Source organism: Noviherbaspirillum album, from assembly GCF_035916955.1.
Classification (GTDB): Bacteria; Pseudomonadota; Gammaproteobacteria; order Burkholderiales; family Burkholderiaceae_D; genus Noviherbaspirillum; species Noviherbaspirillum album.
In genome coordinates this window covers 368,621-422,286 of sequence record NZ_JAWIIV010000001.1, presented here as the reverse complement: position 1 = coordinate 422,286, position 53,666 = coordinate 368,621, and the positions used below count along the sequence as shown (strand labels likewise).

The following is a 53,666-nucleotide window of genomic DNA, read 5'->3' as shown; positions in this document are numbered from 1 at the left end:
GCTCGATGCGGTATCGGTCTACCTGGTGTTCCTGCCCATCCTGCTGCCCATCATGGCCATCTACAAATGGGATCCGGTCTGGTTCGGCATCATCATGACGATGAACATGGCGATCGGACAATTCACGCCGCCAATGGCGGTCAACCTGATGGTCACCACCCGCATTGCCGGCGTCACGATGGAATCGACGGTGCGCTGGGCGATGTGGATGGTGGCGGCGATGTTGCTGTCGCTGTTCCTGGTGACCGCCTTCCCGCAGCTTGCCTTGTGGCTGCCGCAAAGCCTGGGATATTGAACATGACGCAGGAAATCTTCTATCTGAGCGCCGTCGAACTGACGGAAGCCATCCGGGCCGGCCGGCTCTCCGCGCGCGAAGTCATGCAGGCTCATCTTGCCCGCATCGAACAGGTCAATCCGAAAGTCAACGCAATCGTCACGCTGCATGCGGAACAGGCGCTCGCCGCCGCTGCCGCGGCCGACGAGGCGCAGGCACAGGGCAAGCCGCTCGGTGCGCTGCACGGCTTGCCGGTGGCGCACAAGGACCTGCTCGCCACCAGCGGCATGCGCACCACCTTTGGGTCGAAGGTGCATGAGCACAATGTGCCGAAATACAGCGTCTTGATCGTCGAGCGCCAGCAGCAGGCCGGCGCCATCAGCATCGGCAAGACCAACACGCCGGAATTCGGTGCCGGCTCGCAAACCTTCAACGCCGTCTTCGGCGCCACCCGCAACCCCTACGACCTGGGCATGACCTGCGGCGGCTCCAGCGGCGGCTCGGCGGTCGCGCTGGCCACCGGCATGGTGGCGCTCGCCGACGGCACCGACATGGGCGGCTCGCTGCGCTGCCCGGCCAACTACTGCAACATCGTCGGCCTGCGTCCCTCGGTCGGCAGGGTGCCGCAGGTGCCGGCGATCGATGCCTGGGACACGCTGTCGGTCAGCGGGCCGATGGCGCGCACGGTCGAGGATCTCGCGCTCTACCTGTCGGTGATCGCGGGACCGGATGCGCGCGATCCGCTGGCCATTGCCGAAGACGGCACACGATTCAGAGCTTCGTTGAAGCAAGACATGAAGGGCGCGCGCATCGCCTTCGCACCGACCATGGGCGGCCTGCCGGTGGACCGGCGCGTGATTGCCGCCATCGAGGCGCAGCGCAAGGTGTTCGAGGACCTGGGCTGCGTGGTGGAGGATGCCTGGCCCGACATGCGCGATGCGCACGAGATCTTCATGACGCTGCGCGCCCATGCGTTCGAATCCCGCCTCGGCGCGGTGATGGACCAGCATCCCGGCGTGCTCAAGGACACGGTGGTCTGGAACATCGAAGAAGGCCGCAAGCTCACCGGCCCGAAACTGGCACGCGCGGCCAAGCTGCGCACCGCGCTGTTCAAGCGCATGAATGAATTCATGCAGCGCTACGACTTCCTGGTATTGCCCGTGAACCAGGTGCCGCCGTTCTCCATCGAACAGGCTTATATAACCGAGATCGACGGCGTGAAGATGGAAAGCTACATCGACTGGATGCGTTCCTGCTACCTGATCACCGCGACCGGGCATCCGGCGCTGTCGGTGCCTTGCGCGTTTACCGATGACGGCTTGCCGGTGGGGCTGCAGATCGTGGGGCGGCATCAGGGGGAGATGGCGTTGCTGCGGATGGGGTTTGCGTTCGAGCAGGCGACGGGAGTGGGGCAGCGGCGGCCAGCGGGTTTATAAGGCGCCGGCGGTGCGCCGCTGTGCACATGAAGGATGCGGCGTCAGGTGCGCCGCTTTCCCGGAAGATGGGAACCCTGCAGGGGGTGTACGTTGGTCTGCTCGGACGAGACATCGCCGGCTTCCGTAGACAGCCGGTAGATTACATCGATCAATTCCTCCGGATCTACGCAGTCCCAGTCTTCGGACTTGACTCCAAGAGCTTCTTCAACTTGACGTATTGTCGGTTTCATAACGAATTGCCACGGCGCGCGAAATTCCAATCGAAATGCAACTTGGTGAACCAAGGCAAACGGAAAATAAGATCGCCTCCGAACCTCGGATTATCAGGCTGGAGCCGCGCGGAATGCGATCACACTTCAATATCAAGAAGAACAATAGCAGGTTTACTCACTTATTGAAGAAGTCGACATGGCAATGGTCTTGCCAGAGCCGTACCGAAGCAACTCGATGACACGGCGGCCACTGCGCCTCGATCAAAGCGACGTGCTCATCGGACAGCGCTGGCTTTGCATGGCGGTGCATGGAAAAACGCGAACGCATCCGTGATGGATCAGCACGCTCGCCAATATCATGGCTTGTCGGTTCAAGCAACCGGAGCCGATTCGCAGTTTTCTGGAGGCGCAGGAGATGCCCGGACACCCTTGCGAGCACGGCCATCGACATGCTCACGCCTTCAAGCGTGCCGACTGCAGGCCGCACGAGAGGGCTCGCGTCGGTAAGCCGGTTCGTCACAATGCGCCGCGGTCCGGGGACATAATGGCTCGTGACATTGCCCCGGCAATGCATAGCGTGAATTGTTGACCGGTTCTACACCAGAAAAATGCGGGGCGCCCTTGGAACCATTGAACCTGAAAGTTTAATAATCTTAATTAATCAATCAAACCAGCCAGCCAGATTAAAAAGCCGGCTGGATACAAACCATCACTCAGTCAAGAGGGGCAATCAAATTCATACTGCCCGAGCTTGCTGCCATCGGTCTGCAGCACGATATTGATGCGGCAGGATTCATTGCCATTGCCGGTATTGACTGTCATGCGGCCCATGCCGCCCGGTTTGCTTGCAGAGGCCAGGACATTGCCGCTCTGCTTGATCGATGTTCCCTTGCGCAGCAGGACGATATCGTAATGAACCTTCATTTCTTCCGCGGTCCGTACATACGGAATCACGGTAATCTGGTTGCCGGTTCTCTCGGTGTCGAGCCAGACATCTATGTCAACGGGGACCATGTTAATTTTCCCAAGCTTATCAAAACGCACCGCGAAGCGCGGGCCAGGCCGTCAATGGCGAAAGATCAGCGGCCGGTTGCATGTTGCCAACCGGTCGCCGATCCTGCACGGCACACCTTGCCAAAGGCGGCAAATAACACAATTGGAGTTTAGTTCTGATTTACGGTGGCTGTGTTGCCCGTGCCATTTTGAGTCACGGAAGCCTGAGCCGCAGCAGCACCTCCTCCCTGGTTGATGGTGGTAGTGTTAGCCGTCCCGTTCTGACTCAAGTAGGCAACCTGGTTGACGCCATACTGGTTGACGGTTCCGTTGTTTCCAACACCTGCCTGAACAGCGTTAATGTAACCTCCTGTACCTGCCTGAGACAGAGTAAGCACTCCGCCGTCACCGCTCTGCGCGACGTCCATCTGGTTGCTTGTACCGGATTGCGTGGCAGTCAATTGATTATTCGCGCCAGTCTGGCTTGCATTGGCCCTGTTACTGCTGCCTGTTTGATTAATGAAAGCAGTCTGATTTTCGCCTTCCTGGTTTAATGAAGCGCGGTTAATATCGCCGCTCTGCCAGATAGTGCCTTCGTGTCCGCCAACTCCGCTCTGGGTGATGCCAGCAATATTATTGTTACCGGTTTGCCAGATATCGGCTACGCTGCCATTTCCACTTGCCTGATTAATGCTGGCAGAATTTTGGTACGCCTGTTGCCGGATTCTGGCGTTATTGCTGTCACCTGCCTGCGAAATGCTGGCACTCTGGTCAGTGCCGACCTGCTCGACTGTCGCCGTACCATTGGTTCCAGTCTGGCTGACGCCTGCACTCATCCTGGCTCCAGCCCCCTGAGTGACGGTTGCATCATTGCCTTCTTGTGCTTGATAGACACTCACTGAGGAGCTCTGAGCGCCATCCTGCGTCACCGACGCGGTATGGCCGCCGGCGCCCTCTTGTGTAATCGCAGCAGAAGTAGCAGAACCAGTAGCATTCTGATTGATGGTTGCCGTGCTGCTATTGGTCTGCTGATTCACCGTCGCCGTCTGCGCCGATGCAGAGAATGACGCATAGGCCAGGCCGAGGGCCAAAGTAATCGCTGAGAGACGAAGTTTCATGATGATTCCTTTCGTGGTTTGGAGTATCGGTATCGAGTACCGGAACATCTCGCGCAGGCGCAAGCCCAGCGACTTTATAAAAGCGATGTCCGCAGACGATCGCCGTGAACACGGACACCGTTGTCCGATGTCCGCCGCCAGTGCGGACGAGCCTTGTGGGCGCCGCGCTGGAATTCTTCTTGTTGAAACTTAAAACTGCGTTGCCGTCACGGTCGCCCCGCTTCCTATCTGCGTCACTCCGATGGCGCCGCCGTTGACGAGGGTGTCGACGATAACGAGGTTGCTGCCGCCTGTCTGCTGGACGGTTGCGGTCGCTCCGCCGGTTTGAGTGGCCTGCACCCTGTTGCTCGATCCGGTCTGGCCTACGGTCAGGAGATTGCCTCCGCCGCTCTGGTCCGCCAGTACTTCGTTGCCGCTTCCGCTTTGCGAGATCCGCGCCGTGTTGCCACCGCCCTCCTGCCTGACCGTCGCGGTGTTCGACGATCCTTGCTGAATCACCGATGCTGCCGAAGCGCCAATCTGATCGATGACGGCATTGTGGCCGCTGCCGGTCTGGCTGATGCTGGCAGCGTAGCCGCCGCTGCCGAGGTCGATATCGCCGCTTCCCATGTCCTGCGCACCCGCGCCGGCAGTCCAGATGCAAAGCATCAGCAGCAAGATAAGCTTCGTCATTGTTCGCTCTCTATGCTGTTCTGCTGGTCGGCGCGGAGATAGGCCTGGATGATTGGAGACTTCCAGTCCTCGTCATTCTTAAGCGCCCAGACGCGGTCCTTAATACCCTGCACCGTCAGGTGCACGACAGCGCTCTCGATCGCTTCCCGCACGCACAGTTGCACCGGTTCGTTGCGCGTGATGCCGGCTTCGAGCTCAAGCAGTTCCTTGAAATTCACGAAGCGAAAGACACCTGCACTGACTTCATATGAATAAATAGTCTTGGTCGTCGAGATGCTATTGAGGATGCGGCCGTTGCGAATATCCACGCTGCGCAGGTTGACCGTTACCTGATCCATGCGGTAGCGGTCCGACAAGCCGACTCCGAGATACCGCGCACCCGCGCCGCCGGTACGAACGTTAGTCTCATAGGCAACGATGCCGCCTTCGATGAGGACGGTCGCGGATGCGAGCGGCGGGAGCGTAATAGGCGCAGCCTGCTTTTCTCCCGGCACTTCCAGCGCGCGGACGATCTTTCGTTCGGTGAGCAGGTTCTGCAGCCCCTCTCTCTCTACCGGAGCGAACCATCCGGAATCCTTGAGCGCCTTCACCAGTAGCCCGCTGGCACCTTGCGTGACAGCCGTCGAGAAGGAACTGTCGGGAGCAGCCTTGTATTGGCCGGTCTGATCCCGGATCGTGTAGACGGCCGCCGTAACGCGCCCTTTGGGTTCCGGCAGGCGCAGCAGATCGCGCGTGGTCGGCGTGGGAGGAGACAGCACCGCCTTGTTATTGACTTCTTGCGGCGGTTGCATGGTGGTGCAGCCCACCATCAACACCGACATGAAAATGACAGATGCGGCAATGCGCTTCATTGGGACACCTGGAAGGAAGTGGAGACGCCTGTCGTCTTGTCGGTGGTTACGATCTCTAGTGAACCGCCGCCGATGTCATTGACGCTGATCCTGAAGTTTGCCGAATCCACCGTGCCGGGTATCAGCCGCCCGCCCGCGTCCAGCACCTGGCCGGTTGCCGCTGAAGCAATCCTGCTCAGCACCGAACGTTGCAACGTTTCATTAAAGTTCTGAAGGGGTGTTTCGCTCAAGTTTCTTCTTGCTTCCTCCTCCGGATCCTTGTGCTTGTTTTGCGCAGATGCGGTAGCAAGCATCGCAGGTCCGTTGTTCGGATTGCCGCCGAACGCCGGATTGATCGGCGTATAGATCAGCTCTGTGGCCTTGCCTGCCGGTGCGGCAAGGCTTGCGACCAAGCCCGCGAGAACAATAGTCATGTTTGATGCGGTCATCGAGCGGATTGTGATGATTTTGCTGCGCGTCTCTACGCTATGGAAATCGCCATTCTTTTTCATGGGATGCACCGTGCTGGTTAAGGACTCGATGGGTGCATCGTATTTAACTTGCGGTCGTCAGGCCATCCCCAGTTTGGGTGATTCGTTTGTTCTTAATCAAATCCGCCGGTATTCATTATGAAAATATGAATACCCCATTGGGAATAAGGAGAACTGCATGGCCGCGCTAAGCCATCCCCATCTCGTCGCCCGGCTGTACGAGGGTGTGAATGATGAAGCTGCATGGCATGAAGCGCTTGAAGGTTTCGCTGCATGCCTGCAATGCGATGCCGTATCGATAATGCAATTGCATAACGATACCCAGTTACTGACGGTTAAGGAAACCCATGGCTATGGAGCTGCACATCTCGAGACCCACTTGCAGGAGCACAGTGCAAGCGCATGCGCCATCGAGGCTGCGCGTCGATGCTGTTCGGTATGCCAGATGAAGAGCGGGACGGACCCCGCCTTCTATCCGCAATGCAGTACGTCGGAGATCGATGTACAGTTCACCAGCCACGGTGTAAAGCTGCGCTGGTTCCCGTTGTTCGCAAGCAGGCGCACCACGCATGTATTGGTGCTCGTCGAGGATCAGCACAGATCCCGGAACCCGGTTGCGTCCTGCGAACTTGCAGAGTTGCTTCGACCGCTTCCGCGAGCAGTCAGGCTTCGCGCGCGCCTGCGGTCACTGATACGGTCATCCTGCCTCGGCCAGAAAATCATTGACCGCTTCAATGTTCCCGTCATCGTCGTCAATCAGGCCGCCCGGCCGGTATATGCGAATGAAAGTGGACGGTCCTGGCTGCACGGACATACCGCCGATGAAAAGGATGCTGCTTTAAACGGCAATTCACATAAGGACAATCATGCCAGACACTTGGAAGGCTTCATCAAGGATCTCTGCGACGGCAGCGACGGCTCTCCCGGTTCGCTGCTGATCTCCGGCCACGGCGAGCACCCGGGTTCGCTGGTGATCGGAATCCCTCTTCCCGCTCACATGACCGATGACGAGGGCGCGCCCCTGGTCCTGCTGGTCGCACACCAGCGCTGCGCGCAGCAGGCATCGTGGATTCCGCTGGTGGCTTCCGCATTTTCGCTGTCGGCGGCCGAGCAGCGCCTGCTGGAACAGATGGTTCAGGTTGACACGCTGGATCATGCCGCCGACAACCTCGGTATCAGCAAGGAGACCACAAGGACGCATCTCAAATCCATCTTCGCCAAGACGGGAACCAAACGCCAGACCGGGCTCATCCGCATGGTGTCGAACATCGCTCAGATACATTAATTTAAAACTCGTCGGCGCCGAGGTCCGGATCCTTAAACAATAGTCGCTGAACCTCCAGATCGGAAATGGTCTGGTAGGAGTTGGCTGCAGCGATATCCGCTATCAAATTGATCTGCGCCCGCAAGGTGGGCAGTATGGTCTGGTAGACCCGTGTATTGTTGTGCTCTACCCAGACTTGGTTGCCCAGCCTTGCGGATGGGCGTTCGTGAATCGATACCGCGTAACGTTCATTCATCGGCTTCTCGCGCCAGAAGAAAGAGAAGGAGCGAAAGAAGTCTTGGCCCGCCACCGTGATGGTGTTGTCGATCACCACTCCGCCATATTGCTCCTGCAGGGTTTTCCGGGCTTCCGCTGGTGAAAGTTCGGGAGCCGGGGTCGGCGTTCCGGCGGCGCCTGCGGCATCCGGCTTCGGTGGAGGCGCAGCTTTCATTCCCTTTGTTTCTTGTGCTAAACAACCGAGCACACTGAACATTAAAACGAGAGCGAGCAGGCCGGACATCTCGGACTTCATGGGCTCCTCCTGATCTAGGAATGCTGCCACTTTCATCCGGTAGGGTATCTGCCGCCTTGATCCTAATCAAATTTGTCGACCCCATTGGGGTCTTGCTTCGAGAAAGCTGAGAGCAGCCGGGTATGCGGTTACCTTAAGTAAATCAAGCATCTTTCAAAGATGCATGATTTTTCGTAAATGAAATATCTTCAATCATGTATCTTAATTGAAGTGCATGGCCATAGTTTCTTTTAGGGAAACGGCGCGCCTCGAAAAATTTTATGTTCGCCCGCGTTGTGATTCACACGGTGTTGCCGTGAGGTCAGTGTTGAGTCGGCCTAATTAATAATCAGATTAAGAGGTATTAAATAGTCTGACCTTGCATTTTTAAGAAATCAATCTTTCGTTTTCCGTTTGACGCTCTTTTTTGCAGCAACCGAATTGTCTTCCCCCGAATCATGATGTTTCCTAGCCAGGCGCTGAACGAGTCGAACCGCGGATGGTTGTTCCATCATGATGATCAAGAGCCGGCGCACCGGCTCCGGCATTTCGCGGCAGTCCTGCTCGGACTTGGGTTTGCCGGGTACGTAGGGATAAAGCCATTTGTCCAGACCACGCTTCGAGACGCCGATCAGCTCGGCAAACTGTTCACGGTTCGGGGCAATCGACTCGAATGCCGCCATTGCCCTTTCCAGTAACTCTTTCTGCTGCTGAGCCTTTTGCAGCATCAAGCGGTCGCTGACGGAAATCGATGGCTTTTTCAGGCGCGGCTTTGCCGCTGGTGGTGCCGACGCCGAACTCTCCGCAGTTTTGCGCGTTCGTGTGCGTGTTGCCGGGACGGCAGGCTTGATAACCATGACAACTCACCTATTCCTTTCGATCCTGCACGCTTGTGACGGCAGGGCAATTAGTTCATGCGTCTTCCAGCGGGTAGCTGATAGACGGACGCTCGATCATTGTATGCACGGCGCACTCGTTGCTTGATGAACCGCGCAGCAGCGAGGAGCGGCGGGGCAACAGTGCCGCTGGCAGATTCCTGAGATTGCTCAACGACGCGAACACGCGTCGACGCTTCCTGATCATTAGTCACCGGCTGTTGTTGATCTGTGGTTAGTGGCTGGCTTGCAGGAAGCGATCTTGAATAAGTCTCTTCCGAGCTGGCTTGTTGAAATGCGCGGCGGCGGCGTGCGCTTCCCTGGCAAGGGATTCTAAATTAAAGGTCGTTTCGTGTGGAAATATTGTTCAACTTATATGTTTCAGTTTGTAAATTAACGTCGGAGCAGGAAAACGGGATGCCGGTCCCGAGCGAACCGCCTGTCATATCAACACTAGTGCATCTTGACGCCTGTTCCAGGGCCTCTTCTATAAAATGAATGCTCATTACATCAATTCATCGACCATGCTAATCGCCACCCACTCCGGAAAATTTCACGCCGACGACGTCTGGGCCGTCGCCGTCCTCGACCTGGTGTTCCCCAACTGCAATCTGGTCCGCACCCGCAACATGGACATCATTGCCGGCGCCGACTTCGCCGTCGATGTCGGCGGCGTATGGGATCCCAAGGCCGGCCGCTTCGATCATCATCAGAAAGGCTTTGCCGGCGCGAGGGAATCAGGCGTGGTCTATGCGAGCGCGGGACTGGTATGGAAAGAGCATGGGCCGCGCTGCGTGGCCCTCATTGCCCAGCGACATGCCTCTTACACGCTGTCGGAAGACAGCGCGCGCCAGATCGCTTATGCCATCGACGGCGACCTGGTGCAATATCTGGACATGGCCGATACCGGTGCAGCGAAGAATGCGCCGGGAAGCTACGGCCTCTCGGCCGTGATCTCCGGTTTCAATCCCAACTGGCTCGATGAGCAGGCAGCGCCCAGCGCGGCGGCGGCCGACGAACTGCGGCTGGCGCAATTTCGCAGGGCAATGGAATTCATCAGGGATATCCTGGTCAATGCGGTCAAATACCGTGTGAGCGGTTTGCTTGCGCTGGAGCAGGTACGCAGTGCCGAGCGCCTGGAGCAGGGACGCTTGCTGTTCATTAAGAACAGCGCGCTGCCATGGGTAACGGTGGTGCGCAATGAAATGCCGAATGTGCTGTTCGTCATCAGCCATAACATCGCCGAGCAGCGCTACATGCTGCACACTGTACCGGCGGCGGCGGACACCTTCGAAGCACGCAAGGATCTGCCGGCGTCTTGGGCCGGGTTGCAGGGCGCGGAGCTTGCGGCCGTGACTGGTGTGGAAGATGCCGGGTTCTGCCACAACAATCTCTTCATTGCCGCAGCGCGCAGCTACGAAGGCATATTGCGCATGGCTCGGCTGGCGCTCGACGAGCCTGTCCAGTCGGCGTGACCTGCCGGCCGCCAGCATCGAAATTGCCGCCTTGGCCTAGTGGTGCGTGTTAAAAATTTGTTGGTCAAATGCGGACGAAAATCGCGCCGATACTGCGTCAAAAATGCTCGCAAGGCCTCGGCCTTGCTACGCTTTTCTCCTTGTCTCGACACGATTTCGCCACATTTGCCTTCAACAAATTTCCAACTCACCCCACTAGGGCACCGGCTTCTTCGATATTTCTCAAAATCACTACGTACTTGATCATCGAATTTTTCGCTAGCTGATAGAATATCCGGTCGTCTGGCAGCTTGCCGCCGCAGTTGATTCAAGCGATGCATAAGGGAAATGCATGGGATGGTGTATTTCCTGGCGCGCTTATTACTGATCATAACAATAGCCACCATCCAGCCATTCATTTGGGAGAATCAATGAGTTCGATCACAACGGGACACTTGGCCAAAGTTCTGACCTCCAACAGCGAGCAGCTTCTGAACGGATGGGTCAACAGCATGCTCTCCCGCATGGTCAGGCGCGACAAGTCGTCAGAGAATGAAATGTTGCAGCAGGCGTCCCGTTTCCTTTCCCTGCTCGCCGCCGCGGTCTCCCAAGGGCAGAGCTATGACATCAATGCTCCCGCCTGGGGTGATGTCAAGGCGCTGCTTTCCGACATTTCGCTGACCCGCGTGCGCCAGGGCTTCTCGCCCATTGAAACCGCGACTTTCGTGTTCTCGCTCAAGGAGCCGCTGTTCGCGCTGCTGCGCACGGATTTGGCGGGCCAGCCTGAAGTGCTGGTCGAGGAAACGGCACAGACCGGCGCGCTGTTCGATCAGCTCGGCCTGTTTACCATTGCCGAATACCAGAAGGGCCGCGAGCAGGTCATCATGCGGCAGCAGCAGGAATTGCTGGAATTGTCGACCCCGGTGGTGCAATTGTGGAAGAACGTGCTGGCGCTGCCCCTGATCGGCACCCTCGACAGCGCGCGCACCCAGGTGGTGATGGAGAGCCTGCTGCAGAAGATCGTCGAAACCGGCGCCTCGATCGCGATCATCGACATCACCGGCGTGCCGACCGTCGACACCCTGGTGGCCCAGCATCTGCTCAAGACGGTCGCTGCCGCCCGCCTGATGGGCGCCGACTGCATCATCAGCGGCATCCGCCCGCAGATCGCCCAGACCATCGTGCACCTCGGCGTGAATCTGGAAGACGTGCTGACCAAGGCTACGCTGGCCGACGCCTTCGTCATTGCGCTCAAGCGCACCGGTGCCATCATCACGCATTCCGACTCCAACACCCCTAGCAACAGCAAGCAGTGAGGCCCTGATGGACCGTATTCCGATTTTACGGATGGGCCGGCTGCTGCTGGTGACCATCCAGGTCGACATGCACGACCGGCTGGCGATGACGCTCCAGGATGACCTGACGGCCAGGATCGTCAAGGATCGCGCCAACGGCGTGCTGATCGACATTTCCGCGCTCGACATCGTCGATTCCTTCATCGGCAGGATGATCAGCAACACGGCGGCGATGGCCAAGATTCTCGATGCCCGCACCGTGGTGGTCGGCATGCAGCCGGCCGTTGCCATCACCCTGGTCGAACTCGGACTGACGCTCGAGGGAGTGCGCACGGCACTCAACGTCGAACAGGGCATCCAATTGCTTCAGCGTTCCGACGAAGATTGAGGCCTGGCGGCCTCCTGGAACCGGAACATGCTCGGAAAGGCAGATGTGTTAAGTACAAAAGATGCTGAGGCAGTTGTCGTTCCCTTGCGCACGGACGAGGACGTGGTGCGTCTGCGTCAGGCGGTGCGGGAAGCGCTGATCGCGGTCGGCTTCAGCCTGATCGACCAGACCAAGATGGTCACCGCAGCCAGCGAACTGGCGCGTAATACGCTGCGCTACGGCGGCGGCGGGGAATCGCATATTGTCAAGCTTGCAAATGGAACGCGGCGCGGGCTTTCCCTCGCCTTCATCGATACCGGCCCGGGCATTCCCGACGTCGAGCTGGCGCTGAAGGACGGCTATACCACCGGCGGCGGCCTGGGCCTGGGCCTGAGCGGCGCCAAGCGGCTTTCCGATGAATTCGACCTGCAAACCGCCCCGGGACAGGGTACCACCGTGAGAATCACTAAATGGAAACCCTTCTAAGCTCCGGGGGACGGCAGGCCGTCTTCCCGATCGACGAAGCCAGCCAGATCGCGGCGGTGCGCCGCGGCGGATCCGATATTGCACGCAAGCAAGGGTTGGACGAAACCCTGACCGGCAAGGTGGCCATTGCCATCACCGAAGCGGCCACCAACATCCTCAAGCATGCCGGGCATGGCGAGATACTGCTGCGGCCGCTGACCGGCGGCGATGCCGCCGGAGTCGAGATCATCGCCCTGGACAAGGGCGCGGGCATCGTCAATCTCGGCCTCAACATGCAGGACGGGGTCTCCAGTTCCGGCACCTACGGCGTCGGGCTCGGCGCCATGCGCAGGATGGCGGACGAATTCGACATCTTTACCGGCGCCGGCCTCGGCACGGTGGTCTACATGGCCCTGTGGAACAGGCCGCAAGATGCGCAGGCCGGCACCTGGCAGGCGGGCAGCGTGTGCCTGCCGCTTGCCGGCGAAGAGGTTTGCGGCGATGCCTGGGTCATCGCCTCGGACCCGACCACGGCAACCGTCATGGTCGCCGACGGACTCGGGCACGGGGTGCAGGCCGCGCAGGCTTCGGAAGCGGCCATCGACTATCTTGCCGCTTACCCCGACGCCATGCCGGAAACCGCGCTCTGGGAAAGCCATGCCGCGCTGCGGGCGACGCGCGGCGCGGCGATCGCCGTGGCACGGATCGATACCCGGGCAGAAGAGCTGCGCTTTTGCGGCGTCGGCAATATTGCCGCGTCAGCCCAGCATGCCAGCGCCCGCCGCCAGCTGGTGTCGCACAACGGCATCGTCGGTAGCAATATGCGCAAGGTGCAGGAATTCTCCCTCGAGTGGCTGCCGGGCACCACCCTGATCATGCATTCTGACGGCCTCGGCACCCGCTGGCAGCTTGACCAGTATCCCGGCCTGGCGCTGGCCCATCCCGGCCTGATAGCAGCCGTGCTGTACCGCGACTTTGCGCGCGGGCGCGATGATGTTACGGTGCTGGTATTGCGTGAAAGAACCTTGCATTGAGCATGCCATGCGAATCCTGACCACTGCCATCCAGACCGAACTCGACGTCGTGATGTCGCGCCAGCGTGCGCGCCAGGTGGCGGCGCTGTGCGGCTTCGCCGTCCAGGACCAGGTGCGCATCGCCACCGCCGTGTCCGAGCTGGCCCGCAACGTGTACAACTATGCGCGGCGCGGACGCGTCGAATTTTCCATCGAGGGCAAGACCGCGCCGCAGGTGCTGGTCGTACTGATCGAAGACCAGGGACCAGGCATTTCCAACCTCGACCTGATCCTGTCCGGACGCTACCAGTCGGATACCGGCATGGGGCTCGGGCTGATCGGCGCGCGCCGCCTGATGGACCAGTTCGACATCTCCAGCCGGAAGGGCGAAGGCACTTCCATCACGCTCAAGAAGCTGCTGCCGCCCGGCGCGCCCGTTCTTACCCCGGCTTCCATCGGCGCGATCGGTTCGCAGCTGGCGTCCGATACGCCCGATATCACGCTGAGCGAAGTGCAGCAGCAGAATCGCGAACTGCTGGCCACGCTGGCCGAGCTGCGCGCCCGCCAGGAGGAACTGGTGCGGCTGACGCGGGAACTGGAAGACACCAATCGCGGCGTCGTGGCGCTGTATGCGGAACTCGATGAAAAGGCCGACCACCTGCGCCGGGCCGACGAAATGAAGTCGCGCTTCCTGTCCAACATGAGCCATGAATTCCGTACTCCGCTGAGCTCCATTCGCGGATTGTCCAAGCTCTTGCTGGACCGGATCGACGGCGAACTCACCGAGGAACAGGAAAAGCAGGTCAATTTCATTCTCAAGGGTGCGGAATCCCTGAACGAACTGGTCAATGACCTGCTCGACCTTGCGAAGATCGAAGCCGGCAAGGTCGATGTACGGCCGAAGAAATTCGACGTCGCGGAATTGTTCAGCGCGCTGCGCGGAATGCTGCGCCCCTTGCTGGTGACCGACACCGTCAAGCTGGTGTTCGAAGAACCCGGTGACGGCATGGTGCTCTACACGGACGAAGCGAAGGTGTCGCAGATTCTGCGCAACTTCATTTCCAACGCGATCAAATTCACGGAAGCCGGCGAAATCGCCGTCAGCGCGACGCGCCTGCCCGATGCGGAAGCGATCCGGTTTTCGGTGTCCGATACCGGGCTCGGCATCGCGTCCGAACACCAGCAGATCATCTTCGAGGAGTTCGGCCAGGTCGAGAACCGATTGCAGCACCGGGCCAAGGGAACCGGACTCGGCCTTCCGCTGTGCCGCAAGCTGGCCGAACTGCTCGGCGGACGGGTGGAACTGGAAAGCGAACCGGGCAAGGGTTCGGTATTCTCGGCAATCATTCCCATCACGTGCCGCCAGGACGATGCGGTGCCCGACGGCATAGCCGCTCCGGTTGCGGCCGCGGACGCGGGTGCCGACGACGAACGCCTGCCGGTCCTGGTGATTGAAGACCACCAGCAGACCAGGATGCTGTACGAAAAATACCTGCGCGGCACCAATTTCCGTCCCATTCCGGTGCGCAGCCTGTGGGAGGCGGAAGAAATCTGGACGACGCTTTCCCCGGCCGCCATCGTGCTCGACATCAACCTCAACGGCGAGGACACCTGGCGCTGGCTGATGGAAACCAAGAACGACGACGCGCGAAAGACAGTCCCGGTCGTCGTGGCGACCGAAATCGATGACCGCGCCAAGGGCCTTGCCCTGGGCGCGGATGCCTATTTCGTCAAGCCGGTCCTGCGCGACGAGCTGATCGCCGAACTCCTGCGCCTCACCATGCATGCCGCGAAGCCTTCGACCGGCACGATCGGCAGCGGAACGCAACCTTATGAAACCTGACATGACGTCCATGGATCAAGATCCGGTCATTCTCAACGTCGACGACACCGACGCGGCGCGCTATGCGAAGAGCCGCATCCTGTCGCGTGCCGGCTTCCGTGTGATCGAAGCCGCCACCGGCGCCGAAGCCATCAGCAAAGCCATGGGCGAAAAGCCGGCGCTGGTGCTGCTCGACGTCAAGCTGCCCGACATCAACGGCTTCGAAGTCTGTCGCCGGCTCAAGAACAATACCGACACCAAGACCATCCTCGTGCTGCAGACGTCGGCGTCTTACATCGGCACCTCCGACAAGATCCGCGCGCTCGAAGGCGGGGCCGACAACTACCTGTTCGAACCGATCGAACCGGAGGAACTGGTAGCCAACGTGCGCGCGCTGCTGCGCCTGAGCCATGTCGAACGCGAATTGAGGGAAGTGGACCGGCGCAAGGATGAATTCCTTGCCGTACTGGCGCACGAACTGCGCAATCCGCTCGGCCCGATCCGCAACGCCGTGGAACTGATGCGCGGCCTCGATCCCAACGACCGCGAAGCGCATGAAAACGCGCACCAGACCATTTTGCGGCAGACCGAACACATGGTGCGCCTGGTCGACGACCTGCTCGACGTGGCCCGCATTTCCCAGGGCAAGCTGTCCCTGCAGAAGCAGCCGGTCGAGCTGCGCGGCATCATCGATGCCGCCATCGAGACTGCGCGTCCCATGATCGAAGGCCGCCGGCACAAGCTGTCGGCGGAGCTGCCGAAGGACGAGATCTGGATCGACGGAGACGGCGTGCGGCTGTCGCAGACCATCTGCAATGTGCTCAACAATGCCGCCAAGTTCACGGGCCAGGGCGGCGAGATCGCACTGAGCGCCGAGAAGCGCGATGGTGTCGTCTGCATACAGGTGCGCGACAACGGCATCGGCATTCCTCCCGACGAACTCGACGCCATCTTCTCGATGTTTGCCCAGGCCGGCCATTCCGCGGACCGCGTCAAGGACGGACTCGGCATCGGCCTGTCGCTGTCGAAAACCCTGGTGGAGCTGCACAACGGCAGCATTGCCGCCTACAGCGAAGGCGTCGGGCAAGGCAGCCGTTTCGAAATCTGCCTGCCGCTGCTTGCAGCGGCGCCGGCCGCGCCGCAAGCCGCAACCGCCGAGGTGGACCCCCGGAAACTGGCTTACCGCATCCTCGTCGTCGATGACAATCACGATGCGGCCGAGATCATTTCCGAACTGCTCAGGATCAGCGGCCACGAGGTCATGACGGTCCACACCGGCAAGGATGCGCTGGCGATGGCCGCCAGCTTCCTGCCCGATATCGCCATCCTCGATCTTGGCCTGCCCGACATGGACGGCACCACGGTGGCCGCAAAACTGCGGCAGATGCCCGAAGCGTCGAAGGCATCGCTGATCGCGCTGACCGGCTATGGCAAGCCGGCCGATATCGAACGCACGCAGGCGGCGGGCTTCGACGACCATCTGGTCAAGCCCGTCAAGTTCGACCACTTGATGGAAACGATCGCGCGGCTGCGGAGCCAGGCGGTATAAGCGCCGTATTGCAAAAATTTTTAACGTTCCATCCTCACACCGCGAGTCCGCGTGCCTGCATACTCCCTGTCGGCGGCCGTCCAGTCAGAGCTGGACATCAAGAAAAGCCGTTTCATCGCCATCGTCGCACCGGTCCAGGACCGCGCAGCGGCAATGTGCCTGGTCGCGGGCCTGCGTGAACAGCATCGCGCCGCGTCCCATGTCTGCTGGGCCTTGATGGCCGGCGGACAATCCGGCATGTCGGACGATGGCGAGCCTTCAGGCACCGCCGGCAGGCCGATGCTGGAAGTCTTGCGCCATCATGACCTCGACGGCGTGGTCGCCGCCGTGGTGCGCTACTACGGCGGCGTCAAGCTGGGAGCCGGAGGCCTGGTGCGTGCCTACACCGACGCGGTGGCGGCGGCGCTCAAACAGGCGCAACTGATCGAGCACGTCCCGATGTCTCTGCTCGTGCTGCGGCTGCCGTATGCCGACGAGGCGCGCGTACGGCGCTGGATCGAGCAGCAGGAATATGCGCTGGTGAAAGCCAGCCATGACGACGATGTGCTCATGACGGTGCAGCTGCCTGCGGCCGATGCCGAGCTGGCTGGCGGCCTGCTGCGCGATATCACGCAGGGCCGCGTGCAGCAGATCGATACGGATGCTTGAGCGGAGCTTATACGCCATGGTTGTACGCGCCCTGCATTCGATTGCGTCGTGATCCTGGCGGTTCGCATCAGGCATCGGGACATCACCCGCTTCGCATGATTGCCGCGGGCCTGTACCTGCGCCTTGAATGGCGGAGGCCGCTTCATACCAATCCCAAGTCATGGAATGGAATGGAATGGCTTGGGATTAGTATTAGATTTCCCGGGTCTCGGCGAGGCTGGAATTCAGCCGGCATTTCAGGCGAATCAGGGCAATGGCGGCGAATCCTGCTGCCATGACGCTTGAGCAGATTGCAAAGCTGATCAGGAGCTGCAATTCGGCGATGTCATCCGGATCGGCCGACCTGAGCAGCCGGTCGGTCCAGCTCCACGATGGCAGCGGCACATACGGCCACAGTTCGGGAAACGATATCCAAAGCAGTGCGCAGGACAGGGACAGTACGATCCATAGCGTCGACAGGTAAACTGCCTTGGTAAATCTCATCATCGGACAATGACCTTATCTTGGGCGACACGGTGCCATCCCGGCGAGGGGCAGCCGCACGGACATGCAAGAGCGCCATGCCACTGCCGCGCTGTCGGAGAAGCAGCATGTCGGAAGATTGAATCGGGCAATGGCTGCAGGGACATCCGGCGCGCCGGCCCTCTCGCCGACGAGCTGCCGCAGCCGGAGCCGCAGCTACACTACCTGCCTGTTGATTGTAGGCGAGGATGGATGGAGTGTTTCGGAGGAAATTAAGCCAATTTGTTAAGGATTGTTACCGTTTCGCTGCCCGGTGATGGATGATGCGCATTGATGAGTTCAAGGCTCTTCCCACTGGCACTGTATGTGCCGTGTCGGCAGCGGAACGATGCGCTCCTGGGTGATATCAAAGGTCCATGCCCGCCTGACGCCAGTTTTCCAGTCGATGCGTTCGCGCCTGCCCCAGCTGAGAAGCGCGATGAAGTCCATGCCGTAACGGCCCTGGACGCTGCAGAGTCCCTCAAACGATGAGTACAGAACAGGCCGTTCCGGGTTGCGGAGATTTTTAAGGAGTTCAAGCTTTGGCAGAGGCAGAAGGTCGACGACGCGCCATATGCCATACTTATGAGAATCGTCTATCTTCTTCGAAAGCAGTATCACTACATGTCCGCTGCAATATACGTACTCCTTTGCCCAGTTGTAGTGATCAACGCCATCGAGATGAATTATTCCCCCGCCTTCATAGGTGCAGTTGCTGATATCCGGCGCGATGAGTTCACCCATTAATCGCGGCGAATACTCAATCCCATAAAGCTTTCGTGCTTCTTTCTTTATTGAAGCGGGAGGTCCAGATGCGTACGACTGGACGTGATGCAGAAACAGCATGGCAAGGATGCAAATGCCGGTCCTCATAGCAAATCCATCTGAGCATTGATAACTCTTACTTTCAAGCCCAGTCCCGACAATGCCTTCTTTTGCTTGCAATCGTCATCAAAGGAACATCCGGTTGGCGCAAGTCCGAAAGCTCCTGGCGTATTCAAGGTGCCATCAAGCTCGAAGCTAGATCTCCTGGCCTTGTCCACTATTGATCTCTTCTGTTAAAGCCGGGCAGCAGGCGGCGACATGCGAGGAATGCCAGACCGACCACCACCGCAGATATCGAAAAACAGACAAGAAATTCCAAATCGGCTACGTCTTCAGCATTAGCTGATCGATAAAACTTATCGACCTGCTCCCATACTAAAGAAGGTAGACGTGGTAGTTGTTCCGGATTGCCGAGCCACCAATGTGTAAGAAACATGGATGCAGCAATCCAGCAAAGCACGATAAAAATCGACTTGAAGGCGTTCATTATCGGACCCAAAGCTTGCCATAGGCTTTCAATTTCGAGCCGGGAATCGCGGTTGGACTTGCGCTCTCAAGACAAGCACGTAGTCGGAAGAAGTCCACCTGCTTTTCTAATACGATGCAACCCTTGCTAATCCCAGAAGGGCCCTTGGGGTGAAGTCTGAAGTTGCCGCGTTCAACTTCATTGCAGTAGGTGTAATCGTCAATCTTCTGATCAACCGCATACAACGCAAACCATTCTGACCGGTTGCTAATGCGGTCCCGCAAAGGGCCAAGCAATCCGCCCGATTCTCTGTCGAGAATATAGTACAGGCCAGGTGGAACTGGGCCGGCGTTGGCAAGACAACCGGCATGACGTTTGTTGACATGAGGAGCCAGTCCGGAGAAGGCAGGATAGCTGAATGGTCCCAGCTTTAATGCACTCAAAGCTTGGTCGTTAAGTTCAAAATGAAGTTGAAACATGCTTGTGCCTCATACAGGAACGTAAGTTGCGAACAAGCGTAGTTTAGAGATATTAAAATTGCAACATATGCAATTTTTTAATGAGTTTTAATACAACAAACAGTTACGCAAAAATGCTGTATCTGAGTGGTCTCACAAGGATAAGGCTTCGACTGTAAAGACCAGACTGCGCGCATCTTCGTCAGGCAATCCCAGCCGCATCGCCTCACCCGTGCCCACGTCTGCCCCGCGGCTTCGGCTGGTAATGCGCCTGCAGATAGGCAGTCAGCCAGGCATGGATATCCGGCGGCATGGCAACGCCGTCGGCGCAGTCCCCCGAGTCCAGCATGCGCGTGCCTTCGCCGTAGCTGACCGAAACGGTGACCGGCACCGCGCGTTCTTCCTTCATCTGCCACATCACGAAAATGCGGGGCTGGGGCGCGGCCCAATTTTCGAAGTAACCGTCATCTTCGTCGCGGTGCAGTTCGAGCTGCAGGCCGGGATGAAGAAAGGATTCCTGGTTGTCCGACCATTGCAGTGCCTGCACGCCGCTCAGTTCGGGCGGGCAGGCAACGACGCCGGCCACCGACCAGCTGACCGAAGAGGCCCAGCGGTGCTCGACGATGCGACGCTGCATGATGACGGCCACCGGCATGCTGGCCATCAGCATGATGCGCTTCTCCGATGCCATTCGTGCCGGTTGCCCGCAGCGAAGAAGGTCGATGGAAAGCGCATCATCATTTGCCTTTCTTTTCAGGATCCTTGACATCGGAACTCGGCGGCGCGGTTCCAGCCTTTTCGCTGCGGATGGGTGAGGCAGGCGGAGGATTGCCGGCGCCGCCCGGCGCCTGTCCGCCTGTCGATACCTGGGGATGTGTTTCCCAGCCATTGGCGGCGGCACGCTCCCTCCAGCGGGATGCGATTTTTTCCATCGAGGCGGCCAGTTCCTTTTTTTCCTTCTCGGCCTGGGCTGCCGCCTGCTCCTTTTTCGCGGCAGCGGCCTGCTGCTGCTCGGGTGTCAGCGCAGGCAGCTTGGCGAACGCCGGTACTGCAAGCAGGAGGGGCAGGAATGCTGCGGCGAGACGGCTTGTGACAAATGGCATGGCGAGGCTCCTTACTGGTTACTTTGCGCTGTCCTGCCCGGGCACTGCGGGAGACGCGCCTCCAGGTCCGGGCGGCGCAGCCTGGCTCGCGGCCGCGCCGCTCGTGGTGCCGCCCATCTCCGCGCCGCTGGGCGTGCCGCCCGAGCCTTCCGGGATGCCGGGCGTTCCGGACACGCCGGTGCCACCGGGCGTCTGTCCGCGCACGCCTTCCTGGCCGGCATTGGCACCGGAAGCCCCTGCGCCACCCATGCCGCCCCCCTCGCCCGCCTCGCCTGTGTTGGCTGGGATGCTTGTACTGCTCATGGCCGCGCCGCCGGTATTGCCGCCGGCGCCCTGCGGTATGCCGGGAGTGCCGCTGGGCGGGCGTGCCTTGTTGCCGCCTGCGGCCTGCGCCATGATGGCGCCGCTGGTGCCGCCGCCGGACGATACCTGGCCAGGAAATTTTGTTTGCATGACGCCGTTGTCGGCGGTGTCCGGACCGCCCCTGTCGCAGCCGGCGATTGCGATAACCGCCAGTGCAATTGCCAGAAGCCGCGCGGCGGATGTGCGTGTATTCATGTCTTGTCCGCTTAGCTGCGTGAATGGGAAGGCGCGCCCGGCGGCAGCGGCTCGTGCGAGGGCGCTCCGGCATGCCGGTCGCGCAGCTCGTTGTACCAGAGTTCGTGATGCGAGTGCGCCCATTCCTCGTCGACCGTGCCGTAGCGCATCGCATGATAGGCGCCGGGCGTGCCCCAGGTGCCGATATAGATATGTCCCATCGCGGCAGCGATGTAGAGGGTGCCGCCGATGATGTGCAGGTAGTCGGCCATCTGCAGAAGGTAGCGGGTCAGGCCGAAGTTGGAGCCGATACTCTTGAAGTAGGGGAAGTTCAGCATCAGCCCGGTGACCGACATCAGCAGACCGAGCAGGGTTACGCCGCCCCAGAACCAGATCTTCTCGCCGGCATTGAAAAAGCCGGCGGGAACATGCTCATGCTTGATCATGCCGCCGCCTTTCTTGATCCATTGCCAGTCCCAGCGGCGGAAGATGTTGCGGTTCAGGAAGGTGAAGAACATCAGGACCGAGCAGACGATGAACAGCGGCCCGACGAAGTTGTGCAGATACTTGGAAAGCAGTGCAACCCAGTAGAACGCGCTGTGCCCCAGCCAGGGCAGGATGATGTTCTTGCCGAACAGGATAATCACGCCCGATACCGCCAGGATGATGAAGGTGATCGCCGTGGCCCAGTGCACGATCCGATCCCAGCTGGTGAAGCGCTGGATCTGTCCGCCGCCGCCGCCGCTTTCCGCCGCCGGCCCGACGGCGCGATAGAAGCCGAAGATCAGCAGCGGCACGACGAGAAGAATGGTGCCGGCAATCGATGCGATGGGGCCGTTGCGCAGGTTGCGCCAGGTATTGCCGCCGCGCTGCAGGATCACATCCTGTTCCGGCATGAAGCCCGGCGGCACGATGAAGTGGCGGTCGAAATGATTGCGGCCCGACTTGGCCGAGCCGAAGCCGGGTTCGGGCACATCCTTTTCCGACTGCAGGATGGTTTGCTCTTCGGCGTAGGCGGGCTGCGCGCTCTCATGCGGCACCGCAGCCCGGGCAACGGAGCCAAGGCCAGATGCCGGAAGAACGAGCAGCAACATCAGCAACATCAGTAACAACATCGGCAGCGGCATCAATGCCTGCGGCAGGCGCCGCCGGAAATGAGGAAAGTACATCGTCAGGCTCCGGTCAGGCTCGTTGTCAGGGCTGGGTGCGTTCATACTCGTTCTGCAGGTGATTGCGGTTGGTGATCGCCGCATTCCATGACAGCCGGTCGTTGTGGAAGTAACTGCGCTGGGGCATGTCGTCGGGCTTGCCGTCGTACTGGCCCTCCCGCCACGGCGGATACTGCTCGACTTCCAGGCAGCCGGTCAGCAGCAGCGGCAGCACGGCGGCGCACAGCCATCTTGCGCGGCGCCGCAGTCCGGTGGTCAGCGTCTTCATGTGGGCAGCCTCCTCGGGTTGTTCTGGAAGTTGTCCGGTACCTGGTTGGTGCGCGGGCCTTCGGGGCCGCCGGTATCGTGGTTGCGATTGACGCCGTTGCTGCCGTTGCTGGTGCCCCCGCCGCCATTGTCGCGCCGCTTTTCATAGGCGATATCCCAGCCCCACAGTTCCGGACCGTAGCCGCGCGTATCCACCCGCTGCTTGTAGATGCTGGCGATGATGTTGGCATCGCCGCCGAGCAGCGCCTTGGTGCCGCACTGCTCCGCGCACTGCGGCAGCTTGCCTTCGCTGATGCGGTTGCGGCCGTACTTCTGGAATTCGATCTCGGAATTGTCCGGTTCGGGACCGCCGGCGCAAAAGGTGCATTTGTCCATCTTGCCGCGATGATTGAAGGCGCCGGTGTCGGGAAATTGCGGCGCGCCGAAGGGGCAGGCGAGATAGCAGTAGCCGCAGCCGATGCACTTGTCCTTGTCATGCAGCACGATGCCGTCGACCGTGTGATAGAAACAATCTGTCGGGCACACCGCCATGCAGGGCGCGTCGGTGCAGTGCATGCAGGCCACCGACATGTATTGTTCGCCAGGCTGGCCGTCGTTGATGGTGACCACGCGCCGCCGGTTCACTCCCCATGGCGTCTCGTGTTCGTTCTTGCAAGCCGTGACGCAGCCGTTGCAGTCGATGCAACGCTCGGTGTCACAGATGAACTTCATTCTCGCTGCCATTGCCGCTCCTCATGTGCCTGCACGGTCGCGCTAAACCCGCACGACCCTGCACAGCGATACCTTGGTTTCCTGCATCATGGTCACCACGTCGTAGCCATAGGTCCAGCCGGTATTGGCGGCTTCGCCCAGCACGATCGGCGCGGCTCCTTCCGGATAATTCTTGCGCAGGTCCTCGCCCATCCACCAGCCGCCGAAGTGATACGGCATCCACACCGTGCCCTGCGCCACCCGCGGCGTGACCATCGCGTACACCTTGAGTCGCGCACCGCTCGGCGTTTCCACCCAGACGAACTCCTTTGTCTGCACGCCGATCTGCATCGCATCCTGCGGGCTGATCTCGACGAACATCGCCTGCTGCAGTTCGGCCAGCCAGGGATTGGAACGGGTCTCGTCGCCGCCGCCTTCATACTCGACCAGGCGGCCGGAGGTCATGATGAGCGGATAGTCCTGCGAGAAGTCCTTGGCCTGCACCGATTTGTAAAGCGTGGGAAGGCGCCAGAAAGCGGCCTTGTCGTCGTAGGTCGGATACTGCTTCACCAGGTCGCGGCGCGGACTCATCAGCGGTTCGCGGTGCACAGGCACAGGGTCGGGGAAGTTCCACACATGGCAGCGGGCGCGCGCATTGCCGAACGGCGCGCAGCCATGCTTGATAGCCACGCGGATGATGCCGCCCGAGAGGTCGGTCTTCCAGTTCTTGCCCTCGGCCGCCGCCTGCTCTTCCGGCGTCAGCTCGGCCCACCAGCCGAGGCGCTTGAGGAATATGTGGTCGAACTCCGGATAGCCGGTATCGATCTCGCTATCCATGTTGGTCGAGCCGTCGGCCGCCAGCAGGCTCTCGCCCTTGTATTCCACGCCCCAGTTGGCGCGGAAGGGCAGGCCTCCCTCCGCAATCGGCTTGGACAGGTCGTACAGGATGGGCGTGCCCGGATGCTTCATTTCCGGCGTTCCCCAGCACGGCCACGGCAGGCCGTAGTAATCGCCCTTGCACGGCCCGTATTCTGCGCGCAGCGTGGTCGGGTTGAAGGTGTGCTTGTTGTGCATGTGCAGCTTGAGCCGCTCCGGGGAGCAGCCGGTGTAGCCGATGGTCCAGCAGGAGCGGTTGATCTCGCGCAGGATGTCCTCGATCACCGGCTCGTTGTTGACCACCTTGATGTTCTTGCACATCTCGTTGGCGAACCCGAACTTCTTCGCGAACAGGTACATGATCTCGTGGTCGGTCTTGCATTCGAACAGCGGCTGGATCACCCGCTCGCGCCACTGTATGCTGCGGTTGGAGGCGGTGCACGATCCCTGCGTCTCGAACTGGGTAGTGGCCGGCAGCAGGTACACGCCATCCTTGCGGCCGTGCATCGCGGCGGTCATGGTCGGATAGGGATCGATCACCACCAGCATGTCGAGCTTCTGCATCGCCGCCTTCATGTCGGGCAGCCGCGTCTGGCTGTTCGGCGCATGGCCCCAGTAGACCACCGCGCGCAGATTGCTCGGCTGGTCCACATAGTCATTGCTCTCGAGTACGCCGTCGAACCAGCGGCTGACCGTGGTGCCCGGTTTTTCCATCAGTTCCTTCGAGCCGAACCGCGAGAGCAGCCATTCATAATCGACGCCCCAGACGGTGGCGAAGTGTTTCCACGCGCCTTCGGCCAAGCCGTAGTAGCCGGGCAGGGAATCGGGATTGGGGCCGACATCGGTGGCGCCCTGCACGTTATCGTGGCCGCGGTAGATGTTGGCGCCGCCGCCGGCGATGCCGATGTTGCCCAATGCCAGCTGCAGGATCGACAGCGTGCGCACGTTGGCCGTGCCGACATGGTGCTGGGTGACGCCCATGCACCAGACCACCGAGGAAGGCCTGTTCTTGGCGAGCATCTCCGCCGCCTGGCGCACCGCGGCTTCCGGCACGCCCGTCACATCCGAGACCTTCTGCGGCGTCCATTTCGCGACTTCGCGGCGCACCTCTTCCATGCCGTAGGTGCGGGCGGCAATGTATTCCTTGTCTTCCCAGCCATTCTCGAAGATGTGCCATAGCACGCCCCAGACGAAGGCGATGTCGGTGCCGGGACGGATGCGCACATAGTGATGCGCAAAGCGCGCGGTGCGGGTGAAGCGCGGGTCGACCACGATCATCTTCGCGCCCAGCTCCTTCGCATGCAGGAAGTGCAGCATCGAGATCGGATGCGCCTCCGATGGATTGGAGCCGATGAACAGCACCGCCTTCGAATGGCTCAGGTCATTGAAGGAATTGGTCATCGCGCCGTAGCCGTAGGTCTGCGCGACGCCCGCAACCGTGGTGGAGTGGCAGATGCGAGCCTGGTGGTCGGTATTGTTGCTCCCCCACATCGAGACGAACTTGCGCAGCAGATAGGCTTGCTCGTTGTTGTGCTTGGAGGAACCGATCCAGAAAATGGAGTCCGGCCCCGCCTGCTGGCGCAGCTGCAGCAGCTTGTCGCCCACCTCGTTGAGTGCCTGGTCCCAGCTGATGCGCTGGTACTTGCCGTCGACCAGCTTCATCGGATAGCGCAGCCGGTGCTCGCCATGTCCGTGCTCGCGCACCGATGCGCCTTTCGCGCAATGCGCGCCCATGTTGATGGGAGAGTCGAACGCGGTCTCCTGGCGCACCCAGACGCCGTTGTGCACGATCGCATCCACCGAGCAGCCGACCGAGCAGTGGCTGCATACCGTGTGCTTGAGTTCGGTGTTGGCCGGCCCCACCGTATTGACCTGCTCGGCGGCGGCGGCCGGCTCGATCACATTGAAAGGCAGATGCCGCGCCATCAGGCCCGCGCCCGCAGTGACGCCGGCGCGGATCAGGAAACCGCGGCGATTGATCGTGGCCGTGGCGATGCGGTTCAGGCCCCTGCGCAGCGAGCTGCCTTGTGTATTGTTTGCACTGCTCGACTTCTTTACCAGCGTCATGGAACGCTCCGTGGATGCTAGCGAATAAACAAAATTTCTCGCTTCGGGTCAGCTCCCTTCTCCCGCAGGCGGGAGAGGGGGGATTGACTTGACGTGCTGAGGAAGGTGAGTTCCCGAATCAAAAATACGCCGCCGACCTGTAATACTTCCGAATATGCTCCGTCTCGTGATACCCCACGCTGCCCGCTGTCTTGTCCGCCGATACTTCCGGCACCAGGACCTCCGGCGCACTCTGCGTTCGGGTGATCAATGCGGCGACCGCAACCACCGGCGCGCATGCGGCGGCGGTGAGAAAGATCCGACGCTTCGCGTCATGGCTTGCCATCTTCATAGTGTCTTTCCTTGTCGAATTCATTGCTGCAACGCGATCGGTGCGATCGGTAATTCGGCATCGTCTTCCATCTCGAATGCCTCGAACTCCACCTCGAAGAACGCGGAGGCGAAGTCGGCGACATGCCGGTAGAAATTCGCGCAGCCGGTGTTCCTGATGTCGCCGAGGCAGCGCTCCTGCCAGGGCGCGATATGCCGGATGAAGAAGGTTTTCTGGGTTTCAAGCGGGCGCCTCGGCGCGCCGGGGGCGCCTGCGATCAGGATGCGCATGACCTCGCACAGGGCGCCGAGATGGTCCTCGGGCTCGCCGACGCCGCGCACGCGGGCCAGGCCGAGCGCGCGCAGCTCGTCGCGCAGCGCGGCCAGCGGCTTTTCATGCATGAAGCCGGCAAGGTAATGCGAGCCGTAAGGGTTGACCAGCGGCGTGCCGATGCTGATGAACAAGGCATCGAATTCCTCCTTCACCGCATCCGCATCCACCAGCCCGGCGGCGAGCACCAGCTTTTCCCATGCGCGGTCCAGCGGCTGTTCCCCCTGCTCCTGGTGCTCCTGCTGCCCTTGCTGCTGCGTCCGCAAGGAATCGGCGGCGGCCAGCGCGGCAAGCAGCTCCGTGTCGGGCGCTTTCAGCAGCAGGCTGGCGCACAGCGCGTAGAGGTCGGCTCTGGCCTGGTCTTCCTGCGTCAGCGGAAGGAAAATGCTTGCCGCGCCGGAGGCCGGGACCGTTTCAGGAAAAGGCATGTTGTTTGTGCAGATTCATTGACGATATAGTCATTGAAGCGGCGCATGCACAGACGTTCCATATCCAATCCGGATTTCGGTAAGGCGGCGACGCAGCTCTTGTTCTACATCAAAGCGACCCTGCGCATTGAATCGCCGCCGAGCCGCCGTGCTACCGCGGACGCGCGAGATCGACGATGGCGTCCGGCTTCCTCGACGTCATCATGTCGACCACGCGGCAGTCGCCGCACATCTTGATGCGGTCCAGGTTGCCCTCGAACGCGGCATGGCCGGCGAGCCGGCCGAGCAGGTTCTCGATGGCCTTGAGGGTGCCGATCGGCTTGCTGCAGCGTATGCAATGGAAGGGTTCCGCCTCGTTGAGCACGACCGTGGCCTTCGCCGCCGCCGGTGGAACCAGCCGGGGCACGAGTTCGATCGCCTGCTCCGGACAGCTCTTCGCGCACAGGCCGCATTGCACGCAATTCTTTTCGATGAAGCGCAGCTGCGGACGGTCGGCCGTGGTCAGCAGCGCCGACGACGGACAGGTGCCGGTGCAGGCCATGCACAGCGTGCAGGCCTGCTTGTTGATCGACAGGGTGCCGAACGGCGCGCCCGCCGGCAGGGCGATCTCCTCCGCGCCGGACGCTGCGGCGGCGGGCGCATGGTTGTACAGGTGGTCGAAGATGAAATCCAGCGAATTGCGCTTCTCGGCAAACAGGTGAAAGCCCGCCGCCTGCGCGGGCACGGAGGTGGTCGAAAAGGCGCCGATGTCTTGCAGCGACGCATCGAGTTCCTGCGGAGTGGCGGCCTCGATCAGCGTCATGTGCGTGCCGGCGTAGCCGAGCCCGGACAGGATGGCTTGTGCGATCCCGATCTGCAGGCGCAGCGCGGCGACATACTCCGGCGCTTCGCGGCCGGTGGCCAGCAGCACGACCTGCGTCGCCCCGTAACAGATGGCCGCCAGCCACAGGTCGATGCCGGCCGACGCCACGTGGTGCAATTCGAACGGCAGCACGCGGGCGGGCAGGCCGCGCACCGATTTTCCGGCCTTCGCCAGCCGCCCGAGCTGCGCGATCAGCGCACCGCCGTGCTCCTGTCCGTGGAACAGCAGGCAGGGCCGCTCGCCGCCGGCCCTGGCATAGGTGTCCAGCAGCGTCTTGAGCCGCTTGCCGTTGTAGGGCACGTCGGCGTTGGCATAGGCCAGCGCGCCGGAAGGGCAGACCGTGGTGCAGGCGCCGCAGCCCGCGCACAGGTGCGGCTCGACGCGGATGCGGTCGCCGTCGGCGCCTATCGCCTCTGCCGAGCAGATGTCGATGCAGGCGTTGCAGCCGGTGATCTTGTTGCGGCCGTGCGCGCACAGGCGCTCGCGGTACTGGAAATATTTCGGCTTTTCGAATTCGCCCGTCATCTGCGCCAGGCGGCCGGCCGCCGCCATCTGCGCGCGCAGGTCCGGTCCCGGCGCCAGATAGCCGTGCGGAGGCTGGTGCATCGCCAGCAGCGGCGTGTCGGACAAGTCGAAGATCAGGTCGAAGTCGCCGTTCCGGGATTCGTCACGCCGCGCGAAGCTGATTGCTTCGACCGCGCCGCATGCCTGCACGCAATCGCCGTGGCGCCGGCACTTGTCTTCATCGATCTGGTACAGCAGATCGATCGCGCCCTCCGGACAGGCGGCCACGCATTCATTGCAGCGCACGCACAGGTCGAGGTCGATAGGATTGCTCTGCCGCCATGTGACCTGGAAGGCGCCCAGCCAGCCCTGCACTTCGACGCCGCTGCCGCTGAACACGGTGTAGGAGCGTTCGGTCGGCAATGCGGCCTGGGCGCCGGCGCCGGTGCCGGTGATCAGCACCGTCACGTCCAGCGTTTCCTGCAACTGCTCCGCCCAGCCGAGCGCGGTATCGGCACGGCCGATGATCAGCACGCGGCCCTGCGATGCATAGCTGACGGTCGGCAGGGCCTGCTGCATAGGGCGCGCCGCATCCGCGAGCAGCGCGGCCATCTTCGGCAGGGCGGCATAGGATTGGGTGCTCCAGCCCCCGGTTTCGCGGATATTGACGAAACGCAGCGGGGCAACCGATCCGCCTTCATCGGCAAGCTCCCGGAACAGCGCGCTTTCCTGGGTGCAGGCGACGACCACGTCATCCACACCCTTGATCGACTCGAGATAGGCGCCGGCATCGCGGCCGCAAAGCTGGCTGGAGACCGGCAGCGGCGCGCAGCCCAGCGCCTCGCCGATGCGCTGGCCGGAAACGGCATTGAGCGGCATGCTGCGGTTGCAGTTGCAGACGTGGAACTTGGTGGTCATGTGTGAGGAAACTTCGTGGAATTGATTGGAATATCCCGCGCGGCGGCATACGGCGCGCCGGCAGGTGCTTCGGCGGCTGCGGTCTCGATTTCAGCGTCGGCGCCGGCTTGAACTTCATGTTCCGGCTCCGGCGCAGCCTGAGCCGGCTCGTCGCCAGCGCCGCGCGCGTCATCGGAATCCACCGCCTCCTCCGGCTCGCCTGGTTCATTGTCTCCGGCTTGTTGGGGCCGATCCTGCTCGCCGTCATCATCCTTGTGCGTCTCGTAGAGCGGCTTCGGTTCGAGCGTGCTCTTCGCATGCAGCAGATTTTCCAGCATGCCGGGCGGCAAGGGCGAAGGCTTGGTGTAATCGTCGATATAGATATCCAGGCCATCCATGACGTTGAAATGCGGATCGGAAAACAGCTTCTTCATCGCGGCGCGGCGCACCGCCTTGTCGACGCCCCGTGCGAGGAAGGGAGAGTAGTCGGCGTCGGCCGCCAGCGAAGCGACATCTTTCATCGACGGCAGGGCAGTGCGGGTTCCGGCAGAAGACCCCGCACTGGTTTCGGCGGCATCGGTGAGCGCGGCCTTGGCGTCCGCGGCGGACGCCTGGACATGTTCGGCGCTCGCCGCGCCAGCCTCGCCATGCGCGTTTTCCGTCTTGCGGCGCGCCCAGCGGCGGAGGAAATTTTCAGGCATGAAGTGGTGGCGGTTTTGTAAGCTTAACCCCAGCGTAACCAATCGGGCATGGCGCCGCTTGAGGGATGACAAGCCGGTTCAGTGTTCAGTGATATCCCTCGCCCGGCTTGATCCTGCCGCGGAACAGCCAGAACACCAGCACTGTGTACAGCAGGATCATCGGCAGCAGGATCGAGGCGCCGATCAGGTAGAACATTTGCGAAGCCGGGTGCGATGCGCCTTCCCAGATGGTCATCGACGGCGGCACCAGGTAGGGTGCGTTGGAAATCACCAGCCCGAGATAGGCCAGCAGGAACAGGCCGACCGCGGAAGCAAAGGGCATGATGGGCCGCTTGCGGCTGATGCCGTACCAGCACAGCCAGGCGGTCAGCGCGGTGGCCAGCGGAATCTGGCTCAGGAAGAAAATGTTCGGCACGCTGAACCAGCGCTCGGCGATGCGCTCGATCTGCAGCGGCGTCCAGACGCTGACCACGCCGATGAAGGCCAAGAGCCCCAGCAGCAGCGGCGTGCCGAACCGGCGTGCGCGTTCCTCGACGTCGCCGACCGCCTTCATCATCAGCCATGTGGCGCCCAGCAGCGCGTAACCGATCACCACCGCGACACCGCACATGAGGCTGAACGGTGTGAGCCAGTCGAGCGAACCGCCGGCGAATTGCTGGTCCTTGACGGTGATTTCCTGCAGCAGGCCGCCGAGGATCACGCCTTGCGCGAACGAGGCAGCGATGGAACCGGCGGCAAAGGAAATGTCCCATAGCCGGTGGTGCGGCTTGGCCACCCAGCGGAACTCGAAGGCGACGCCGCGGAAGATGAGTGCCAGCAGCAGGATGATCACCGGCATGTAGAGCGCCGGCAGGATCACCGCGAAGGCCTTCGGGAAGCCGGCCCACAGGCTGACGCCGCCGAGCACCAGCCAGGTTTCGTTGCCATCCCAGAAAGGGGCGACCGAATTCATGATCTGGTCGCGCTCTTCCTCCTTCTTGTAGAAGGGAAAGAGAATGCCGATGCCGAGATCGAAGCCGTCCAGCACCACGTACATCGCGACGACGAAGCCGGTCAGCAGCGCCAGGATGATCGGCAATGTATCCGACACTTCGCTCACGTCGAGGCCTCCTTCGCGGTTTCGTTCGCCGCCGACAGCGGACGGTTGGGCAAGGCTTCCGGATCGGCCGGCACATGCTGCGGGCCTTTGCCGATCATCTTGCTGATGTACCAGATGCCGATGGAAAACACCACGCAGTACACCAGCACGAACAGCACGAGCGACGTCGCCACCGACGCCGCCGTCACCGGCGACACCGCGTCGGCGGTGCGCAGCACGCCGTAGGCCACCCAGGGCTGGCGCCCGATCTCGGTCACCATCCAGCCGGCCAGCAGCGCAATGAAGCCGAGCGGCCAGGCGTGGCCGAGAGGACGCAGGAACCATCGCGCCTCGTACAGCCGCTTGCGCCACCACAGGAAGACGCCGATGAAACCGATCGCAATGAACAGCAGACCCAGGCCCACCATCAGCCGGAACATGAAGAACACGGGTTTGACAGGCGGCCGGTCTTCCGGCTTGAACTGCAGCAGGCCGGGAAACAGTCCGTCCCACTCATGCGTGATGATCAGGCTGCCGAGTTTCGGAATGCCGACCTCGAACAGGTTGCGTTCGTTCTTTTCGTCCGGCCAGGCGAACAGGATCAGGTCGGCCGGCTTGGAGCCGTCCCAGTGCGCCTCGATCGCGGCGATCTTCGCCGGCTGGTACTTCTGCGTGTTCAGGCCGTGCAGGTCGCCCACCAGCGCCTGCAGCGGGGCAAGAATGGCCAGCATGCCCAGGCCCATGTGCACCATGGTCTTGGCTTCGGCCAGGAATTCCCGGCGCAGCAGATAGCGGGCGCCGGTCGCCAGCACCACCAGCGACGTCGTGATGTAGGTGGCGATCATCATGTGGGTGAAGCGATAGGGAAAGCTGGGATTGAAGATGATCTCCGACCAGTCGACCGGATAGGTGATGCCGTCCTGCATGGCGAAGCCCGCCGGCGTATGCATCCAGCTGTTGGCCGAAAGGATCCAGAAGCCCGACAGCGCGGTGCCGAAGGCCACGATGATCGATGCCATCGTATGCAGCCACGGCGGAAACCGGGTCCAGCCGAACAGCATGATGCCGAGAAAGCTGGCTTCGAGAAAGAAGGCGGTCAGCACCTCGTAGCTGAACAGCGGACCGAGCGTGTTGCCGATCACTTGTGCGAACTTGCTCCAGTTGGTGCCGATCTGGTATTCCATTACGATGCCCGACACCACGCCCATGGCGAACGATACCGCGAAGATCTTGGTCCAGAAGCGCGCCAGCGTATGCAGGTGCTGCTTGCCGCTGATCATCCAGCGCACTTCCAGGGTGGCGATGAATGCCGACAGGCCGATCGTGAAGGAGGGAAAGATGATGTGGAAGGCAACCGTGAACGCGAACTGAATGCGTGCAAGCAGGGTGGCGTCGAATCCGGCTATGGTTTCCATCCAGCGCTCCGTGGGGAGTGATCAGCGGCTCGGCCATCCATGGCGATCCGGCCTGGCGCTGCCCGAGCGCGTGAAGCCATCGTGCACATTCATCACGCACAGTCATCACGCAAAACTATCGGGCACGCTCATGCGTTCATGTGTTTCGTATGGCCGGATCGGCAACTGAAAGTTCCGGCGCCGGTCAATGCTAGTAATGATTCACCCTAGGAGAATCGGCATGGCACGTCTTACCTTCCATCATTCATTTCCATTTTCCCTGCGCGCATGCGGGCTTGCTCTCGGTCTGGCTGTTGCATTCACGGCGAGCGTGAAGGCCCAGACGCCGCAGGACAAGGGCACTGCCAGCGCGGAGACCGCACCTTCCGCCGGAGGCACGCTGTCCGCTGGCGGCCGCACGAATTCCCTGGGCGATCCGAAGGTCAACCAGGCCGGAGTCCCGGGTGGCAGCCAGCAGACGCAAGGCATCAAGGTCGGCAATGCCGACCGCAAGCTGATGCGGCAGCTTGCGCAGGCGCACATGGCGGAGATCAAGACCGCCGCGCTCGCCACCGCCATCTCTGACGACAAGGCCCTGCAGGGCTATGCGGAAAAGATGCTGGAAGACCATGGCAAGGCTCTGGATGAGTTGCGCATGCTGGCCCGGCGCGCGGATGTGATCCTGCCGGGCGGCGTCGAAACCGAGCAGGCGTCGCTGCTGCACAAGCTGGCGCTGACCACGGGCAAGCAGTTCAACCAGATGTACCATGCGCAAGCCGGCCTCGCGCTGCATGAACAGTCCCAGGCGCTGTTCAAGGAAGCCGCGTCGCGCGCCGAAGCGCCGGAGCTGAAAGCTTATGCGAGCAAGCTGCTGCCCATTGTCGGCAAGCATCTGCAGCTGGCACAGCAGATGGCCGACGATCCGGCCTCGGCTGCGGCGGCGGTGCAGTCGTCGGTGACGGCGGGCCAGTCGACCAGCGTGCAGGCGCCGCCCGCATCGGCCAGCCAGCAGGCGGACAACAACAGCGGCAACAAGGGCAATGCGGAAATCTCCAGCACCGCCGGCGGACAGAAGAAATAGCGATGCCGCAAAGTGGCGCGCGGCGAAGCGGACCCCGGTTTACTGGCGCCGGCCGTGTCGCAGCATTTCCGGCGCAGGGCCGGCCGCTTGCGCCGGCAGGCTTCGGGCGCCGGAGACATTGGCATCGCCGGTTCGCGCGTATTCCGCCATATGCACCACCCGTGTCGGTCGTGCAAAGGCAATGCCGTGCCTGCGCAGTTCGCGCAGGATGCCGAGATTGATCTTCTGCTGCACATCCATGTACTTGTTGAAGTTGTCGGTCAGCATGAAATAGACCACCTCGAACTGCAGCGCGCTTTCGCCATAGGCCATGAAATGCGCACGGTCGAAGCGCACCAGTTCGCCCGACCCGAGCACGATCTCGCGCACCAGTCCCGGCACGCGCTCCACGTCTTCCACCTCGGTCTCGTAGGCGATGCCGAACTGGAAGGCGACACGCCGCTCCTCCATGCGCTTGTAATTGCGGATGCGTTCCTTGAGCAGTTCGGTATTGGAAATGATGATCTGCTCGCCGCCGAGGCTGCGCAGCCGCGTGGTCTTCAAGCCCACGTATTCCACCGTTCCCATGTAATTGCCCACCACGATGAAGTCGCCGATGACGAAGGGCTTGTCGAGTGCGATCGATACCGACGAGAACAGGTCGCCGAGTATGTTCTGGACCGCCAGCGCCACCGCGACGCCGCCGATGCCGAGGCTGGCGACCAGCGTCGTGATGTTGAAGCCGAGGTTGTCGAGCACCATCAGCAGCGCGACCACCCAGAGCAGGATGCGCAGCACCAGCCCCACCACCAGAAGATGCGTCACGCCGGAAGGATTGCTTGCCTTGTGGCTCTGGAAGGAGCGGTCCAGCCATACCGACAGCGCCCGGTTGCCCCACAGCGCCGCCTGCAGCACGAAGATGATCACGAAGGCGTACTGCAGCCATTTCTGGTTCCTGTCCGGCAAGGCAAGCTGGGTCAGACCGGCCAGCACGGCCACCGCGACCAGGAAGGAAATGCGGGTGGAGCTCACCAGCTCGCGCAGGTAGGCCAGGAAGCCGTAGTCATGCAGCGCCCGCAGGCGTTCCAGCTGGCGCGCGGCCAGCGCCTTGAGCAGCAGCAGGGCGGTCAGCGTCAGTGCGAAGATGCCGCTTGCAAGCAGCCAGTGGGTCGCCGTCGAAAAACGGTCGAACAGGGAGAGCACCATCATGTGCCAGTGTCCTTATGCTTTGTGTTGCCTCGCTTCGTGTTGCGAACCGCGAGGCTGCGGGTGCCTGTCGGCGAAATTGCGCCGGTGCAAGGCGCGATGTCGCGATAGACCCCGGAGCGCGGATGGAAGATGCATTTGTTGATCTTAAGCAGACCGGCGCAGGAAATGCCGGAAGCCGCTATATTGTCGATCACGCATCAACGCGCCGCCGCAGCGAAACCGCAATCAACCACTTGAACAAGGAATGCAATGACTGATCTGTCCGCCTTTCCCATTACCAAAAAATGGCCCGCGCAGCATCCGGAGCGACTCCAGCTGTATTCATTGCCGACGCCCAATGGCGTCAAGGTTTCGATCATGCTCGAAGAAACGGGCCTGCCCTATGAGGTACATCTGGTGCGCTTCGAAAGCAATGACCAGACCTCGCCGGAGTTTCTCTCCCTCAATCCCAACAACAAGATTCCGGCCATCATCGATCCCGACGGCCCGGGCGGCAAGCCGCTGCCGCTGTTCGAATCGGGCGCCATCCTGCTCTATCTCGCAGACAAGACCGGCCGCTTCATTCCCGAGGATGGAGCCGGGCGTTACGAAACCATCCAGTGGCTGATGTTCCAGATGGGCGGCATCGGTCCGATGTTCGGTCAACTCGGCTTCTTTCACAAATTCGCCGGACGCGAGTACGAAGACAAGCGTCCGCGCGACCGCTATGCCGCCGAATCGAAGCGCCTGCTCGGCGTGCTCGAAAGGCGGCTTGCCGACCGCCAATGGCTGATGGGAGATGCCTATACCATCGCCGACATTGCCACCTTTCCCTGGGTCCGCAACCTGATCGGTTTCTACGATGCGGGCCAGCTGGTGGGCATCGACGACTTTCCGAATGTTAAGCGCGTGGTGGCCGCATTTACGGCGCGTCCGGCGGTGGCGAGAGGGCTGGAAATACCCAAGCGTGCCTGAGCAGCGATGGGCGTATGCACGAAAATAGGGAGAGACGGGGCGGCGGTTGCTACTGCGGATACCGAGATTGATGCTGATTAAAGCGGGGAAAACTTCCGGCATTTGCCGAAGTCTGATATGGCTTTCGACGCAGCCTTCACGTCTCACATCTTGCCAGGAACGCCATGTACCGGAATGCAAACAGGCAGCACAGCAACAAGTTTCCCCTGAACCTGCCTGACATTGCAGAGGAATTGACGGAACAGGCCGCCGTCGGCGAGCACCTCGGCGGCGCCGAAGTGCGTGTTGCCGCCACCCGCGACGAACTCGAAGCGGTGGCGCGCTTCCGTTACCTGGTGCATGTCGAGCGCGGCCGGACATCGCTGCCTGGCGCCGACCACACGCAGCGCATGCTGTGGCCGACCGACCCCGGCTCGCCATCGAGTTTCTATGCGACGGACGCACACGGCAAGATCGCCGGCTGCGCCAGCCTCTGGCTCGACCTGCCGAGCCGCGACAATGCCGACCGGCTCGGCCTGGGCAAGGTAGCCCAGCGCCTGCGCGTGCCGGTCGCCTATCTCGATGCATTGACGCTGGCGCCCGACGCGCAGTGGTCGCGGCGCGTGGTCCGCATGCTGTGCCGCATGTACTGCTTCACGCGCGACCACGACCGCGTGGTCGGCATCACGCATTGCAGTCCCATCCTGGCCTCGCATTACGAACGTCTCGGCCTGTATCGCTGCGGGCGGCCTTTCGTCCGCGACGACATCGGGCTGCAGATACCCATGGTGCTGTTCCTGGAGGATGTCGGGCATTTCGAAAAGATTGGTTCCCTGCTGCTTACCTATGCACGCCGCTATGAGAACGATCCGCTGCGGGTGGCGCGACTGAAAAGCGACTTCGATATCCGTACGCCCTTCTTCGAACGTACCCTCCAGCCGCTTGCGCCGCGTTCGAGACCGGAACCGCCGGAATCATTCGGCGCTTAGGCTGCAAGAGCTCAGGCGCTCAGAGCTTAGGCTTTAACGCTCTCAGGCGGGGCCTAGCAGGTCGTGCTCGTTGAGGATCGCATATACGATGTCGGGATGCTGTTCCAGGCACCGGCGCACGGCGGCCGGAATCGACTGACGTATCTTGCGGCACAGGCCGCGCTGCTCGGCCAGCTGGATGCTGAGTCCGCGCACGGTGCGCACCTCGCGAGCGCCCGGCGCAATCTGCAGCATGATGCCCAGCTGCTCGGCCATGCGTTTTTCTACATGCCGCAGTTCGGCGTAGCTGGAGATGCTCTCGATACGCGATACCAGACGCTTTTCCTCTTCCCGGGTCAGGCGCAGCACGCGCAGGTCGGCCGCGGGATCGCCCAGCAGGACATCGCGCTCGCAGGTGCATGCGCCCGGAGGACATTCATTGCGGATCGGGAAAGGGAGCGTGGGAAGAGACGATGACATGAGCGTGCATTGACAGCTGTAGTTATTCAAGGCGGAGAATTCATCCCTGCCTGCCCGAAGCCTTGCATGGACGCCGCTTCCTTGACTGAAGAATGAAAATCTACGCCCGGCCGAGGGAAATGTCCACCCTCTGTCAATCACGACTTGATTGGTCATAATAACCCGTCTCGCCAAATTCGAATCAAGGACTGCCCGCATCATGACCACTCGCCTTCCCGTCGATCTTTCCAAATCCTATCGCCTGCTCAACCACGGTCCGACCGTGCTGGTCAGCAGCCAGCATGAAGGCCGGCGCAACGTGATGGCGGCCGCATGGTCGATGCCGCTGGACTTCTCTCCGCCCAAGGTGGCTGTCGTGATCGACCGCAATACGCTGACGCGGCAACTGGTGGAAGGATCGGGCGAGTTCGTGCTTAACGTGCCTTCACGGCCGATGGCCGGCCTTACGCTCGCGGTCGGATCGGTGTCCGGCCGCGAGTCGGACAAGTTCGCAGCCGAAAGCATTTCCTGCTTCGCCGGCGATAAAGTCAAGGCGCCGCTGCTGGAAGGCTGTCTCGGCTGGCTGGAATGCCGGGTGATTCCCGAGCCGCACATCCAGCAGACCTACGATCTCTTCCTTGCCGAGATCGTCGCCGCCTGGTCCGATGCGCGCGCATTCAGGGACGGGCACTGGGTCTTCGACGGCGACGGCCCGCGCAGCATTCACTATGTCGCGGGCGGTCACTTCTTTGAAACGGGAGACGCATTCGAGGTCGGCGGGTAAGCCCGCGAGCTCAGTTCGCAGGCGGGGCGCCCGCGGACTTGCGGGGAGCCAGGAGCGCCTGCTGCGTCTGCGTGATGTGCTCTTCAAGCAGGCGCACCGCATTGTCCACATCGCCGATGCGGGCCGCATGCAGGATTCCATAGTGATCGTTTTGCGGACGATCGCGGCCGAGCATGTTGGAGATATGGATGCGAGTATAGCGCTGCGTGCCCAGCGCAAGATCCTCGATCATCTTCAGCAGGCGCGGACGATTTGCCGGGCGGTAGAGCGCGAGATGAAACTTGAGATTCAGATAGGCCCAGGAACTGGGGCTGTTCGTTTCATCGTAAGTGGCGAGAATGGCTTCGGCTTCGGCGATGTGAGCATGGCGCAGGTTGGGAATCGCCAGCTTCAGCGCGCGCGTTTCCAGGCCAATGCGGATGTCGAGCATCTCGATCACATCGTCGATCGAATGCACCAGGACCACCGGTCCGTTCTGCGGATCCTGCCGCACCAGGCCTTCGCCTTCGAGCCGCCTCAGCGCATCATTCACCGGCAGGCCGTCGACGCCAAATTCATTCGCCAGCTTCTCCTGATCGAGCGGCATGCCGCCGCCGAGGTCGCCGTCGAAAATCCGCCTGCGCAGCGTGGTAAAAATCTGGTCTGAAGTCACTTGAGCCATCTGGTGTCGGCCTCGGTCAGTTGCATCGCAGTGCCGGATTGGCAGGCTGCCATGCGGTAATGTGCAAAGCATTATACTTTCGCCACGAGGATAAGGAAACGGCGGCGAGTTGCACCGGCCGGCTTCCGGTCCGGATTCTGTACCTGCCTTGGCACTGGAAAACACATGAATGCACTGCGCGGCAACTATGACGTCCTGATCGTGGGCGGCGGCATTATCGGAACGGCAATAGCCTGTTCTCTCAAGCAACAAAGTCCGGCGATCGAGCTTGCCGTCATCGAACCCGATCCGACCTATGAATTCGCTTCGACGCCGCGCGCGTCGGGCGGCGCCAGGCGGCTTTTTTCCTGTCCCGAGAATATCGCGATGTCGCATTACAGCATCGACTTCATCAAGCGCTTCGGCGAACTGATGAGCGTCGATGGCGCGCCCGCGCCTGTCGACTGGAAGGAGCAGGGCTATCTTTTCATCGTGCAGGGCGCATCGGCGGTGCGGGTGCTGGAAGAGAATGCGGCGGTGCAGCGCTCGTTCGGCGCCGACATCCGCCTGCTTGACCGCGAAGGCGTACACACCCTGTTTCCATCGATGCGCGTCGATGACATCGACGGCGCCGCCTATTCTCCCGGCGACGGCTGGTGCGATCCGAACAGCTTCCTGCAGGGCATGCGCCGCAAGGCACGCTCGCTCGGCGTCGAGTACGTGCAGGCCAGGGTGACCGACTTCATCAATTCGGGCGGCCGCCTCACCGGCGCGGTGCTTAGCACGGGCGACAGGCCCAAGGCCGAGATGTTCGTCAATGCGGCGGGCGCCTGGTCGGCGCAGGTCAGCGCAATGGCCGGAATGGCATTGCCGGTCAGCCCCTTGCGGCGTTTCGAACATTTTTTCACCGGACAGAACAGGATAGAGCCGCTGCCTTACGTGAAGGATCTGCAGCGGCTTGCGTTTCGGCCCGAGGGCAACGGCTATTCGGGCGGCCTGGTCAATTCGCATGAGCCGCGCGGATTCAATTTTGAAGTCGACCATGACTATTTCGAACGCGCGGTGTGGCCGGCGCTGGCCCACCGCTTCCCAAGCGCATTCGAAGGCGTGAAATGCCATCGCACCTGGTCCGGCCTGTATGAACAGTGCGAACTCGACGGCAATCCCATCATCGGCAGCTGGACCGGGCATCATGAGAACTTCCATGTCGCCACCGGTTTTTCCGGCCACGGCATGATGCATGCGCCCGCGGTCGGGCGCGCGGTCGCCGAGCTGATCCTGCACCGCAGGTATGAAACGATAGACCTGAGCAGGCTGGGCTATGGCCGGGTGCTGAGGAACGAGCCTTATGCGGAAAGAGGCATCCTCTGACCGATCGTTTCAACTAGGCGCAGTAGAACGCCGCGCAGCAAGCCATCCATTCGCAACCACGCGCATCCGAGCGCAAGGAACAGCATGTCCGAATCATTCAGCACCGAAGATATCAACGCCGTCTACAAGGCCATCGCGCAGCGGCGCGACATACGCCATTTCATTCCGGGTCCGATTGACGAAGCGCTGCTGGCGCGCCTGCTGACGGCGGCCCATCACGCGCCCAGCGTCGGCATGATGCAGCCATGGCGCTTCATCCGCATCCGGCGGCAGGAACTGCGCGATGCGATTCATCGCCTGGTCGACGAGGAGCGGCAGCACACCGCCGAAGCGCTTGGCGAACGGGGCGATGAATTCATGCGGCTCAAGGTCGAAGGCATTCGCGAATGCGGGGAACTGCTGGTGGTCGCCTTGATGGACCGGCGCGAACCTCACATCTTCGGCCGCAGGACCCTGCCGGACATGGACCTGGCCTCGGTAGCCTGCGCGATCCAGAACATCTGGCTGGCGTCGCGCGCCGAAGGCCTGGGCATGGGCTGGGTCTCGCTGTTCGATCCGGACCGCCTTGCCCGGCTGCTCGGCATTCCCCCGGGCGGCAAGCCCGTCGCCATTCTCTGCCTCGGGCATGTCGAACGCTTCTATCCCAGGCCCATGCTGGAACTCGAAGGCTGGGCCGAGCCGCGCCGTCTCGACGACCTGGTATCCGAGGACCGCTGGCCGGTGGATGAGACGCCCCGGGGGTGAAGCGCCGCTGGAAACAGGCGCGCATGTCTTCCGGACGCTTTCATTCATTCCGCAACCAGACTCTGGACCAAGCCGGCCAGGCCAGCCGGTCCGGTATTTAAGGCATCCTTCGCTTCATTTTCCGCAATCGGCGATTCGATGGGTAAGCGCACCCAGATAGCGGTCCGAGGCGTCGTAATACGCGTAGCTGATATCGACCAACTCAAGGAAACGGCGTTGCGCCGGGTCGGTGCACCAGGGCTGCCTTTGTTCGGCCTTTATTTTCTCGATCACTTCGGGGGGCGGCTTTTTGACTTCGACCAGAACCCGGTTCTTGTAGACCAGCTTCGGCTTCGCCTTTCCTGGAACGCATTCGACACTTTCGAGCGTGGAATGGGAACTGATTTTCATCGGCAGTTCGGAACGGAGCTTCTCGGCAACCTGCCTGCATTCATCCTGCGCGATCCGCTCGGCTGAAGCAGGGATGACGCAAAGCAAGGATAGAGCGAATACGATGCATTGACGCATGACACTCTCCAACTATCAAGGACAATGCAGTGTAACCGGAAAGGCGGGCAGACCCTTTGGGGTCTTGCAAACCACCCGGCCTTGAGTTCATGCAATGCATTTCTCCCCATGAGCGCTTGCGATAATATGTCCGTGGGCTAGAATGCAGATTGATCAACGTGTGCTGCCCGACTTGTGCTTTCGGGCGGCTTCGGTCCTCGCCTTTCCATCCTGGTGTACTGGTTGCCGCATTGCAGTGCCGGCTTCAACTCCAAGCCCTTCATGACCAATGAGACACATTTTGATCGTCGACAATGCTGACGAGATTGTTCACCTGTTCCAGCGAAGTTTTGAAGCGCAGCGATTTCGCGTAACGGCGGCTCGAAATGGAGAGACGGCCTTGAGCGCGATCGAAAGCAATCCCGTCGATGGAGTCGTGAGCGACTTTCGCATGCCGGGCATGGATGGGAATGAACTGGTCACCCGCATAAGAGAACGCCATCCCCACATTCCCGCGATCATCGTCACCGCATATGCGAATGCCGTTCCTGCAACGGATGACAACACGGAGGTACTTAGCAAGCCCGTATCGCCATTGATGCTGGTTTATCGGATGACCGAGATGCTGATTGCCGTTGACGATGTGAGAAATTCGAAAGACCAAGGCGGTACTTCCGAACAGTCGTAGCAACAAGCATCCGGTCGCGCGACGGCGAATCGATGTGCAGGCGCCGTAAGCGCCTTGTTAAACGAAGCTGCCCTTGGCTACCCTTGCTTGAACTCGCTTGAGCCTGGCTGCGTTCAGTCTTTCGCTGCTTTTTCCATCACCCCGCAAGCGATCCTGTCTCCCGCGTCGCCCGTTGCCAGCGTCGTCGCATCCGGCGCGTCGGCATACCGGGTTGGAATGTTCGCGTAATTGTCCGGATTCGCATGGATGATGATCGCACTGCCGTCGCCATCGAAAAGATCGGCCACGGCAAAGCGGTCCGTGCTGATGGTGGCCCTCGCCGTACCGTCGGCATTCACCAGCAGGACAGGCAGGTCGCCACTGTGATGTCCATGCGTGTGCCTGTCCTTGTCGAAGTGGCCGCCGGCCGAGGTGAATGGCGGCGCGCACTCACCCACCGCGTGCACATGAAAGCCATGGAAACCCGGCGGCAGATCATGCACGCGCACCTGGACGGTTACGCTGCCGTCTTCCCGCGGATGAATCGTCAGCTTGCCGACCTGGTTGCCGGATCTGTCGTGAAGCTTCGCTTGAGCACCCGAATTGGTGGCGCCGGCGGAGGCGGCCAGCACCGCCAGCGAGGTTATTAGCAGCAATTTCCCCGCGGCCGACGCGCGCGGACGCGGATTCAGATTCGGATTCGCAGCGCTTGATTTGCCGGCCGTGGTTGCAGCCCTGGTAACGGTCGTTCCCATGTGCCTTCTCCTGTTTGGTTGATTTCGCAAGAAGATTCTTGCGGAGTCGGAGACTGCAAACGCTGTGCCACCAGCCCGGCCCTGTCGAACGCGTGTCCGCATCGCGCGCCGGTGTCGGAAGCAGCCCACCGTTGTCGACGAAGGTGTCGGATGATTTGCAACGCCGGTGCGATGCAATGTCCGCGGGCGGCGAACATCATGCGGTGAGGCGGCCCACAATGCGCCTCACGAGCGGTGCCACCACCGCCACCGTCGGAAACGCGACGGGCCATGTGGTCAGGCAGCTTTTCAGCCATTGCGCGGGAAGTCCGGGATGGATTCCCTGCGCCGTGACGAGAACGAAGGCAGAGACGATGCACACCATGATGGCCGAGAGCAGTGCGCTGAACAGGATAGGAGAGAAACGGGCGGGAATATGCATTTCATTTTCCTTGAGGTAGGTTGTAAAACGGTTGATCGATTTGCGGCCGGGACTTGTTTTCGTCATGGCGGCTGCATCATGAGTGCAAGGTGCTGGCGGCCCATCCGCCCGCATACAGGCCGATGCCGAATATTGCATGCGTGATCAGGCTTTGCAGGCGGGCGGCGGCGGGCCGCGGCGTACGCGACGCGGCAATGCCGGCGCCCATGCCCGGCTGCATCAGCAGGAACGGCGCGGCTACCGTGCAGATGCCGACGATGAGAGCGGGGCCGAGGCTAGGCTGCCGCACCCAGGCCAGACCCCAGATGCCGATCAGGGTGGCTGCAAACGCAATGCCGATCAGGTAGTGGGCGACCCAGCCGATCAGCCGTTCGGCCCGCACGGCGGGCGCGGCCGCGATCGAAGCATGGCGGAAGCGCCCGCGCCCCATGTGCGCAATCCAGCGGCCCACCATGCCGTAGTCCGGCGGAGCCAGGCCGAGCAGGGGCTTGCGCACGAGTCCCCACAGGTCCATCACCAGCGTGGCGCCGATACCGGTAATCAAACTGTATTCAAGATATTCCATGACTTTCTCCAGTGTTCGAGCTTGTCTTTATTTAACAATGGAGGTAGCGTACAACTTCAAGTCGACTTGAAGTCAAGGGGATGGTGATGGATATTTCTGAAGTGGCGCGGCGGTCCGGCGTTCCTGCGTCGACGCTGCGCTTCTATGAAGAGAAGGGCTTGCTTGTCTCCGTCGGCAGACGGGGGCTGCGCCGCTTGTTCGCAGCGGATGTGCTGGATCGGCTGGCGCTGATCGCGCTCGGCCGGGCGGCGGGATTTTCACTCGATGAAATCGTCCGCATGTTTGCGCCGGATGGCCAACCCGCGATCGACCGGCATCTGCTGATGCACAAGGCGGAAGAGCTGGACAGAACGATCCGCAAGCTGAGCGCCATGCGCGACGGCCTTCGTCATGCGGCCGCCTGCTCCGCGCCGAGCCACATGGAATGTCCGACATTCCGCCGTCTGCTCGGCATTGCCGCATCCGGGGCTATCACGGGACAGGACGGAAAGGCGCCGGGGAAGCGCCGTCAAGTCGGCGCCGCGCAGGCGCGGCGTTCGCGGCCCGCAGCGGCTGAACAGGAGCGCTGATCGCCCTTGTTCGCAAGGGAAAGCGCCGCCGCGAAGCGCTCCGTTTCGGCTTATCCCTGATCAGCCTTCATGCCGGAAACTGCCCGGCGCTGTGGGCGGCGTGATTTTTTCCAGCATGGTCCGCACCCGTTCCGCGAGTTCGGCCTGACGGTAGGGCTTGGTCAGGATGTTGAGCGCAGCCGATTCCGCGCCATAGCGCGGCAGTTCCTCCATGTAACCGGTCGCCAGCAGGACCGGCATCTGGGGATGACGTGCCCGTGCACGTTCCACCAGTTGCAGGCCGTTCATGCCGCCGGGCATGATGATGTCGGTAAACAGCAGATCGACAGTACCGTATCGCTCCAGCATCTCCAGCGCTTCCTCACCGCTTTGGGCCGCCAGCACGCGGTAACCCAGCGAACGCAGGAAGACTTCGGCAAGTTCACGTACATCCTGGCTGTCATCCACCACCAGGATGGTCTGCCGCCCCATGATGGCGGCCGGGCTCCAGTTGAGGCGGCCGGCCGGGGATGTCGTGCGCGTGGCGGAAACTTCGAAGGCCGAGCGGTCGGCCACCGGAAAAATCATGCGGATGATCGTGCCTTCGCCGGCCGTGCTTTCGATCTCCAGCCGGCCATGCGACTGCTGCACGAAGCCATGCACCATGGCCAGGCCGAGCCCGGTGCCGGGACCCTTGGTCGTGAAGAAGGGTTCGGTGGCGCGCCGGGCGACTTCCGGCGTCATGCCTTCGCCCTTGTCGATCACGCAGATGACGACATACGTGCCCGGTTCCAGGTGGTGCGCAGCGAGCCTGTCCTTGTCGTTAATGACGGAGGTGGCGACTACGACCTTGCCGCCGTTGGGCATCGCATCGCGCGCATTGATCAGCACGTTGAGCAGCGCCATTTCCATGTGCGTCGCATCCAGCGTGCAGGATGGCAGGCCGGGCTTGAGGTCCAGATGCAGGTCGACCTTTTCCCCCAGCGTCCTGACCAGCATTTCGCTGAATTCGACCACCAGCGAGTTGAGGTTGACGCGCCGGGGTTCAAGGCGCTGCTTTCTTGCGAAGGTCAGGAGCTGCTGGGTCAGCTTGCTGGCCTTGCCGGCCGCCAGCTGCGCGCGTTCCACCGCCTCGTGCGTGGCGCTGCCGGCATCGAGCGTGTCGATTGCCATTTCCAGATTGCCGCTGATGACTTGCAGCAGGTTGTTGAAGTCATGCGCCAGGCCGGCGGTGAGCTGGCCGATCGCTTCCATCTTTTGCGCCTGCAGATACGATTGCTCGGAAACCCGGCGCCGGGTGATGTCGAGCTGAGATGCGAAGTAATACAGCAGCTTGCCGTCGGGATCGAAGATCGGGCCGATGAACAAGGCATTCCAGAAGGGCGTGCCGTCCGCCTTGTAGTTCAGGATGTCGACCGCCACCGCGCGCTGTTCCTTGAGCGCGTTGCGGATTTCGGCCACCGTGTCGCGGTTGGTCTCTGGTCCCTGAAGGAGCCGGCAGTTGCGTCCCAGCACCTGCTCTTCCTCATAGCTGGTCAGGTCGAGAAAGGCGCGGTTGACGAAGACTATGGGATTGTCTTCCTGGTTGGGATCGGTCACCAGCATCGGCATGCGGGTCATTTCGACCGCCGCGAAAAAGATATTGCCCCGCTCTTCCAGCCCTGGACGCGCGATATACGATGCCTGCCAGTGCTTGACGCCGGGATTGCCCAGGGGATTGAAGCTGCTGCCTTCAAGCTGGCCGTCCGCCGGTGCGCCTGCCGCTTCCGTGCTGTCTTCCGTGTCGAGCGGCTTGCCTGCGCGTTCTTCCTGGTTGCTGCCTGTTGCCATATGCTTTCCCTTATTCAATGTCGGCCGGCTCGCAACAAGATGCAATCAAATAGTGTGCGATGTCGGAAGCGGTACACAGGCGGAAGATCATGCCCGGTGAGCGTCGCGACGCCAAGTCAAGCCGGCAATTATATCTTTCTGACATCGGGTTCTGCACGGCCATGGCTTGGACATACCGCCGGGATTAATCTGACATGAATTCATCGATGCAGTTGAATTTTTATTTGAACAAGTCGAGATTTCGCACCTGGAAATCTCACGATGCAACGCAGGCAGGGGTCCATTCCGCGCATCCTGCACAGCCGGCACACATCGCACACATCGCACACATCGCACACAAGAGAGCCTTTCCGCGCCGGGCATACGCGGCGCGCTTGGCGAAGCCGCAGCAACTTAAGCCGCTGGTTCAAGTCATTGTTATTCCACTCCCAATGCGAGGCGTCCATGGCCAGGCATCCCGGCATCTTTCCGACCTTCTTCATGTCCGGCTTCGAATGCTCCACCTTCCTGTGGAAGGATCGCAGACGCCGCAACCTCGTTGCCGAAACCGGGCATGACCGGCAAGCGATGCAGGATTACCGCCTGCTGCACGACCTCGGTATTGCCGTGGCGCGAGAAGGCATTCCCTGGCCGCTGGTCGACCGGCACGGCCAACTCGATTTTTCTATGCTCGACCCGTTCATCGAAGCCATGCAGGCCAGCAAGGTGGTCCCGATCTGGGACCTGTGCCATTACGGGTATCCCGACGACCTCGATCCCTTTTCTCCCGCGTTCACGGACCGTTTCGCGGCATACTGCCGCGCCGCGGCCGAATACGTGGCCCGGAGGCTGCGCGGCCCGCACTTCTTTACGCCGATCAATGAGATCACGTTCTTTTCCTTTTGCGGCGGCGAGTGGGGATGGATCGCGCCCTATCGCCGCACGCGGGAGGACCGCATGCAATTGCGCGTGGCGCTGTGCGCCGCCGCGATTGCCGGGGTCAAGTCGATACGCGAGCATGACTCCACGGCGCGCATGGTGCACGTCGATCCGCTGGTGCACGTCGTCGCGCCGCGCGACCGGCCTGATCTCATCGACGCCGCGCATCACGAGACCTGTGTCGACACCTTCCTTGCCTGGGACATTCTGTGCGGCCGGGCGCATCCCGAACTTGGGGGCTCGCCCGAGATTCTCGACATCGTCGGCGCCAACAATTACTCGTTCGGACAGATGGAATACCGCGAACACGGTCCGCATGCCGCGCTGGAGCCGCACGACGACCGCATCGTGCCGCTGTGCGAACTGCTGGACACGGCATGGCGCCGCTATGAGCGTCCGATGATTATCAGCGAGACCAGCGGCATGCGGCACGGCCGCGCGGAGTGGCTCAAGGATGTGATGGAAGAGGGACTGGCGGCGGTAGCGCGCGGCATGGACTTGCAGGGCATCTGCCTGTTTCCGGCGGTCGACATGCCCGACTGGCACACAGGGGAGTGGTTGCACAACGGAATATTCGACCTAGTCGAGGACGCCGGTTGCCTGAGGCGCGTGCCGGATGAAGCTTACGTGAGGGAATTGCGCCGCTGGCAAAAGGAGCTTAACCGCGTCGTCGCTCTGGACGAAGATCCGTTCAGCGATCCGGTCGAACTGCAGGATGTCATAGACGCCGCGCATCGCCTGGACAAGCAGCCTGACCGCAATTGGTCATGAGCCGATAGTGTCCCCGATTTGCCTTGGCCGGCATCGGCAAGCAATGCGGGGCGCATGGTTCAATGCATCATTGGCGTCTGCGACTTGGCGGCCAGCGTGTGGCGCCAGCGCTCGATTTTCCTGTGCTCTTCCAGCAGGCCGGGTGCGGTGCCGCCTTCGGCTTCGAGCAGGCTTGCATCGATCGCCTGCAATTGCCGAATCAGGCGCTCGTGTTCCTCCTGAAAGATCTCAAGGAGTTCATCCTTCGACAAATCCGGCGCGACCTGCTGCTGGCGCCGGTATTGCAGGCGTGAAAGGATATTGCTGACTCTTGCAAGCTCTTCGCGGATTGTTTCCTTCAAGACCAGCAAGTCGCGGCTTCGATATTCGGTTCCATTAGGATTCATTTCAGCCTCCACATCCACAAGATGACAATGCGGGATGGAAGTTCTGGGAATACTCACCCGGCGATAAAAAAAGAGGCTTGAAATTTTCGCCGTCATCCATACCTCCGAATGGTCTCCTCCAACTCTTGTTGGATTCGCCCGCTGCCTGCATTGCACAGCGGGCTTTTTTATGCGATTGATATTGCCGATTAGAACGGGCCTGCCCGAAAACGGCCCCGATGGTGAATTCAACGCTGGATCGTGGATTCCAATTCTTCAATGCATTTCTGCAAGGTGAAGGCTCGAACGGATTCCCGTTCATTCTCGCCTCCAATATCTTCGACGTGAATTGACGATTTCCAGCGCTCAATAAGTTCAGTGAGCTGTTGCAAGGGAATGGAACGTTCGAGGTGCATGGTGAATCCTGTGGATGGGTTGAATGAGGGTTGGAATAGGGTTCAATAGCGCCGAGGGAGAAATAGACCACTGTGGTAACGACAGCCTTACAGATTAGGGCTAATGATGTCGTGCTGATTTATCTAAAAACAAAAAAGCGGCGAGGCCGCATGTTTCGGTCACCGTGGATTAACGAACGGCGGGGCCGCGGATGGCCGGTCGTTACTCCGGCTGCTATGTTCGCATCACTGTGTCGGGCGATGCTTCCGACCATACGCTGGCGAGTGATGCGCACCTTCACACCTGCGGCGCGCAAGCGCGTCGTGCCGGCACCCGCGGCGCCACCATTGTGCATTAGAGCGGGTTCGCCATGCCGCCGCCTTCATGACAGGACGGGTCGGGATCACGTATGCTGTGCGGCCGTTAGAAAGGAGTCAGGCATGTCGTTTGCCGAATCGGTCAGGAACTGGGCGCGCCGCGTCAAGCGCGATGCGGTCATGCTATGGTTCGCCCGGCGTCATCCGGATACGCCCTTGCTGGCGAAGGCAGTGTGCATTTTCACGGTGGCGTACGCATTGAGCCCTATCGACCTGATTCCGGACTTCATACCCGTGCTGGGTTATGTCGATGACGTGCTGCTCCTGCCCGGGCTGATCTGGCTGGCGGTGCGGCTTGTGCCGCCGCATGTCAAGCAGGACTGCCGGACGCAGGCCGATGCATGGATGGAAAAGGAAAAATCCAAGCCGAGCAGCCGTGCCGGCGCGGTCGCAATCGTGATGGTCTGGCTGGCGACGCTCGGCGGAATCGCGTGGATCTGGGTCCGATGAATTGCAATGCCGGGAAATTGCCTATCGCATGAGATCCTGCAATTCCCGGTCGATCGGCATGCGCTTGAACATGCCGACATTGGTGCCTCCGGTGTTGCCGGTCGGGACGATGCCGACCGCCGAGCCGAGTGCGCCCAGCACAATGCGAACGGCTTGTCCTGCCGCTTCATTCAGGGAGCGCCGCTTCAGGCCGATCTTCAGCATCCACCAATGCGTGATGACGTGGGGCAGAACATGGCGCTGGCCAAGTACGTGGGCGGTCTCAAGATGGCCGAATGAGCGGACCAGGCGACCCTGGCGGTAAGCGTTGATCGCGGCCGCCATCTCGGCGTCATATGCGTTCTTCAATGCGGGTGTCATGGCTGCCTCGTTCGATGCGTTTCGTTTCGCTGCCATTGAACACCCTGTAGCCGCTATAGAGTCAAGCAAGGCAAGCAAGTCAGGCCGGAAAGAAAATCGCCGCCCGGCAGAATGAACTATCGCTGATCCTGGATTAACCCGTCGCGCTGAAGCGCTGCAGCTCCGTGAAATTGTAAGGCTTGTAATTGTCTGTTTCAGGCTTGAGGAAGGCTAAGCCGGCAAGTCCAGCGAGCGCTACTCTGAAAGCGTAGTAACTCTCCTAGGAAAAGCCCCGTTCTTGACCTGCGTTCCAGCCGGCACGCAGGTCTTCTTTTTGTGGAGCGCACGGTGTGCGGCACACGATTTGCCGCAGGTGTTCTTAGGGGCAGGCCACGACAGCGGGACCGTCCGAAGACATCGAAGGCTCTGTGTCAGTGCAGCACGCGCGGAATGGACTCGACGATGCCGCCATTCTCTTCCAGCCAGTCCATCAGCGGCTCGCTTGCTTCGTCGACGACGTCATGGTCCCAGTATCGGGAAGCAACCAGGGCTTCGATGTCCAGGCCTTCCCGCGATTTCCTGACCAGCATGGCGCCGATCTGGATTTGCCGCTCCCTTGAAATGATGCTCCACACCTTTACCAATCCCGCTGCCGCCTGCAATCCAATACCGAAGGCTTCATGCAGCACGCCTTCGCGGGTCTTGTCGCTCAACCAGGGAATGCATGCGGCCAGGAGCTTGTCCTGCAGAAGGGATTCCATCAGCCTGCGCGAGTCCGACGGCGATAGCAGCAGCACGATGAACCGGTCGGTTTCAAAGCATGGTCTGTCACTCGTTAATAGATTCATGGGGCGCTCCCTGCGGGCATGAAATTCGATATGCGTGTCGCTGTCGTCGGTGTCCTGCCTGCGGTGCGCCGATGCGCTGACGATGCGATTGAAATGTCCGCTTGCAAATGGACCGGTCTTGCTAATGTGTGGCTTACCCAAACGCAAAGTTCCACCATGAATTGCAATGCCCATATCAATGAATCGCAGCGCGGCTTCAATGAATTGATGCCTGCAGGCAATGGCTGGAAGGTAGGGCTTTTCCTATTTGCACACTTGTGCGCCTACAACGCATTTCATCCTTTGGCCGATGTTCTGCTTGCCGGCAAGGCATCATAATCGCTTCAGATTTCGAACAATGCAGTTCGAACACAATGCATACCATCTAAAGGCCTAATTATGCTGATCGCCGAAACTTCCACTTTCTCCACCGCTTCCACCGTACCCGTTTCGTCCGGCACCGCAGGGGGCTGGCAACGTCAGGCCAAGTTATGGTCGAGCCTGCAGGAAGTCTGCGGCCTGCTGGGCATCCATGAAAAAGTCGGCAACGACGATCTGCAATTCCAGCACATGCAGTTCAAGGCGGGCCAGCGGCTGCATACCATAGGACAGCCGTTCGACATGCTCTTCGTCGTCAACTCGGGCTTTCTGAAATCGGTAATGATCGATGAAAGCGGCAACGAGCAAGTGCTGGCGTTCCCGATGAAGGGAGACCTGATCGGCATCGATGGCATTCATTCGAAACACTACAACACCGAGACCGTTGCGCTCACCACCTGCGAAGTCATCATGATTCCGTTCAAGCTGCTTTCCAGCCTTGGACGCACGAATCCGGAAGTGGAGGCCGCATTCTTCGGCGTCATGAGCCGCGAACTGATCCGCGAGCAAGGCATGATCTCCGCCATCGGCGCACTCAGCGCCGAAGCCCGGGTGGCGCGCTTCCTGGCGTCGATGTCAGATCGTTTTTCGGCGCTTGGCTATTCGGGCACGCAGTTCAACCTGCGCATGACGCGCCAGGAAATTGGCAGCTATCTCGGCCTGACACTGGAAACCGTCAGCCGCACGCTGTCGGCCTTCCATGCCGCGGGCTTGATCTCGGTTGAGCAGCGCAGCATCGAGATCCGCGACATCAAGTCCCTGCGCACGCTTCGCCGCTTGCCGCCTTCGCGCAGCAAGCAAGCCGCTCCCAAGGCCGCCGCGGCAAACGGCACGCTTGAAGTCGCCGCATGATGGCGGGAAAGGCTGGCATGGGTGCCTGATTCTTTCACCATGATTACCCAGTCGCAATAGAAGGACCCGGACATGCGAAAAGGCCAGCCATCGAAGGCTGGCCTTTTTTGTCAGGGTTTCGTTTTCGGCTTGCACGCAGCTAGAGCATTGCTTTTTTAGGTGACCCGCAACCGACAATTGCCGAAAGAAGCTGCAACAGTCAGTAGTATTCCTTGCTCGGGTCTGAATCGGACAATTGAAACTTGAAAATTTCATTTCTTGCTGAATGTCGATGCCCATTGGCACAGTAGGAAACTGAAGTCCGGCGTCCGAGGATTGGCTGCTATGGGTTACGTTGCGGACGTTGTCCAACTTTAGTGATATGCCCGAGAGGGACTCATTGCAGACCTTTCCAACGATAGTCGGTTAGGTCGCATCTGCGGACGAAGGCTCAAGCATGCCGGCGCTTGGCCTTCAGGAGCCGGTCGGTGGATCAACGACCAATTCGGGCTGCAGGGCGCGGATGCGCAATTCGGTGAAATAACCGCCGGCCTCGTTGTAGCGCAGGTAGTGCCGGCCGCAGTTGAGGCAGCGCGCCACAGCGCAGCGGTTATAGGGGAAGAAGGCGGGGGCGATTGGGGCTGCGTCGCTGTCGTAGCGCGTACCGGCCGGATGATACTCGTCGAAGGTCGGTTCGTCGTAAGGATCATCGAACAGGGTGCCGACCTCTTCGAAGCGGTCCAGTTCCAGACTCAAGGGCAAGGCGCGCCAAGCGGCGAGCGATTCCTTGTTGCAGCTGCACGGCGCGGTCACCGAGGCGGAGGCCTGCGCCAAGCGCATCAGCGGTTCGAAGGCGATTTTCGGCATCTGTTACCTGTCGGTTTGTTTCTCCATATTGTAGACGCAACAGGCGCTTGGAGTTGACGGAAACATGCAGATTAGCACGGCGTTTCCGCTGCCTGCAGGGGAAGCGAAAGCGGACCTTCGGTAGCGCCTGCTCTCGACCCGAAGCGGTCATACTAGGTTGCCGAAAGCTGACATCATCCTATGACAATGACGTCTCGTTCTACATAGAAGCGGCGGGATGCCTGAGTGGGATGGTCGTTGAAGCCAGTGGACATAAGTCTTGCGACGCCGAGTGCGCCGAAGCTGGCGCGATCCGTGCTGGCCGCGGCATGGCGGCACAGGGCAATATCACATCAATTACTTGCGCTGCATCGCTGATGGCATGTGAGGTAACGTCTCCTGTGGTCTTAGATGCGCCGAACGGCTATTAAAGTCGTTGCGATTGGAAATGTGTCCAGCTGCCATATCTGAGCCGGACATATTTTCCTCGAGTCAGAACCGGTCACCAAACCTCATGTCAGACTTAAGCTTTAACGTTTTTACATGGAGTGATCATGCAAATCCAACTTAATACAGACAACAATATAACTGGCTCCCCGGAGTTGCTCAGCCGCATTCAGAAAGTGATTGACCATGAATTGCGCCACCATGCTGCTTCAATTACCCGCGTTGAGGCGCATATAAACGATACAAACAGTGCAAAGAAAGGAGAGCAAGATAAGCGATGCATGCTGGAAGCACGAATCGCCGGGATGAAGCCACTTTCCGTTGAGCATCGCGCCGACACCGTGAGCTTAGCAGTCAGTGGAGCAGCTTCGCAACTTGCCCGATTAGTGGACACAACCCTCGGTAAAGCCAATGGAAGCGAAAAAGGCGGCGTCTCTATCCGTCATCTTTCCCAGAATGAACAAGAGGAGTGAACTGCTATGAACACCATGTCGAGCACTGTCATATGTGTTTCATATTCCTAGAAAGG

The 53,666-nt window shown here is 60.9% G+C and carries 64 protein-coding genes (1 of these 64 cut by a window edge); 25 read left to right on the top strand and 39 right to left on the bottom strand.

Annotated features, from left to right (window positions below; all coding sequences use genetic code 11):
* On the top strand, positions 1-295 hold the end of the coding sequence (locus RY831_RS01900) for a TRAP transporter large permease (protein WP_326504637.1). Its footprint begins 995 nt before the window's first position; only the last 295 of its 1,290 coding nucleotides appear in the window; its start codon lies off the left edge, out of view; the stop codon is at positions 293-295.
* Between the two features lie 2 nt (positions 296-297).
* The gene (locus RY831_RS01895) at positions 298-1,710 is read left to right on the top strand and encodes an amidase (protein ID WP_326504636.1); all 1,413 of its coding nucleotides are present in this window, start codon (positions 298-300) and stop codon (positions 1,708-1,710) included.
* Between the two features lie 41 nt (positions 1,711-1,751).
* Here the strand turns inward: RY831_RS01895 and RY831_RS01890 are convergent, their stop codons facing one another.
* The 7 genes from RY831_RS01890 to RY831_RS01860 all read right to left on the bottom strand — a co-directional run bounded on the left by RY831_RS01890 (position 1,752) and on the right by RY831_RS01860 (position 6,047).
* A complete protein-coding gene (locus RY831_RS01890) occupies positions 1,752-1,940 on the bottom strand; it encodes a hypothetical protein (protein ID WP_326504635.1) in 189 nt (62 codons plus the stop codon).
* 157 nt (positions 1,941-2,097) lie between these two features.
* A complete protein-coding gene (locus RY831_RS01885) occupies positions 2,098-2,373 on the bottom strand; it encodes a hypothetical protein (RefSeq protein WP_326504634.1) in 276 nt (91 codons plus the stop codon).
* A gap of 266 nt (positions 2,374-2,639) precedes the next feature.
* Complete coding sequence (locus tag RY831_RS01880; protein WP_326504633.1) at positions 2,640-2,936, bottom strand: hypothetical protein; 297 nt, start codon at positions 2,934-2,936, stop codon at positions 2,640-2,642.
* A 149-nt stretch (positions 2,937-3,085) separates the two neighbouring features.
* Positions 3,086-4,033: a hypothetical protein gene (locus RY831_RS01875; RefSeq protein WP_326504632.1), complete on the bottom strand. Its 948-nt coding sequence runs from the start codon at positions 4,031-4,033 to the stop codon at positions 3,086-3,088.
* A gap of 189 nt (positions 4,034-4,222) precedes the next feature.
* The gene (locus RY831_RS01870) at positions 4,223-4,705 is read right to left on the bottom strand and encodes a hypothetical protein (RefSeq protein ID WP_326504631.1); all 483 of its coding nucleotides are present in this window, start codon (positions 4,703-4,705) and stop codon (positions 4,223-4,225) included.
* A complete protein-coding gene (locus tag RY831_RS01865; RefSeq protein WP_326504630.1) occupies positions 4,702-5,556 on the bottom strand; it encodes a CsgG/HfaB family protein in 855 nt (284 codons plus the stop codon). The genes RY831_RS01870 and RY831_RS01865 overlap by 4 nt, the downstream gene beginning before the upstream one ends.
* Positions 5,553-6,047 (bottom strand): curli assembly protein CsgF, encoded by a 495-nt coding sequence (locus RY831_RS01860; protein ID WP_326504629.1) that lies wholly within the window; start codon positions 6,045-6,047, stop codon positions 5,553-5,555. The genes RY831_RS01865 and RY831_RS01860 overlap by 4 nt, the downstream gene beginning before the upstream one ends.
* Positions 6,048-6,204: 157 nt before the next feature.
* Here RY831_RS01860 and RY831_RS01855 point away from each other — a divergent pair, with 157 nt between their 5' ends.
* Positions 6,205-7,311, top strand: coding sequence for a helix-turn-helix transcriptional regulator (locus RY831_RS01855; protein ID WP_326504628.1), 1,107 nt, complete (start codon positions 6,205-6,207; stop codon positions 7,309-7,311).
* Between the two features lies 1 nt (position 7,312).
* Here the strand turns inward: RY831_RS01855 and RY831_RS01850 are convergent, their stop codons facing one another.
* Positions 7,313-7,822: a CsgE family curli-type amyloid fiber assembly protein gene (locus tag RY831_RS01850; protein WP_326504627.1), complete on the bottom strand. Its 510-nt coding sequence runs from the start codon at positions 7,820-7,822 to the stop codon at positions 7,313-7,315.
* A gap of 374 nt (positions 7,823-8,196) precedes the next feature.
* Positions 8,197-8,658: a hypothetical protein gene (locus RY831_RS01845; RefSeq protein WP_326504626.1), complete on the bottom strand. Its 462-nt coding sequence runs from the start codon at positions 8,656-8,658 to the stop codon at positions 8,197-8,199.
* A 512-nt stretch (positions 8,659-9,170) separates the two neighbouring features.
* Between RY831_RS01845 and RY831_RS01840 the strand changes: the two genes are divergently transcribed.
* From RY831_RS01840 to RY831_RS01805, 8 genes are all read left to right on the top strand, one after another.
* Positions 9,171-10,151: an MYG1 family protein gene (locus RY831_RS01840; protein WP_326504625.1), complete on the top strand. Its 981-nt coding sequence runs from the start codon at positions 9,171-9,173 to the stop codon at positions 10,149-10,151.
* A gap of 410 nt (positions 10,152-10,561) precedes the next feature.
* A complete protein-coding gene (locus RY831_RS01835; protein ID WP_326504624.1) occupies positions 10,562-11,446 on the top strand; it encodes an STAS domain-containing protein in 885 nt (294 codons plus the stop codon).
* Between the two features lie 7 nt (positions 11,447-11,453).
* Positions 11,454-11,813 carry an STAS domain-containing protein gene (locus tag RY831_RS01830; RefSeq protein WP_326504623.1) on the top strand — a complete coding sequence of 120 codons (360 nt, stop codon included), beginning with the start codon at positions 11,454-11,456 and terminating at the stop codon, positions 11,811-11,813.
* 27 nt (positions 11,814-11,840) lie between these two features.
* Complete coding sequence (locus RY831_RS01825) at positions 11,841-12,278, top strand: anti-sigma regulatory factor (protein ID WP_326504622.1); 438 nt, start codon at positions 11,841-11,843, stop codon at positions 12,276-12,278.
* Positions 12,263-13,291, top strand: coding sequence for an ATP-binding protein (locus tag RY831_RS01820; protein WP_326504621.1), 1,029 nt, complete (start codon positions 12,263-12,265; stop codon positions 13,289-13,291). The genes RY831_RS01825 and RY831_RS01820 overlap by 16 nt, the downstream gene beginning before the upstream one ends.
* A gap of 7 nt (positions 13,292-13,298) precedes the next feature.
* Entirely contained in the window at positions 13,299-15,113 is a 1,815-nt protein-coding gene (locus RY831_RS01815) for an ATP-binding protein (protein WP_326504620.1), read from the top strand.
* A gap of 1 nt (position 15,114) precedes the next feature.
* Entirely contained in the window at positions 15,115-16,641 is a 1,527-nt protein-coding gene (locus RY831_RS01810; RefSeq protein ID WP_326504619.1) for a response regulator, read from the top strand.
* Positions 16,642-16,692: 51 nt separating this feature from the next.
* A complete protein-coding gene (locus tag RY831_RS01805) occupies positions 16,693-17,289 on the top strand; it encodes an IMPACT family protein (protein ID WP_326504618.1) in 597 nt (198 codons plus the stop codon).
* A gap of 192 nt (positions 17,290-17,481) precedes the next feature.
* Here RY831_RS01805 and RY831_RS01800 read toward each other — a convergent pair whose 3' ends face one another.
* The 17 genes from RY831_RS01800 to RY831_RS01720 form a co-directional block, all read right to left on the bottom strand.
* A complete protein-coding gene (locus RY831_RS01800) occupies positions 17,482-17,775 on the bottom strand; it encodes a hypothetical protein (protein ID WP_326504617.1) in 294 nt (97 codons plus the stop codon).
* Positions 17,776-18,090: 315 nt separating this feature from the next.
* Entirely contained in the window at positions 18,091-18,663 is a 573-nt protein-coding gene (locus RY831_RS01795; RefSeq protein WP_326504616.1) for a hypothetical protein, read from the bottom strand.
* 169 nt (positions 18,664-18,832) lie between these two features.
* Positions 18,833-19,102: a hypothetical protein gene (locus tag RY831_RS01790; protein ID WP_326504615.1), complete on the bottom strand. Its 270-nt coding sequence runs from the start codon at positions 19,100-19,102 to the stop codon at positions 18,833-18,835.
* Positions 19,102-19,560 carry a DUF2778 domain-containing protein gene (locus tag RY831_RS01785; protein WP_326504614.1) on the bottom strand — a complete coding sequence of 153 codons (459 nt, stop codon included), beginning with the start codon at positions 19,558-19,560 and terminating at the stop codon, positions 19,102-19,104. Before RY831_RS01785 ends, RY831_RS01790 begins: the two co-directional genes overlap by 1 nt.
* Before the next feature lie 205 nt (positions 19,561-19,765).
* Positions 19,766-20,230, bottom strand: a complete 465-nt coding sequence (locus RY831_RS01780) for a DUF3305 domain-containing protein (protein WP_326504613.1) — start codon at positions 20,228-20,230, stop codon at positions 19,766-19,768.
* 46 nt (positions 20,231-20,276) lie between these two features.
* The gene (locus RY831_RS01775; protein ID WP_326504612.1) at positions 20,277-20,642 is read right to left on the bottom strand and encodes a hypothetical protein; all 366 of its coding nucleotides are present in this window, start codon (positions 20,640-20,642) and stop codon (positions 20,277-20,279) included.
* Positions 20,643-20,660: 18 nt separating this feature from the next.
* Complete coding sequence (locus RY831_RS01770; RefSeq protein WP_326504611.1) at positions 20,661-21,200, bottom strand: hypothetical protein; 540 nt, start codon at positions 21,198-21,200, stop codon at positions 20,661-20,663.
* Between the two features lie 11 nt (positions 21,201-21,211).
* Positions 21,212-22,393 carry a formate dehydrogenase subunit gamma gene (locus RY831_RS01765; RefSeq protein ID WP_326504610.1) on the bottom strand — a complete coding sequence of 394 codons (1,182 nt, stop codon included), beginning with the start codon at positions 22,391-22,393 and terminating at the stop codon, positions 21,212-21,214.
* Complete coding sequence (locus tag RY831_RS01760; protein ID WP_326504609.1) at positions 22,374-22,616, bottom strand: hypothetical protein; 243 nt, start codon at positions 22,614-22,616, stop codon at positions 22,374-22,376. Before RY831_RS01760 ends, RY831_RS01765 begins: the two co-directional genes overlap by 20 nt.
* Positions 22,613-23,326 (bottom strand): formate dehydrogenase FDH3 subunit beta, encoded by a 714-nt coding sequence (gene fdh3B, locus RY831_RS01755; RefSeq protein ID WP_437126193.1) that lies wholly within the window; start codon positions 23,324-23,326, stop codon positions 22,613-22,615. The genes RY831_RS01760 and fdh3B overlap by 4 nt, the downstream gene beginning before the upstream one ends.
* Positions 23,327-23,368: 42 nt before the next feature.
* Positions 23,369-26,248: a formate dehydrogenase subunit alpha gene (locus RY831_RS01750; protein WP_326504607.1), complete on the bottom strand. Its 2,880-nt coding sequence runs from the start codon at positions 26,246-26,248 to the stop codon at positions 23,369-23,371.
* Positions 26,249-26,366: 118 nt separating this feature from the next.
* On the bottom strand, positions 26,367-26,579 hold the full coding sequence (locus RY831_RS01745; RefSeq protein WP_326504606.1) for a formate dehydrogenase: 213 nt from the start codon (positions 26,577-26,579) through the stop codon (positions 26,367-26,369).
* A 20-nt stretch (positions 26,580-26,599) separates the two neighbouring features.
* Entirely contained in the window at positions 26,600-27,316 is a 717-nt protein-coding gene (locus RY831_RS01740) for a TorD/DmsD family molecular chaperone (RefSeq protein ID WP_326504605.1), read from the bottom strand.
* Positions 27,317-27,467: 151 nt separating this feature from the next.
* A complete protein-coding gene (locus tag RY831_RS01735) occupies positions 27,468-29,600 on the bottom strand; it encodes a 4Fe-4S binding protein (RefSeq protein ID WP_326504604.1) in 2,133 nt (710 codons plus the stop codon).
* Entirely contained in the window at positions 29,597-30,280 is a 684-nt protein-coding gene (locus tag RY831_RS01730; RefSeq protein WP_326504603.1) for a DUF3306 domain-containing protein, read from the bottom strand. Before RY831_RS01730 ends, RY831_RS01735 begins: the two co-directional genes overlap by 4 nt.
* An 85-nt stretch (positions 30,281-30,365) precedes the next feature.
* Complete coding sequence (gene cydB / locus RY831_RS01725) at positions 30,366-31,370, bottom strand: cytochrome d ubiquinol oxidase subunit II (RefSeq protein WP_326504811.1); 1,005 nt, start codon at positions 31,368-31,370, stop codon at positions 30,366-30,368.
* Positions 31,371-31,375: 5 nt separating this feature from the next.
* Positions 31,376-32,773, bottom strand: a complete 1,398-nt coding sequence (locus RY831_RS01720; protein ID WP_326504602.1) for a cytochrome ubiquinol oxidase subunit I — start codon at positions 32,771-32,773, stop codon at positions 31,376-31,378.
* A gap of 220 nt (positions 32,774-32,993) precedes the next feature.
* On the opposite strand from RY831_RS01720, the gene RY831_RS01715 reads away from it, so the two are divergent.
* Positions 32,994-33,833, top strand: a complete 840-nt coding sequence (locus tag RY831_RS01715) for a DUF4142 domain-containing protein (protein ID WP_326504601.1) — start codon at positions 32,994-32,996, stop codon at positions 33,831-33,833.
* Positions 33,834-33,872: 39 nt separating this feature from the next.
* Here RY831_RS01715 and RY831_RS01710 read toward each other — a convergent pair whose 3' ends face one another.
* Entirely contained in the window at positions 33,873-35,021 is a 1,149-nt protein-coding gene (locus RY831_RS01710; protein WP_326504600.1) for a mechanosensitive ion channel family protein, read from the bottom strand.
* A gap of 122 nt (positions 35,022-35,143) precedes the next feature.
* Here RY831_RS01710 and RY831_RS01705 point away from each other — a divergent pair, with 122 nt between their 5' ends.
* The 3 genes from RY831_RS01705 (at position 35,144) to RY831_RS01695 (ending at position 36,943) form a co-directional block, all read left to right on the top strand.
* Entirely contained in the window at positions 35,144-35,278 is a 135-nt protein-coding gene (locus tag RY831_RS01705; RefSeq protein ID WP_326504599.1) for a hypothetical protein, read from the top strand.
* Entirely contained in the window at positions 35,271-35,975 is a 705-nt protein-coding gene (locus RY831_RS01700; protein WP_326504598.1) for a glutathione S-transferase N-terminal domain-containing protein, read from the top strand. Before RY831_RS01705 ends, RY831_RS01700 begins: the two co-directional genes overlap by 8 nt.
* A gap of 164 nt (positions 35,976-36,139) precedes the next feature.
* Positions 36,140-36,943 carry a hypothetical protein gene (locus tag RY831_RS01695; RefSeq protein WP_326504597.1) on the top strand — a complete coding sequence of 268 codons (804 nt, stop codon included), beginning with the start codon at positions 36,140-36,142 and terminating at the stop codon, positions 36,941-36,943.
* A 42-nt stretch (positions 36,944-36,985) separates the two neighbouring features.
* Here the strand turns inward: RY831_RS01695 and RY831_RS01690 are convergent, their stop codons facing one another.
* Positions 36,986-37,402: a hypothetical protein gene (locus tag RY831_RS01690; RefSeq protein WP_326504596.1), complete on the bottom strand. Its 417-nt coding sequence runs from the start codon at positions 37,400-37,402 to the stop codon at positions 36,986-36,988.
* Between the two features lie 199 nt (positions 37,403-37,601).
* On the opposite strand from RY831_RS01690, the gene RY831_RS01685 reads away from it, so the two are divergent.
* Positions 37,602-38,165, top strand: a complete 564-nt coding sequence (locus RY831_RS01685; RefSeq protein WP_326504595.1) for a flavin reductase family protein — start codon at positions 37,602-37,604, stop codon at positions 38,163-38,165.
* A gap of 10 nt (positions 38,166-38,175) precedes the next feature.
* Here the strand turns inward: RY831_RS01685 and RY831_RS01680 are convergent, their stop codons facing one another.
* Complete coding sequence (locus RY831_RS01680) at positions 38,176-38,817, bottom strand: GntR family transcriptional regulator (RefSeq protein ID WP_326504594.1); 642 nt, start codon at positions 38,815-38,817, stop codon at positions 38,176-38,178.
* A 174-nt stretch (positions 38,818-38,991) separates the two neighbouring features.
* Between RY831_RS01680 and RY831_RS01675 the strand changes: the two genes are divergently transcribed.
* Together RY831_RS01675 and bluB are read left to right on the top strand one after the other, a co-directional pair.
* Positions 38,992-40,176 carry an NAD(P)/FAD-dependent oxidoreductase gene (locus RY831_RS01675; protein WP_326504593.1) on the top strand — a complete coding sequence of 395 codons (1,185 nt, stop codon included), beginning with the start codon at positions 38,992-38,994 and terminating at the stop codon, positions 40,174-40,176.
* Positions 40,177-40,260: 84 nt separating this feature from the next.
* A complete protein-coding gene (gene bluB / locus RY831_RS01670) occupies positions 40,261-40,920 on the top strand; it encodes a 5,6-dimethylbenzimidazole synthase (RefSeq protein WP_326504592.1) in 660 nt (219 codons plus the stop codon).
* 114 nt (positions 40,921-41,034) lie between these two features.
* Here bluB and RY831_RS01665 read toward each other — a convergent pair whose 3' ends face one another.
* Positions 41,035-41,427, bottom strand: a complete 393-nt coding sequence (locus tag RY831_RS01665) for a hypothetical protein (protein ID WP_326504591.1) — start codon at positions 41,425-41,427, stop codon at positions 41,035-41,037.
* A gap of 280 nt (positions 41,428-41,707) precedes the next feature.
* On the opposite strand from RY831_RS01665, the gene RY831_RS01660 reads away from it, so the two are divergent.
* Entirely contained in the window at positions 41,708-42,094 is a 387-nt protein-coding gene (locus RY831_RS01660) for a response regulator (RefSeq protein ID WP_326504590.1), read from the top strand.
* 113 nt (positions 42,095-42,207) lie between these two features.
* Here the strand turns inward: RY831_RS01660 and RY831_RS01655 are convergent, their stop codons facing one another.
* The 3 genes from RY831_RS01655 to RY831_RS01645 form a co-directional block, all read right to left on the bottom strand.
* A complete protein-coding gene (locus tag RY831_RS01655; RefSeq protein WP_326504589.1) occupies positions 42,208-42,828 on the bottom strand; it encodes a superoxide dismutase family protein in 621 nt (206 codons plus the stop codon).
* 196 nt (positions 42,829-43,024) lie between these two features.
* A complete protein-coding gene (locus tag RY831_RS01650; protein WP_326504588.1) occupies positions 43,025-43,315 on the bottom strand; it encodes a DUF2798 domain-containing protein in 291 nt (96 codons plus the stop codon).
* Between the two features lie 10 nt (positions 43,316-43,325).
* Complete coding sequence (locus RY831_RS01645) at positions 43,326-43,814, bottom strand: DUF2938 domain-containing protein (RefSeq protein ID WP_326504587.1); 489 nt, start codon at positions 43,812-43,814, stop codon at positions 43,326-43,328.
* Positions 43,815-43,900: 86 nt separating this feature from the next.
* Here RY831_RS01645 and RY831_RS01640 point away from each other — a divergent pair, with 86 nt between their 5' ends.
* Positions 43,901-44,383, top strand: a complete 483-nt coding sequence (locus tag RY831_RS01640; RefSeq protein ID WP_326504586.1) for a helix-turn-helix domain-containing protein — start codon at positions 43,901-43,903, stop codon at positions 44,381-44,383.
* A gap of 60 nt (positions 44,384-44,443) precedes the next feature.
* On the opposite strand, the gene RY831_RS01635 is transcribed toward RY831_RS01640, so the two are convergent.
* Entirely contained in the window at positions 44,444-46,192 is a 1,749-nt protein-coding gene (locus tag RY831_RS01635) for a histidine kinase famiy protein (RefSeq protein ID WP_326504585.1), read from the bottom strand.
* Positions 46,193-46,636: 444 nt separating this feature from the next.
* Between RY831_RS01635 and RY831_RS01630 the strand changes: the two genes are divergently transcribed.
* Positions 46,637-47,881, top strand: coding sequence for a glycoside hydrolase family 1 protein (locus tag RY831_RS01630; RefSeq protein ID WP_326504584.1), 1,245 nt, complete (start codon positions 46,637-46,639; stop codon positions 47,879-47,881).
* A 59-nt stretch (positions 47,882-47,940) separates the two neighbouring features.
* Here the strand turns inward: RY831_RS01630 and RY831_RS01625 are convergent, their stop codons facing one another.
* Complete coding sequence (locus RY831_RS01625) at positions 47,941-48,267, bottom strand: hypothetical protein (RefSeq protein ID WP_326504583.1); 327 nt, start codon at positions 48,265-48,267, stop codon at positions 47,941-47,943.
* A gap of 227 nt (positions 48,268-48,494) precedes the next feature.
* Entirely contained in the window at positions 48,495-48,662 is a 168-nt protein-coding gene (locus tag RY831_RS01620) for a hypothetical protein (RefSeq protein WP_326504582.1), read from the bottom strand.
* Positions 48,663-49,082: 420 nt separating this feature from the next.
* Here RY831_RS01620 and RY831_RS01615 point away from each other — a divergent pair, with 420 nt between their 5' ends.
* The gene (locus RY831_RS01615) at positions 49,083-49,469 is read left to right on the top strand and encodes a YkvA family protein (protein ID WP_326504581.1); all 387 of its coding nucleotides are present in this window, start codon (positions 49,083-49,085) and stop codon (positions 49,467-49,469) included.
* 21 nt (positions 49,470-49,490) lie between these two features.
* On the opposite strand, the gene RY831_RS01610 is transcribed toward RY831_RS01615, so the two are convergent.
* Positions 49,491-49,829 (bottom strand): DUF3703 domain-containing protein, encoded by a 339-nt coding sequence (locus RY831_RS01610; protein ID WP_326504580.1) that lies wholly within the window; start codon positions 49,827-49,829, stop codon positions 49,491-49,493.
* A gap of 410 nt (positions 49,830-50,239) precedes the next feature.
* The gene (locus RY831_RS01605; protein WP_326504579.1) at positions 50,240-50,656 is read right to left on the bottom strand and encodes a hypothetical protein; all 417 of its coding nucleotides are present in this window, start codon (positions 50,654-50,656) and stop codon (positions 50,240-50,242) included.
* Positions 50,657-50,674: 18 nt separating this feature from the next.
* Here RY831_RS01605 and RY831_RS01600 point away from each other — a divergent pair, with 18 nt between their 5' ends.
* Both RY831_RS01600 and RY831_RS01595 read left to right on the top strand, forming a co-directional pair.
* Positions 50,675-50,974 (top strand): hypothetical protein, encoded by a 300-nt coding sequence (locus RY831_RS01600; RefSeq protein WP_326504578.1) that lies wholly within the window; start codon positions 50,675-50,677, stop codon positions 50,972-50,974.
* Between the two features lie 60 nt (positions 50,975-51,034).
* Positions 51,035-51,865, top strand: a complete 831-nt coding sequence (locus RY831_RS01595) for a Crp/Fnr family transcriptional regulator (RefSeq protein WP_326504577.1) — start codon at positions 51,035-51,037, stop codon at positions 51,863-51,865.
* 453 nt (positions 51,866-52,318) lie between these two features.
* Here the strand turns inward: RY831_RS01595 and RY831_RS01590 are convergent, their stop codons facing one another.
* Positions 52,319-52,711, bottom strand: coding sequence for a hypothetical protein (locus tag RY831_RS01590; protein WP_326504576.1), 393 nt, complete (start codon positions 52,709-52,711; stop codon positions 52,319-52,321).
* A gap of 533 nt (positions 52,712-53,244) precedes the next feature.
* Here RY831_RS01590 and RY831_RS01585 point away from each other — a divergent pair.
* Entirely contained in the window at positions 53,245-53,610 is a 366-nt protein-coding gene (locus RY831_RS01585) for an HPF/RaiA family ribosome-associated protein (protein WP_326504575.1), read from the top strand.
* Positions 53,611-53,666 lie beyond the last annotated feature (56 nt).

Excerpts from the sequence above, each read along its gene's own strand:
- RY831_RS01840 (WP_326504625.1), top strand. The coding sequence starts at position 9,171 with ATGAATGCTCATTACATCAATTCATCGACCATGCTAATCGCCACCCAC.
- RY831_RS01780 (WP_326504613.1), bottom strand. The coding sequence starts at position 20,230 with ATGGCATCGGAGAAGCGCATCATGCTGATGGCCAGCATGCCGGTGGCC.
- RY831_RS01885 (WP_326504634.1), bottom strand. The coding sequence starts at position 2,373 with ATGTCGATGGCCGTGCTCGCAAGGGTGTCCGGGCATCTCCTGCGCCTC.
- RY831_RS01815 (WP_326504620.1), top strand. The coding sequence starts at position 13,299 with ATGCGAATCCTGACCACTGCCATCCAGACCGAACTCGACGTCGTGATG.
- RY831_RS01650 (WP_326504588.1), bottom strand. The coding sequence starts at position 43,315 with ATGACGAAAACAAGTCCCGGCCGCAAATCGATCAACCGTTTTACAACC.
- RY831_RS01685 (WP_326504595.1), top strand. The coding sequence starts at position 37,602 with ATGACCACTCGCCTTCCCGTCGATCTTTCCAAATCCTATCGCCTGCTC.
- RY831_RS01795 (WP_326504616.1), bottom strand. The coding sequence starts at position 18,663 with ATGAGGACCGGCATTTGCATCCTTGCCATGCTGTTTCTGCATCACGTC.
- RY831_RS01645 (WP_326504587.1), bottom strand. The coding sequence starts at position 43,814 with ATGGAATATCTTGAATACAGTTTGATTACCGGTATCGGCGCCACGCTG.
- RY831_RS01890 (WP_326504635.1), bottom strand. The coding sequence starts at position 1,940 with ATGAAACCGACAATACGTCAAGTTGAAGAAGCTCTTGGAGTCAAGTCC.
- RY831_RS01610 (WP_326504580.1), bottom strand. The coding sequence starts at position 49,829 with ATGACACCCGCATTGAAGAACGCATATGACGCCGAGATGGCGGCCGCG.
- RY831_RS01875 (WP_326504632.1), bottom strand. The coding sequence starts at position 4,033 with ATGAAACTTCGTCTCTCAGCGATTACTTTGGCCCTCGGCCTGGCCTAT.
- RY831_RS01640 (WP_326504586.1), top strand. The coding sequence starts at position 43,901 with ATGGATATTTCTGAAGTGGCGCGGCGGTCCGGCGTTCCTGCGTCGACG.
- RY831_RS01760 (WP_326504609.1), bottom strand. The coding sequence starts at position 22,616 with ATGAAGACGCTGACCACCGGACTGCGGCGCCGCGCAAGATGGCTGTGC.
- RY831_RS01625 (WP_326504583.1), bottom strand. The coding sequence starts at position 48,267 with ATGAATCCTAATGGAACCGAATATCGAAGCCGCGACTTGCTGGTCTTG.
- RY831_RS01665 (WP_326504591.1), bottom strand. The coding sequence starts at position 41,427 with ATGCGTCAATGCATCGTATTCGCTCTATCCTTGCTTTGCGTCATCCCT.
- fdh3B (WP_437126193.1), bottom strand. The coding sequence starts at position 23,326 with ATGAAGTTCATCTGTGACACCGAGCGTTGCATCGACTGCAACGGCTGC.
- RY831_RS01595 (WP_326504577.1), top strand. The coding sequence starts at position 51,035 with ATGCTGATCGCCGAAACTTCCACTTTCTCCACCGCTTCCACCGTACCC.
- RY831_RS01720 (WP_326504602.1), bottom strand. The coding sequence starts at position 32,773 with ATGGAAACCATAGCCGGATTCGACGCCACCCTGCTTGCACGCATTCAG.
- RY831_RS01850 (WP_326504627.1), bottom strand. The coding sequence starts at position 7,822 with ATGAAGTCCGAGATGTCCGGCCTGCTCGCTCTCGTTTTAATGTTCAGT.
- RY831_RS01790 (WP_326504615.1), bottom strand. The coding sequence starts at position 19,102 with ATGAACGCCTTCAAGTCGATTTTTATCGTGCTTTGCTGGATTGCTGCA.
- RY831_RS01695 (WP_326504597.1), top strand. The coding sequence starts at position 36,140 with ATGTACCGGAATGCAAACAGGCAGCACAGCAACAAGTTTCCCCTGAAC.
- RY831_RS01835 (WP_326504624.1), top strand. The coding sequence starts at position 10,562 with ATGAGTTCGATCACAACGGGACACTTGGCCAAAGTTCTGACCTCCAAC.
- RY831_RS01590 (WP_326504576.1), bottom strand. The coding sequence starts at position 52,711 with ATGCCGAAAATCGCCTTCGAACCGCTGATGCGCTTGGCGCAGGCCTCC.
- RY831_RS01745 (WP_326504606.1), bottom strand. The coding sequence starts at position 26,579 with ATGAAGATGGCAAGCCATGACGCGAAGCGTCGGATCTTTCTCACCGCC.
- RY831_RS01700 (WP_326504598.1), top strand. The coding sequence starts at position 35,271 with ATGACTGATCTGTCCGCCTTTCCCATTACCAAAAAATGGCCCGCGCAG.
- RY831_RS01605 (WP_326504579.1), bottom strand. The coding sequence starts at position 50,656 with ATGAATCTATTAACGAGTGACAGACCATGCTTTGAAACCGACCGGTTC.
- RY831_RS01845 (WP_326504626.1), bottom strand. The coding sequence starts at position 8,658 with ATGGTTATCAAGCCTGCCGTCCCGGCAACACGCACACGAACGCGCAAA.
- RY831_RS01775 (WP_326504612.1), bottom strand. The coding sequence starts at position 20,642 with ATGCCATTTGTCACAAGCCGTCTCGCCGCAGCATTCCTGCCCCTCCTG.
- RY831_RS01620 (WP_326504582.1), bottom strand. The coding sequence starts at position 48,662 with ATGCACCTCGAACGTTCCATTCCCTTGCAACAGCTCACTGAACTTATT.
- RY831_RS01740 (WP_326504605.1), bottom strand. The coding sequence starts at position 27,316 with ATGCCTTTTCCTGAAACGGTCCCGGCCTCCGGCGCGGCAAGCATTTTC.
- RY831_RS01830 (WP_326504623.1), top strand. The coding sequence starts at position 11,454 with ATGGACCGTATTCCGATTTTACGGATGGGCCGGCTGCTGCTGGTGACC.
- RY831_RS01820 (WP_326504621.1), top strand. The coding sequence starts at position 12,263 with ATGGAAACCCTTCTAAGCTCCGGGGGACGGCAGGCCGTCTTCCCGATC.
- bluB (WP_326504592.1), top strand. The coding sequence starts at position 40,261 with ATGTCCGAATCATTCAGCACCGAAGATATCAACGCCGTCTACAAGGCC.
- RY831_RS01585 (WP_326504575.1), top strand. The coding sequence starts at position 53,245 with ATGCAAATCCAACTTAATACAGACAACAATATAACTGGCTCCCCGGAG.
- RY831_RS01870 (WP_326504631.1), bottom strand. The coding sequence starts at position 4,705 with ATGACGAAGCTTATCTTGCTGCTGATGCTTTGCATCTGGACTGCCGGC.
- RY831_RS01785 (WP_326504614.1), bottom strand. The coding sequence starts at position 19,560 with ATGTTTCAACTTCATTTTGAACTTAACGACCAAGCTTTGAGTGCATTA.
- RY831_RS01600 (WP_326504578.1), top strand. The coding sequence starts at position 50,675 with ATGAAATTCGATATGCGTGTCGCTGTCGTCGGTGTCCTGCCTGCGGTG.
- RY831_RS01895 (WP_326504636.1), top strand. The coding sequence starts at position 298 with ATGACGCAGGAAATCTTCTATCTGAGCGCCGTCGAACTGACGGAAGCC.
- RY831_RS01630 (WP_326504584.1), top strand. The coding sequence starts at position 46,637 with ATGGCCAGGCATCCCGGCATCTTTCCGACCTTCTTCATGTCCGGCTTC.
- RY831_RS01715 (WP_326504601.1), top strand. The coding sequence starts at position 32,994 with ATGGCACGTCTTACCTTCCATCATTCATTTCCATTTTCCCTGCGCGCA.
- RY831_RS01750 (WP_326504607.1), bottom strand. The coding sequence starts at position 26,248 with ATGACGCTGGTAAAGAAGTCGAGCAGTGCAAACAATACACAAGGCAGC.
- RY831_RS01690 (WP_326504596.1), bottom strand. The coding sequence starts at position 37,402 with ATGTCATCGTCTCTTCCCACGCTCCCTTTCCCGATCCGCAATGAATGT.
- RY831_RS01810 (WP_326504619.1), top strand. The coding sequence starts at position 15,115 with ATGACGTCCATGGATCAAGATCCGGTCATTCTCAACGTCGACGACACC.
- RY831_RS01880 (WP_326504633.1), bottom strand. The coding sequence starts at position 2,936 with ATGGTCCCCGTTGACATAGATGTCTGGCTCGACACCGAGAGAACCGGC.
- RY831_RS01730 (WP_326504603.1), bottom strand. The coding sequence starts at position 30,280 with ATGCCTGAAAATTTCCTCCGCCGCTGGGCGCGCCGCAAGACGGAAAAC.
- RY831_RS01770 (WP_326504611.1), bottom strand. The coding sequence starts at position 21,200 with ATGAATACACGCACATCCGCCGCGCGGCTTCTGGCAATTGCACTGGCG.
- RY831_RS01825 (WP_326504622.1), top strand. The coding sequence starts at position 11,841 with ATGCTCGGAAAGGCAGATGTGTTAAGTACAAAAGATGCTGAGGCAGTT.
- RY831_RS01655 (WP_326504589.1), bottom strand. The coding sequence starts at position 42,828 with ATGGGAACGACCGTTACCAGGGCTGCAACCACGGCCGGCAAATCAAGC.
- RY831_RS01865 (WP_326504630.1), bottom strand. The coding sequence starts at position 5,556 with ATGAAGCGCATTGCCGCATCTGTCATTTTCATGTCGGTGTTGATGGTG.
- RY831_RS01855 (WP_326504628.1), top strand. The coding sequence starts at position 6,205 with ATGGCCGCGCTAAGCCATCCCCATCTCGTCGCCCGGCTGTACGAGGGT.
- RY831_RS01860 (WP_326504629.1), bottom strand. The coding sequence starts at position 6,047 with ATGAAAAAGAATGGCGATTTCCATAGCGTAGAGACGCGCAGCAAAATC.
- RY831_RS01710 (WP_326504600.1), bottom strand. The coding sequence starts at position 35,021 with ATGATGGTGCTCTCCCTGTTCGACCGTTTTTCGACGGCGACCCACTGG.
- RY831_RS01635 (WP_326504585.1), bottom strand. The coding sequence starts at position 46,192 with ATGGCAACAGGCAGCAACCAGGAAGAACGCGCAGGCAAGCCGCTCGAC.
- RY831_RS01765 (WP_326504610.1), bottom strand. The coding sequence starts at position 22,393 with ATGAACGCACCCAGCCCTGACAACGAGCCTGACCGGAGCCTGACGATG.
- RY831_RS01705 (WP_326504599.1), top strand. The coding sequence starts at position 35,144 with ATGGAAGATGCATTTGTTGATCTTAAGCAGACCGGCGCAGGAAATGCC.
- RY831_RS01675 (WP_326504593.1), top strand. The coding sequence starts at position 38,992 with ATGAATGCACTGCGCGGCAACTATGACGTCCTGATCGTGGGCGGCGGC.
- RY831_RS01615 (WP_326504581.1), top strand. The coding sequence starts at position 49,083 with ATGTCGTTTGCCGAATCGGTCAGGAACTGGGCGCGCCGCGTCAAGCGC.
- RY831_RS01735 (WP_326504604.1), bottom strand. The coding sequence starts at position 29,600 with ATGACCACCAAGTTCCACGTCTGCAACTGCAACCGCAGCATGCCGCTC.
- RY831_RS01800 (WP_326504617.1), bottom strand. The coding sequence starts at position 17,775 with ATGATGAGATTTACCAAGGCAGTTTACCTGTCGACGCTATGGATCGTA.